The organism is Tateyamaria sp., assembly GCF_039940735.1.
In the GTDB taxonomy this organism is placed as follows: domain Bacteria; phylum Pseudomonadota; class Alphaproteobacteria; order Rhodobacterales; family Rhodobacteraceae; genus Tateyamaria.
Genome location: NZ_JBDVGB010000065.1, coordinates 1 through 51,498 on the forward strand (window position 1 = coordinate 1; position 51,498 = coordinate 51,498).

Annotated in this window: 58 protein-coding genes and 1 pseudogene; 27 read left to right on the forward strand and 32 right to left on the reverse strand. The window is 57.4% G+C overall.

Features of this window, described 5'->3' with window-relative positions:
- Positions 1-1,042, reverse strand: a 1,042-nt coding sequence (locus tag ABJF76_RS14080) for a biopolymer transporter ExbB (protein WP_413822599.1), incomplete at its 3' end; no start/stop codon positions are given.
- 74 nt (positions 1,043-1,116) lie between these two features.
- Entirely contained in the window at positions 1,117-1,647 is a 531-nt protein-coding gene (locus tag ABJF76_RS14085) for a gamma-glutamylcyclotransferase (RefSeq protein ID WP_413821896.1), read from the reverse strand.
- A 64-nt stretch (positions 1,648-1,711) separates the two neighbouring features.
- On the opposite strand from ABJF76_RS14085, the gene ABJF76_RS14090 reads away from it, so the two are divergent.
- Positions 1,712-2,710 (forward strand): DUF2125 domain-containing protein, encoded by a 999-nt coding sequence (locus ABJF76_RS14090; RefSeq protein ID WP_413821895.1) that lies wholly within the window; start codon positions 1,712-1,714, stop codon positions 2,708-2,710.
- 53 nt (positions 2,711-2,763) lie between these two features.
- On the opposite strand, the gene ABJF76_RS14095 is transcribed toward ABJF76_RS14090, so the two are convergent.
- From ABJF76_RS14095 to ABJF76_RS14115, 5 genes are all read right to left on the reverse strand, one after another.
- Positions 2,764-3,504, reverse strand: coding sequence for an extensin family protein (locus ABJF76_RS14095; RefSeq protein ID WP_413821894.1), 741 nt, complete (start codon positions 3,502-3,504; stop codon positions 2,764-2,766).
- Positions 3,504-4,415, reverse strand: a complete 912-nt coding sequence (locus ABJF76_RS14100) for a prephenate/arogenate dehydrogenase family protein (RefSeq protein WP_413821893.1) — start codon at positions 4,413-4,415, stop codon at positions 3,504-3,506. Before ABJF76_RS14100 ends, ABJF76_RS14095 begins: the two co-directional genes overlap by 1 nt.
- Positions 4,412-5,500: a histidinol-phosphate transaminase gene (gene hisC, locus ABJF76_RS14105; protein WP_413821892.1), complete on the reverse strand. Its 1,089-nt coding sequence runs from the start codon at positions 5,498-5,500 to the stop codon at positions 4,412-4,414. Before hisC ends, ABJF76_RS14100 begins: the two co-directional genes overlap by 4 nt.
- Positions 5,501-5,730: 230 nt before the next feature.
- The gene (gene rpsD, locus ABJF76_RS14110; RefSeq protein WP_413821891.1) at positions 5,731-6,351 is read right to left on the reverse strand and encodes a 30S ribosomal protein S4; all 621 of its coding nucleotides are present in this window, start codon (positions 6,349-6,351) and stop codon (positions 5,731-5,733) included.
- Between the two features lie 247 nt (positions 6,352-6,598).
- Positions 6,599-7,177, reverse strand: a complete 579-nt coding sequence (locus tag ABJF76_RS14115; RefSeq protein WP_413821890.1) for a DNA-3-methyladenine glycosylase I — start codon at positions 7,175-7,177, stop codon at positions 6,599-6,601.
- 116 nt (positions 7,178-7,293) lie between these two features.
- Between ABJF76_RS14115 and ABJF76_RS14120 the strand changes: the two genes are divergently transcribed.
- The 5 genes from ABJF76_RS14120 to ABJF76_RS14140 all read left to right on the forward strand — a co-directional run bounded on the left by ABJF76_RS14120 (position 7,294) and on the right by ABJF76_RS14140 (position 12,461).
- Positions 7,294-8,142, forward strand: a complete 849-nt coding sequence (locus ABJF76_RS14120) for an EAL domain-containing protein (RefSeq protein ID WP_413821889.1) — start codon at positions 7,294-7,296, stop codon at positions 8,140-8,142.
- Between the two features lie 143 nt (positions 8,143-8,285).
- Positions 8,286-9,461, forward strand: coding sequence for an acetyl-CoA C-acetyltransferase (locus ABJF76_RS14125; RefSeq protein ID WP_413821888.1), 1,176 nt, complete (start codon positions 8,286-8,288; stop codon positions 9,459-9,461).
- A gap of 126 nt (positions 9,462-9,587) precedes the next feature.
- Positions 9,588-10,310, forward strand: a complete 723-nt coding sequence (gene phbB / locus ABJF76_RS14130) for an acetoacetyl-CoA reductase (protein ID WP_413821887.1) — start codon at positions 9,588-9,590, stop codon at positions 10,308-10,310.
- 340 nt (positions 10,311-10,650) lie between these two features.
- The gene (locus ABJF76_RS14135) at positions 10,651-11,598 is read left to right on the forward strand and encodes a transcriptional regulator GcvA (RefSeq protein ID WP_413821886.1); all 948 of its coding nucleotides are present in this window, start codon (positions 10,651-10,653) and stop codon (positions 11,596-11,598) included.
- Positions 11,595-12,461 carry a DMT family transporter gene (locus ABJF76_RS14140; RefSeq protein ID WP_413821885.1) on the forward strand — a complete coding sequence of 289 codons (867 nt, stop codon included), beginning with the start codon at positions 11,595-11,597 and terminating at the stop codon, positions 12,459-12,461. Before ABJF76_RS14135 ends, ABJF76_RS14140 begins: the two co-directional genes overlap by 4 nt.
- On the opposite strand, the gene ABJF76_RS14145 is transcribed toward ABJF76_RS14140, so the two are convergent.
- From ABJF76_RS14145 to ABJF76_RS14155, 3 genes are all read right to left on the reverse strand, one after another.
- Positions 12,458-12,622 carry a YdcH family protein gene (locus ABJF76_RS14145; RefSeq protein ID WP_413821884.1) on the reverse strand — a complete coding sequence of 55 codons (165 nt, stop codon included), beginning with the start codon at positions 12,620-12,622 and terminating at the stop codon, positions 12,458-12,460. The two genes, ABJF76_RS14140 and ABJF76_RS14145, sit on opposite strands and share 4 nt — an antisense overlap.
- Positions 12,623-12,733: 111 nt before the next feature.
- Positions 12,734-13,477, reverse strand: coding sequence for a tRNA1(Val) (adenine(37)-N6)-methyltransferase (locus tag ABJF76_RS14150; RefSeq protein ID WP_413821883.1), 744 nt, complete (start codon positions 13,475-13,477; stop codon positions 12,734-12,736).
- Positions 13,455-13,670 carry a DUF2007 domain-containing protein gene (locus ABJF76_RS14155; RefSeq protein ID WP_413821882.1) on the reverse strand — a complete coding sequence of 72 codons (216 nt, stop codon included), beginning with the start codon at positions 13,668-13,670 and terminating at the stop codon, positions 13,455-13,457. The genes ABJF76_RS14150 and ABJF76_RS14155 overlap by 23 nt, the downstream gene beginning before the upstream one ends.
- Before the next feature lie 55 nt (positions 13,671-13,725).
- Here ABJF76_RS14155 and ABJF76_RS14160 point away from each other — a divergent pair, with 55 nt between their 5' ends.
- A complete protein-coding gene (locus tag ABJF76_RS14160) occupies positions 13,726-14,724 on the forward strand; it encodes a polyprenyl synthetase family protein (RefSeq protein WP_413821881.1) in 999 nt (332 codons plus the stop codon).
- Here the strand turns inward: ABJF76_RS14160 and ABJF76_RS14165 are convergent.
- From ABJF76_RS14165 to ABJF76_RS14175, 3 genes are all read right to left on the reverse strand, one after another.
- Positions 14,700-15,617, reverse strand: a complete 918-nt coding sequence (locus ABJF76_RS14165) for a 4-(cytidine 5'-diphospho)-2-C-methyl-D-erythritol kinase (RefSeq protein ID WP_413821880.1) — start codon at positions 15,615-15,617, stop codon at positions 14,700-14,702. The two genes, ABJF76_RS14160 and ABJF76_RS14165, sit on opposite strands and share 25 nt — an antisense overlap.
- Complete coding sequence (locus ABJF76_RS14170; RefSeq protein WP_413821954.1) at positions 15,604-17,274, reverse strand: tetratricopeptide repeat protein; 1,671 nt, start codon at positions 17,272-17,274, stop codon at positions 15,604-15,606. The genes ABJF76_RS14165 and ABJF76_RS14170 overlap by 14 nt, the downstream gene beginning before the upstream one ends.
- A gap of 226 nt (positions 17,275-17,500) precedes the next feature.
- Complete coding sequence (locus ABJF76_RS14175) at positions 17,501-19,150, reverse strand: electron transfer flavoprotein-ubiquinone oxidoreductase (protein ID WP_413821879.1); 1,650 nt, start codon at positions 19,148-19,150, stop codon at positions 17,501-17,503.
- Positions 19,151-19,346: 196 nt separating this feature from the next.
- On the opposite strand from ABJF76_RS14175, the gene ABJF76_RS14180 reads away from it, so the two are divergent.
- Positions 19,347-19,655: an EthD family reductase gene (locus ABJF76_RS14180; protein WP_348409064.1), complete on the forward strand. Its 309-nt coding sequence runs from the start codon at positions 19,347-19,349 to the stop codon at positions 19,653-19,655.
- 34 nt (positions 19,656-19,689) lie between these two features.
- Here ABJF76_RS14180 and soxR read toward each other — a convergent pair whose 3' ends face one another.
- Entirely contained in the window at positions 19,690-20,151 is a 462-nt protein-coding gene (gene soxR, locus ABJF76_RS14185) for a redox-sensitive transcriptional activator SoxR (RefSeq protein WP_348409065.1), read from the reverse strand.
- Between the two features lie 77 nt (positions 20,152-20,228).
- Between soxR and ABJF76_RS14190 the strand changes: the two genes are divergently transcribed.
- The 3 genes from ABJF76_RS14190 (at position 20,229) to ABJF76_RS14200 (ending at position 22,256) form a co-directional block, all read left to right on the forward strand.
- Positions 20,229-20,612, forward strand: coding sequence for a VOC family protein (locus tag ABJF76_RS14190; RefSeq protein WP_348409092.1), 384 nt, complete (start codon positions 20,229-20,231; stop codon positions 20,610-20,612).
- A 149-nt stretch (positions 20,613-20,761) separates the two neighbouring features.
- Entirely contained in the window at positions 20,762-21,232 is a 471-nt protein-coding gene (gene greA / locus ABJF76_RS14195; protein WP_348409093.1) for a transcription elongation factor GreA, read from the forward strand.
- A gap of 4 nt (positions 21,233-21,236) precedes the next feature.
- The gene (locus tag ABJF76_RS14200) at positions 21,237-22,256 is read left to right on the forward strand and encodes a hypothetical protein (protein WP_348409066.1); all 1,020 of its coding nucleotides are present in this window, start codon (positions 21,237-21,239) and stop codon (positions 22,254-22,256) included.
- Positions 22,257-22,338: 82 nt separating this feature from the next.
- Here ABJF76_RS14200 and glp read toward each other — a convergent pair whose 3' ends face one another.
- The 4 genes from glp to ABJF76_RS14220 form a co-directional block, all read right to left on the reverse strand.
- Positions 22,339-24,441 carry a gephyrin-like molybdotransferase Glp gene (gene glp, locus ABJF76_RS14205; protein WP_348409067.1) on the reverse strand — a complete coding sequence of 701 codons (2,103 nt, stop codon included), beginning with the start codon at positions 24,439-24,441 and terminating at the stop codon, positions 22,339-22,341.
- The gene (gene mobB / locus ABJF76_RS14210; RefSeq protein WP_348409068.1) at positions 24,438-24,929 is read right to left on the reverse strand and encodes a molybdopterin-guanine dinucleotide biosynthesis protein B; all 492 of its coding nucleotides are present in this window, start codon (positions 24,927-24,929) and stop codon (positions 24,438-24,440) included. The genes glp and mobB overlap by 4 nt, the downstream gene beginning before the upstream one ends.
- Positions 24,926-25,528 (reverse strand): molybdenum cofactor guanylyltransferase MobA, encoded by a 603-nt coding sequence (gene mobA / locus ABJF76_RS14215; RefSeq protein ID WP_348409069.1) that lies wholly within the window; start codon positions 25,526-25,528, stop codon positions 24,926-24,928. The genes mobB and mobA overlap by 4 nt, the downstream gene beginning before the upstream one ends.
- Before the next feature lie 85 nt (positions 25,529-25,613).
- Positions 25,614-26,504 carry a formate dehydrogenase accessory sulfurtransferase FdhD gene (locus ABJF76_RS14220; RefSeq protein WP_348409070.1) on the reverse strand — a complete coding sequence of 297 codons (891 nt, stop codon included), beginning with the start codon at positions 26,502-26,504 and terminating at the stop codon, positions 25,614-25,616.
- A 49-nt stretch (positions 26,505-26,553) separates the two neighbouring features.
- On the opposite strand from ABJF76_RS14220, the gene ABJF76_RS14225 reads away from it, so the two are divergent.
- Together ABJF76_RS14225 and ABJF76_RS14230 are read left to right on the forward strand one after the other, a co-directional pair.
- A complete protein-coding gene (locus tag ABJF76_RS14225; protein WP_348409071.1) occupies positions 26,554-27,288 on the forward strand; it encodes an AzlC family ABC transporter permease in 735 nt (244 codons plus the stop codon).
- A complete protein-coding gene (locus tag ABJF76_RS14230) occupies positions 27,285-27,608 on the forward strand; it encodes an AzlD domain-containing protein (RefSeq protein WP_348409072.1) in 324 nt (107 codons plus the stop codon). Before ABJF76_RS14225 ends, ABJF76_RS14230 begins: the two co-directional genes overlap by 4 nt.
- Before the next feature lie 62 nt (positions 27,609-27,670).
- On the opposite strand, the gene ABJF76_RS14235 is transcribed toward ABJF76_RS14230, so the two are convergent.
- The 5 genes from ABJF76_RS14235 to ABJF76_RS14255 all read right to left on the reverse strand — a co-directional run bounded on the left by ABJF76_RS14235 (position 27,671) and on the right by ABJF76_RS14255 (position 31,748).
- On the reverse strand, positions 27,671-28,276 hold the full coding sequence (locus ABJF76_RS14235; protein ID WP_348409073.1) for a hypothetical protein: 606 nt from the start codon (positions 28,274-28,276) through the stop codon (positions 27,671-27,673).
- Positions 28,277-28,301: 25 nt separating this feature from the next.
- Complete coding sequence (locus ABJF76_RS14240) at positions 28,302-28,436, reverse strand: aa3-type cytochrome c oxidase subunit IV (RefSeq protein WP_348409074.1); 135 nt, start codon at positions 28,434-28,436, stop codon at positions 28,302-28,304.
- Between the two features lie 90 nt (positions 28,437-28,526).
- Positions 28,527-28,985 carry a DUF6173 family protein gene (locus tag ABJF76_RS14245; protein ID WP_348409075.1) on the reverse strand — a complete coding sequence of 153 codons (459 nt, stop codon included), beginning with the start codon at positions 28,983-28,985 and terminating at the stop codon, positions 28,527-28,529.
- Between the two features lie 3 nt (positions 28,986-28,988).
- A complete protein-coding gene (locus ABJF76_RS14250; RefSeq protein ID WP_348409076.1) occupies positions 28,989-30,035 on the reverse strand; it encodes an MBL fold metallo-hydrolase in 1,047 nt (348 codons plus the stop codon).
- 3 nt (positions 30,036-30,038) lie between these two features.
- Entirely contained in the window at positions 30,039-31,748 is a 1,710-nt protein-coding gene (locus ABJF76_RS14255) for an acyl-CoA dehydrogenase (protein WP_348409077.1), read from the reverse strand.
- A gap of 138 nt (positions 31,749-31,886) precedes the next feature.
- Here ABJF76_RS14255 and ABJF76_RS14260 point away from each other — a divergent pair, with 138 nt between their 5' ends.
- The gene (locus ABJF76_RS14260) at positions 31,887-32,819 is read left to right on the forward strand and encodes an L-threonylcarbamoyladenylate synthase (RefSeq protein WP_348409078.1); all 933 of its coding nucleotides are present in this window, start codon (positions 31,887-31,889) and stop codon (positions 32,817-32,819) included.
- Here the strand turns inward: ABJF76_RS14260 and ABJF76_RS14265 are convergent.
- Positions 32,816-33,370: a YqgE/AlgH family protein gene (locus tag ABJF76_RS14265; protein ID WP_348409094.1), complete on the reverse strand. Its 555-nt coding sequence runs from the start codon at positions 33,368-33,370 to the stop codon at positions 32,816-32,818. The genes ABJF76_RS14260 and ABJF76_RS14265 overlap by 4 nt on opposite strands.
- Positions 33,371-33,602: 232 nt before the next feature.
- Here ABJF76_RS14265 and ABJF76_RS14270 point away from each other — a divergent pair, with 232 nt between their 5' ends.
- A complete protein-coding gene (locus ABJF76_RS14270) occupies positions 33,603-34,424 on the forward strand; it encodes a protein-disulfide reductase DsbD domain-containing protein (protein WP_413821878.1) in 822 nt (273 codons plus the stop codon).
- 21 nt (positions 34,425-34,445) lie between these two features.
- Here ABJF76_RS14270 and ABJF76_RS14275 read toward each other — a convergent pair whose 3' ends face one another.
- From ABJF76_RS14275 to ABJF76_RS14295, 5 genes are all read right to left on the reverse strand, one after another.
- Positions 34,446-38,057 carry an efflux RND transporter permease subunit gene (locus tag ABJF76_RS14275; protein WP_348409080.1) on the reverse strand — a complete coding sequence of 1,204 codons (3,612 nt, stop codon included), beginning with the start codon at positions 38,055-38,057 and terminating at the stop codon, positions 34,446-34,448.
- Between the two features lie 3 nt (positions 38,058-38,060).
- Positions 38,061-39,521 carry an efflux RND transporter periplasmic adaptor subunit gene (locus ABJF76_RS14280; RefSeq protein ID WP_348409081.1) on the reverse strand — a complete coding sequence of 487 codons (1,461 nt, stop codon included), beginning with the start codon at positions 39,519-39,521 and terminating at the stop codon, positions 38,061-38,063.
- Positions 39,522-39,614: 93 nt separating this feature from the next.
- Complete coding sequence (gene moaB / locus ABJF76_RS14285) at positions 39,615-40,157, reverse strand: molybdenum cofactor biosynthesis protein B (protein WP_348409082.1); 543 nt, start codon at positions 40,155-40,157, stop codon at positions 39,615-39,617.
- Positions 40,154-40,765: a LysE family translocator gene (locus ABJF76_RS14290; protein WP_348409083.1), complete on the reverse strand. Its 612-nt coding sequence runs from the start codon at positions 40,763-40,765 to the stop codon at positions 40,154-40,156. Before ABJF76_RS14290 ends, moaB begins: the two co-directional genes overlap by 4 nt.
- On the reverse strand, positions 40,758-41,522 hold the full coding sequence (locus tag ABJF76_RS14295) for a uracil-DNA glycosylase (protein ID WP_348409084.1): 765 nt from the start codon (positions 41,520-41,522) through the stop codon (positions 40,758-40,760). The genes ABJF76_RS14290 and ABJF76_RS14295 overlap by 8 nt, the downstream gene beginning before the upstream one ends.
- A 130-nt stretch (positions 41,523-41,652) precedes the next feature.
- Between ABJF76_RS14295 and ABJF76_RS14300 the strand changes: the two genes are divergently transcribed.
- The 12 genes from ABJF76_RS14300 to ABJF76_RS14355 all read left to right on the forward strand — a co-directional run bounded on the left by ABJF76_RS14300 (position 41,653) and on the right by ABJF76_RS14355 (position 49,153).
- A complete protein-coding gene (locus ABJF76_RS14300) occupies positions 41,653-42,597 on the forward strand; it encodes an aspartate carbamoyltransferase catalytic subunit (RefSeq protein WP_348409085.1) in 945 nt (314 codons plus the stop codon).
- A complete protein-coding gene (locus ABJF76_RS14305) occupies positions 42,594-43,073 on the forward strand; it encodes a hypothetical protein (protein WP_348409086.1) in 480 nt (159 codons plus the stop codon). Before ABJF76_RS14300 ends, ABJF76_RS14305 begins: the two co-directional genes overlap by 4 nt.
- Positions 43,070-43,612 (forward strand): hypothetical protein, encoded by a 543-nt coding sequence (locus tag ABJF76_RS14310; RefSeq protein WP_413821877.1) that lies wholly within the window; start codon positions 43,070-43,072, stop codon positions 43,610-43,612. Before ABJF76_RS14305 ends, ABJF76_RS14310 begins: the two co-directional genes overlap by 4 nt.
- On the forward strand, positions 43,609-44,127 hold the full coding sequence (locus ABJF76_RS14315) for a hypothetical protein (RefSeq protein ID WP_413821876.1): 519 nt from the start codon (positions 43,609-43,611) through the stop codon (positions 44,125-44,127). The genes ABJF76_RS14310 and ABJF76_RS14315 overlap by 4 nt, the downstream gene beginning before the upstream one ends.
- Positions 44,124-45,407: a dihydroorotase gene (gene pyrC, locus ABJF76_RS14320; protein WP_413821875.1), complete on the forward strand. Its 1,284-nt coding sequence runs from the start codon at positions 44,124-44,126 to the stop codon at positions 45,405-45,407. The genes ABJF76_RS14315 and pyrC overlap by 4 nt, the downstream gene beginning before the upstream one ends.
- A 16-nt stretch (positions 45,408-45,423) precedes the next feature.
- Complete coding sequence (plsY, locus tag ABJF76_RS14325; protein ID WP_413821874.1) at positions 45,424-46,029, forward strand: glycerol-3-phosphate 1-O-acyltransferase PlsY; 606 nt, start codon at positions 45,424-45,426, stop codon at positions 46,027-46,029.
- A 5-nt stretch (positions 46,030-46,034) separates the two neighbouring features.
- A complete protein-coding gene (locus tag ABJF76_RS14330; protein WP_413821873.1) occupies positions 46,035-46,292 on the forward strand; it encodes a hypothetical protein in 258 nt (85 codons plus the stop codon).
- Positions 46,293-46,328: 36 nt separating this feature from the next.
- The gene (locus ABJF76_RS14335) at positions 46,329-46,952 is read left to right on the forward strand and encodes a LysE family translocator (protein WP_413821872.1); all 624 of its coding nucleotides are present in this window, start codon (positions 46,329-46,331) and stop codon (positions 46,950-46,952) included.
- 74 nt (positions 46,953-47,026) lie between these two features.
- Positions 47,027-47,563, forward strand: coding sequence for a GbsR/MarR family transcriptional regulator (locus tag ABJF76_RS14340; protein WP_413821871.1), 537 nt, complete (start codon positions 47,027-47,029; stop codon positions 47,561-47,563).
- A 30-nt stretch (positions 47,564-47,593) separates the two neighbouring features.
- Positions 47,594-48,091, forward strand: coding sequence for a hypothetical protein (locus ABJF76_RS14345; protein WP_413821870.1), 498 nt, complete (start codon positions 47,594-47,596; stop codon positions 48,089-48,091).
- Positions 48,085-48,444 carry a hypothetical protein gene (locus ABJF76_RS14350; RefSeq protein ID WP_413821869.1) on the forward strand — a complete coding sequence of 120 codons (360 nt, stop codon included), beginning with the start codon at positions 48,085-48,087 and terminating at the stop codon, positions 48,442-48,444. Before ABJF76_RS14345 ends, ABJF76_RS14350 begins: the two co-directional genes overlap by 7 nt.
- A 127-nt stretch (positions 48,445-48,571) precedes the next feature.
- On the forward strand, positions 48,572-49,153 hold the full coding sequence (locus tag ABJF76_RS14355) for a DUF805 domain-containing protein (RefSeq protein ID WP_413821868.1): 582 nt from the start codon (positions 48,572-48,574) through the stop codon (positions 49,151-49,153).
- A 115-nt stretch (positions 49,154-49,268) separates the two neighbouring features.
- Here the strand turns inward: ABJF76_RS14355 and ABJF76_RS14360 are convergent, their stop codons facing one another.
- The 3 genes and pseudogenes from ABJF76_RS14360 to ABJF76_RS14370 form a co-directional block, all read right to left on the reverse strand.
- On the reverse strand, positions 49,269-50,639 hold the full coding sequence (locus tag ABJF76_RS14360; RefSeq protein WP_413821867.1) for a glutamate--cysteine ligase: 1,371 nt from the start codon (positions 50,637-50,639) through the stop codon (positions 49,269-49,271).
- Positions 50,640-50,764: 125 nt separating this feature from the next.
- Entirely contained in the window at positions 50,765-51,301 is a 537-nt protein-coding gene (locus ABJF76_RS14365) for a hypothetical protein (protein WP_413821866.1), read from the reverse strand.
- Positions 51,302-51,315: 14 nt separating this feature from the next.
- Positions 51,316-51,498: pseudogene (locus ABJF76_RS14370) on the reverse strand (N-acetyltransferase); the annotation flags it as partial.

Sequence of the window (51,498 nt, forward strand, 5' to 3'; positions counted from 1 at the left end):
CTTCGATCACGGCGATCAAACGATCCTGCGCTTCGGCACTGCGATGCTGCCCTTCGACCATAGAACGCACCCCGTCAGCCAATTGACTTTGCCCATCGGCAAGCCGACCTAACGCTGCGGTGCTGCCGCTTTGGTCCGTCGACTGTGCTGACATCCTGTCAATTGCATCTGCCAGCCGTCCCAGTTTGTCATCCACTATCGCCCGGCTTTGATCGGACTGTGCGAACACGGCTTGCAGGTTTTCCAACTGCTCTGCCAGATGATCGATAACGCCAGCGATAGCGTTGGAATCGCCGCCGCTTTCGTTCTCGGAGGCAAAGCTGACGCGGGTGATCGAGCTGAGCCATTCCTCGAGCTCGCGGTAAAAACGGTTCTGCCCGTGGCCGGCAAACAGCTCAAGCAGGCCAACAATCAACGACCCTGCAAGCCCCAGCAGCGACGAGGCAAAAGCGACGCCCATCCCGCCAAGCTGATCTTCTAGCCCGCTCATAAGGCGCGCGAACACTTCGAAACCCGCTTCTCCGTCTTGCGGCGCAAGACTGCGGATGGTGTCAACAAGTGCTGGGACAGTTGTCGCCAATCCGTAAAACGTGCCCAAAAGGCCCAGAAATATCAGTAGGTTGACGATATAGCGTGTGATTTCCCGCATCTCGTCGATGCGTGTCGCCACAGAATCAAGGATCGAACGGGTCGAGGTTGCATTCAATTGCATGCGCGACCCGCGCGAGCGCAACAAAGACGCCAGTGACGCCAGCAGTTGCGGTGCCCGTTCGTTTTCTTTTGGACCGTCTCCGGCGAAGCCTTCGATCCAGCGCACCGATTGGATCAGCTGATAGACCATGTAAAAACATGAAATCACGCCGACCAGAAACACAAAGACGATAAAGCCGTTCAGATAGGGATTCGCCTCGAACACAGGCAGTACGCGCGGCAATGCCAACACGATCCCAAAGCCGGACAGGCCAAGGACGATCAACATCAACGCGATTTGCCGCACAGGCTGTGAAAAGTGCGGATGTGCCTCGGGTGTGGTCTGTGCCATGGGCTGGCCTTTGACCCCTATTTTGCTCTGCTCTTTGGGTAATCTATCGGGTTTTGCGCCAAAGCGCCAAGGATTTATGCCAAAATCGCTGCAACGCGGCGTGACAGCCAATCAAGGTCCGGATCTGCCACCCCCAACTTTTTCAAATGTTGGGCCGTATTGTACAAATATTCACTGTTTGGGCCCCGTCCACCGACGGCATGCGCGATGATGTGCGCCTGTTCTTCCAACGGCAATCCGCCACAATATTGCACGTGATCTGCATCGATCACATAGGTGACGGCCTGCACAGTTTGCCCACCTTCAAGCGTGATCTCCAGCATGCGTTCCACATAGGCCGAAGAGATCAATTCGCGATCGCGCAGGTACGCCAACGTTTCAGCTTCGGTTCCTGTTGCTGCGCGCATGGCAACGCCATTGCATGTAGCCCCCGCAGTTTCATCCAACGCAAGCACCAACCCGGGGTCGGCTTCTGTGCCGCGGTGATGGATCGAACGCATGCAAAAAGACCGCGCATAATCCGCAAGGGTTGCAGGGATTTCTTGGGCTACCTCGAAACCGGGGTTCCAAAGCAAGCTGCCATATCCAAATACCCATAGGGTCATTTTGCTGGTCCTTTGTGTCTTGCGTGGGATAGACCCGATTTCGGGTCAAAGCGAAAGGGCTGACATGCGCAAAATGGTTTGGATCGTCATCTTGGCGGCTTTGGCGTGGTCGGGCTGGTGGTTTGTTGCATCAACGTCTTTGCGCAGCGGGATCAACGTTTGGTTCGACGCGCGCAAGGCCGAAGGGTGGCAGGCCGAACTTGGAGAGGTTGTCGGCGGCGGCTTTCCCCTGACTTTACAGGCTGGCCTGCGTGATATTGCACTGGCGGATCCGGATGCGGGGGTAGCGGTTCAAACGTCGCGCCTTGATATCTCAGCCCCGGCGTGGTGGCCCGGTGATGTCACCGTTGCATTGGATGACGCCCCGATCCAGCTGGCCTCGCCATTGGGGCGTTCGACGTTGGTGATGCAGGACGGCGTTTTGGCCTTGAATTTACATCCTGGCACCGCGTTGGAGTTAGAAACCCTTGGCTGGACATCAGGCCCTTGGCAGGTCGAAGACGCCGCGGGTCCACAAGTGCAAGCCGATAGCTTGACCCTCACCATGGTCCAATCGGCGGGCCCACAATATGACTTCACCGCACAGGCCCATCAGTTCGCACCGGGCGACGCCATCCGCGCACTTTTACGGCTGCCAGACAGTTTCCCGCGCGCTTTCGACAGTTTGACGTTGCAAGCTGCCGTCATCTTTGACACCCCGTGGGATCGCCGTGCGCTGGACACCGCGCGCCCACAACCGCGTCGTATCGATCTGCACTTAGCCGAAGCGCGTTGGGGCGATTTACGACTGAATTTCGCCGCCGCACTCGACATTGATGGCGCGGGCACGCCAACGGGCGTTGTGTCGCTTCAGGCAGAAAACTGGCGCACCATGTTGGATTTGGCTGAGGCCAGTGGCGTATTGCCGAACGCCTTAAGGGGACAGGCGGAAGGTATCTTGCAACTGCTTGCCAACGCCTCAGGCAACCCGGCCCACCTTGATGTTGAGCTTACTTTGCGTGACGGCAACGTTTATTTTGCGTTCTTCCCCATTGGCCCTGCGCCAAAGCTGGTTTTACGCTAAAGCGACCAACGCTTGTGCTATGGGGTTCCAACCAACGGCTAATGCACCGACAGTTAACGGCAAAATGCCCCGCCGCGATGGCGTGCCGTGTCAAAGTGGAAGTGGTCTTGATGAAACCGGTCTGAATTCGGCCCCAAGACAGTACCAAAGGTGCCACATGCATCTTTGTGCATACGCTGAAGCGCGCGACCACTGGCTCTCCAATCCTTGAGCACCGTCAAGGTTGACCCATCGCGCAGCGTAAAGCCCGAAATGTCGATCGCCTTGCCTCGCCCGTGTTCTGAAATGCGCGCGCCGGGTTGGTTGTTGCGCGTCCGGCACGCATAGTGCGCCGCAACCCGGTAGCTGGCCAAACCGCCACCCACATTACTTAGGTTCTTTTTCGCGCTCTTTACCGTCCACGATTTTAGCGCCTTGGCCGCAGAACAATCCAGCGTCGCAGGCTGGCTGAGCGACACACCGGCTACCGATTTGACCCGTACGGCCTCTGCGATTCCGCACCCGTTGATACGGCCCGGCACAAAGCCGACGACATCGCCTTGAATGTCAGGATCGCCGCACAACTGCCCTTTGCGCCGCTCAGCCCGACGCGCCAAGGCTTGATTGGCAATAGAACGTGGGCGCAACGCGGGGCGCAGCGATACGGCACCCGGCGTAAACGCGATTGTCTCAATTGACGCTTGCGCCGGCACTGCTGTCACCGATGCGCCTGCGCGCGCCACGGGCCGTTTCGATCCCTCAGGCGCTGCCACAGCTGCGCTGGCCACAAACAGCAACATCATTCCAAGTCGCATTATCTTTTCGCCCCCCGACCAAAATCTGGTGCATCAGTATCCTGCCCGGCCTCAATGATACCACGGCGAATGGCCCGTGTGCGGGTGAAATAATCGTGAAGATGATCGCCGTCGCCCTGACGAATGGCGCGTTGCAGGGCAAAAAGCTCTTCGGTGAAGCGGCCCAAAATTTCTAACGTGGCCTCTTTGTTGTTCAGGAACACGTCGCGCCACATGGTCGGATCACTCGCGGCAATACGGGTAAAATCGCGAAAGCCGGCCGCTGAATACTGGATCACTTCGCTGTCCGTCACGCGGCGCAGATCATCGGCTACACCGACCATCGTATAGGCAATCAAGTGCGGCGCATGGCTGGTCACAGCCAGTACCAAATCATGGTGATCCGGTTCCATTTCCTCGACCTTGGCGCCCATCCCTTCCCACAAGTGACGCAGGCGCATGACGGCATCGGGATCAGCCCCGTCATCGGGGACCAACAGGCACCAGCGGTTGTCGAACAGCTCGGCAAAGCCACTTTCGGGGCCGGAATGTTCGGTGCCCGCCAAAGGGTGGCCCGGTACAAAATGCACGCCTTGGGGCAGATGTGGCCCCACTGCGTCAATAACTGCGCGTTTGACCGAACCCACATCGCTGACTGTTGCGCCCGCTGCTAGATGCGGCGCCATTTCGGCAGCGACATCGCCCATCACGCCCACGGGCACGCAAAGCACCACCAGATCCGCGCCTTTTACCGCGTCGGCGATACTGTCGCACACGCGATCGCACAGACCGATCCGGCGGGCGGTATCGCGGGTCGCTTCCGAGCGTGCATAACCCGTCACTTCACCCGCTAAATTGCCCCGCTTGATCGCCCAGAACATGGACGAGGCGATCAGCCCTAAGCCAATCAAGGCCACGCGTTTATAGGTCATGGCGTTGCCCCTTCGCGCCATCGGGTCAGCGCCGCAATGACGCGCCCGGTTTGCTCTGCATTGCCCACAGTGATGCGCAATCCGGTTGGAAAGCCATAGCCCCCAACGCGGCGGATCAGGATGCCGTCTGCATTCAATGCCGCCTCTGCTGCATCTGCTTCGGCCTCATTTTGCGCGCGGGCCAGCACAAAGTTGGCGTGGCTGTCATCGCACGCCAATCCCAACTGGCGCAGCGCACCCGTCAGGCGTGCGCGTTGTTCCATATTCAGCGCAGCACAATCCTTAACCCAATCCGTATCGCGCACCGCCGCTTCGGCGGCGGCCAATTGCACCACAGACAGGTTAAAAGGCTGGCGAATGCGCGTCATAATGTCGATCAACGCGGGCGCGCCATATCCCCAGCCAACGCGCAGCCCACCAAGCCCATAGATCTTGGAAAACGTCCGCGTAACCAACACATTGGGCCGCGAGCGCGCCAATGAAATTCCGCCGTCATAGTCAGTGGCAAATTCGACATAGGCCCCATCGATCACAAGGATCACATAATCGGGTAATGCATCGGCGAGCCGATCCAATTCACCATTTGCCAACATCGTTCCCGTTGGGTTGGCCGGATTGGCTAAGAATACGATGCGGGTGCGTTCGGTGACCGCCGCCAGAATCGCATCAACGTCCACGACGCGCTCATTCTCGGGCACGCACACCGGCGTCGCACCAGCCATGTTGGCCAAAATCGGGTACATGGAAAACCCATGCTCGGTATAGATGATTTCATCCCCCGGCCCGCTAAAAGCTTGCGACACAAATTGCAACACTTCGTCCGACCCGACACCGCAAATTAAGCGCTCAGGGTCGAGCCCCCAGACCTCGCCAATGGCGGCACGCAGCGGCGCGTGATCTGTGGATGGATACAGATGCATCCCCTGCGCAGCCTGCACCAGTGCGGCACCTGCGGCAGGTGGCGCGCCAAGCGGGTTTTCGTTTGAACTGAGCTTTAGCACATCAGTGACGCCCGCCAGTTGCGAGCGGCCACCCTGATACAAAGCAATGTCCATGATGCCGGGTTGAGCGGTAATACGGGTCATGCGCAGCCTTTCATTCAAGGCTGTGTTTTAGGGGGCTGCACGTTCAGTGGCTAGGGGCAAATGCACAGCACGTTTTGGTGGTACGGGATGGGTGGTACCTTGGCACGGACAGGCCGGGTAAACACCTGAAACGTACTGCCCGATTGTAGTGCTTAAAACAAAAAGGGCGCGCAATGACTGCGCGCCCCAAAATTTCCAAACAAATGCGCCCATTTTTGGGCACGTTCGCTTTAGTTTTTGGCGTAGAATTCGACGACGAGGTTTGGCTCCATCACCACCGGATAAGGCACATCGCCCAAGGTCGGGGTGCGCACAAATGTCGCTGCCAGTTTGGAATGATCAACGTCCATGTAGTCAGGCACGTCACGCTCGGGCAGCTGAGTGGCCTCCAGAACGGCGGCCATCTGCTTGGAACGATCACGCACTTCGATCACGTCGCCTTCTTTGACGCGATAGGATGGGATGTTGACCTTTTTGCCGTTCACACGGACGTGGCCGTGGTTCACGAACTGGCGCGCAGCGAACACAGTCGGCACGAACTTGGCGCGGTACACAACAGCGTCCAAACGACGCTCCAGCAAACCAATCAAGTTTTCACCGGTGTCGCCTTTGACACGCTCAGCTTCGGCATAAATGCGGCGGAATTGCTTTTCTGTCAGGTCGCCGTAGTAACCTTTCAGCTTCTGCTTGGCGCGCAGCTGGATACCGAAATCCGACAACTTGCCCTTGCGGCGCTGACCGTGCTGGCCGGGGCCATATTCACGACGGTTGACCGGGGACTTGGCGCGGCCCCAGATGTTTTCGCCCATGCGGCGGTCAAGTTTGTATTTGGCAGCGGTGCGTTTTGTCACGGCTGTTCTCCTTCATCAAATTATTCATCATCATGGCCCAAAAACCGACATCCGCTTTTTAGGATGATGATCGTGCGAAGGGCGTTGTCCTCTGACCGGATTTTGCCGGACCGACAGGAAACCCCTTACGGGGTCCACCAACACCAATGAGTGCGCGCATATACGCGCGCCGAGGTCAGAGTCAACGCTTCGGACAGTTCTTTTCCTTGATGCGGTCCCGCGAAACCATGAAATGAAAACGTGGGCGTTATTTTGGTCGTGCCAACGCGGCGCATTCATCACGGCGATGGCAGGTGATGATGTGATCGTTGACCAACCCTGTTGCCTCCAGAAACGCATAAACAATCGTTGGCCCGCAAAATTTGAAACCGCGCGCCTTCAAGTCCTTCGATATTTGCGTCGAAAGCGGTGTCATCGGCGGCACATCAGCTTGTGTGGCCCAATGATTCTGTAGTGGAACACCGTCGAAATAATTCCATAAGAACGTGTCGAACCCTTCGCGAGAGTTAACTTCTTGAAAGGCGCGCGCGTTGGAAATGGCTGCTTCGATTTTGCCGCGATGGCGGATGATGCCTGCGTCCCCCAATAGGCGCTGCACATCCGATTCCCCCCACTCTGCAATGATGTCAGGGTCAAAACTCGCAAAGGCTGTGCGAAAATTGTCGCGTTTTTTCAATATGGTGATCCAGCTTAGGCCTGCCTGAAACCCATCAAGGATCAACTTTTCCCACAACGTGCGGGCGTCATATTCAGGAACGCCCCACTCTGTGTCGTGATAGTCTATGTAGATCTGTTCAGACCCGGCCCAGCCGCACCAACCGTCCATAATTCACCTCTATTTGGTTAATCGATCCAATTAGAACAAAATGCTAACATTAACACAGTTTTTACGCGTAAGCCGCCAAAGTGACCACACAGAATCTTCTAACGAGCGGGACATCCATGGCCAACTTTCGCCCCATCGAAATGCCAACCGGCGAAGACAGCCCGTTGAGCGCAGCAGTGATGAACCGTGACCGAAACACTTTATCTATGGTGGCCGAAGCGGTGAAGCACAATCAAACTCTGTTAGCCTATCAACCCGTGATGATCGCACAACAAGGCAACCGTGTCGGTTTTTACGAGGCGTTGATTCGGGTCATGGACGATACCGGGCGCATCATCCCGGCCAAGGATTTCATGCCAGTCGTCGAACGCGCTGAACTGGGGCGGGAAATCGATGTGGTTGCTCTGAACATGGGTCTGCGCACATTGCACCAAAATCCATCTGTTCGCTTGTCTATTAACATGTCCGCTCGCTCCATCGGGTACCAAAACTGGATGCAAACCCTTAATCGCTGGCTGCGTAAAGACAGCTCCGTCGGAGAACGGCTAATCCTCGAAATCACCGAAAGTTCGGCGATGGATCAACCTGAATTGGTGGTCGATTTCATGGATCGGCTCAGCTCAAGGGGCATTTGTTTTGCCCTAGACGATTTCGGAGCGGGTTATACCGCGTTGCGATACCTCAAGGATTTTTTCTTCGACGTTCTTAAGATCGACATGCAATTTTGCAATGGCATTGCAGACGACCGCGACATGCAAATTTTGACGAAGGCGATGATCGATATTGGTCGCCATTTCGACATGCTTGTTGTCGCCGAAGGTGTTGAGCGGGCCCAAGACGTTGAAGTCTTACAACAGATGGGAGCGGATTGTTTGCAGGGCTATTATTTTTGCGCACCTGAGATCCGGCCTGATTGGCTGTTCAATCCGCGCGGTCGTGGTAAAAAAACCGGCATGCACGCTTAAACGCTCAGTTCCTTGTTTGCGAGCAACGCGCGAATCCGATAACGCAGGTGCGATGCAGGACTGTCCGAGGTCTGCACAACCTGCCATTTTTGGGATGCTGCTCGGACTGTCCTCAAGGTAACTTAAACTGAGGATTTGACCACATGACCAATATCGTCATCGCTTCTGCTGCCCGTACTGCCGTCGGCAGTTTTGGCGGCTCCTTCGCGAACACGCCTGCCCACGACCTTGGCGCTACGATGCTTGAAGCCGTCGTTGAACGTGCGGGTATCGACAAATCCGAAGTGTCAGAAACAATTCTGGGACAAGTTTTGACTGCGGCCCAAGGGCAAAACCCTGCCCGCCAGGCGCATATCAATGCGGGTTTACCGCAAGCTTCCGCCGCTTGGTCAATCAACCAAGTCTGTGGATCGGGCCTGCGTGCTGTTGCTCTTGCGGCACAGCATATCCAACTTGGGGATGCCGATATCGTCGCAGCCGGCGGCCAAGAAAACATGACCCTCAGCCCCCACGCGGCACATCTGCGCGCCGGGCATAAAATGGGTGACCTGAAATACATCGACACAATGATTCGCGACGGGTTGTGGGACGCGTTCAACGGCTATCACATGGGGCAAACAGCAGAAAATGTTGCCGACCAGTGGCAAATCACTCGCGACATGCAGGATGAATTCGCCGTGGCTTCGCAAAACAAAGCCGAAGCCGCGCAAAAAGCTGGCAAATTCGCGGATGAAATCGCGGCCTTCACCGTGAAGACACGCAAGGGCGACATTGTTGTGGATAGCGACGAATACATCCGCCATGGCGCCAACATCGACGCGATGGCAAAGATGCGCCCGGCCTTTACCAAAGACGGGTCAGTGACCGCCGCCAACGCGTCTGGCCTGAATGACGGTGCTGCCGGCGCCCTTATGATGACAGCCGAAAACGCGGAAAAGCGCGGAATCACGCCGCTGGCCCGCATCGCTAGCTACGCGACCGTTGGTCTGGACCCGTCCATCATGGGCGTCGGCCCGATCTATGCCAGCCGCAAAGCGCTGGAAAAAGCGGGCTGGAAGCCAGAGGATCTAGATCTGGTCGAAGCCAACGAAGCGTTCGCCGCTCAGGCCTGTGCAGTTAACAAGGACATGGGCTGGGATCCTTCGGTCGTGAACGTCAACGGCGGCGCGATCGCGATCGGCCACCCTATTGGTGCGTCCGGTGCACGCATCCTGAACACGTTGCTGTTCGAAATGCAGCGTCGGGATGCTAAAAAAGGCCTAGCCACGCTATGCATCGGTGGCGGCATGGGCGTCGCAATGTGTCTCGCGCGCGATTGATTGCACGACACGGGTGGGCACCTAGCCCACCCGACCCCTAATCACCCGCGAAACACGGCGTAATAATCTTGCGCTATACGTGCCGCTTGTGAAACAAAGAAAATAGACAATATTGAGGAGAACCCCATGTCCCGTGTCGCCCTAGTCACCGGAGGCAGCCGAGGAATCGGCGCCGCCATTTCAACCGCACTCAAGGATGCAGGTTACGCTGTTGCGGCCACTTACGCCGGTAATGACGAAGCCGCTGCCAAATTTACGGACGAAACTGGCATCAAAACCTACAAATGGAACGTCGCTGACTATGACGAATCCGCCGCCGGGATCGCCCAAGTCGAATCTGACCTTGGTCCCATCGATGTCGTCGTTGCCAATGCCGGCATTACCCGCGACGCACCTTTCCACAAAATGACGCCCGAACAGTGGCATCAAGTGGTCGACACCAACCTCACCGGTGTGTTCAACACAGTTCACCCCGTTTGGCCGGGCATGCGCGAACGCAAATTTGGCCGCGTTATCGTGATCTCGTCGATCAACGGCCAAAAAGGCCAATTCGCGCAAGTGAACTATGCCGCGACCAAGGCGGGCGATCTAGGCATCGTCAAATCTTTGGCGCAAGAAGGCGCTCGGGCTGGCATCACCGCGAATGCAATTTGCCCCGGCTACATCGGCACAGACATGGTTATGGCAGTGCCTGAAAAAGTACGTGACAGCATTATCGCACAAATCCCGGCAGGCCGTTTGGGTGAACCCGAAGAAATCGCGCGCTGCGTTGTCTTCCTCGCCTCCGAGGACTCTGGATTTATCAATGGTTCGACAATTTCCGCCAACGGCGCGCAATTCTTTGTCTAGCTGCCTGCGCGGTGCACAGTGTTGCACCGCGATTTCCACATAAATAAGGGCCGTTGCATAGTCTGCACCGGCCCTTCCTTTATCCCGTAAGATGGCGCGCCCATCAGCGGGAAATCTTGCCTCCAAAAAGCCAATGCCACGCTTGCGCCAACGCCGCGCCGCGGGTTTCATGTGCTTGTTGAAGTCCTTTACGGATGGCAGGGTGTGCAGATGTCTCAAACATGACCGGTTCCTTTTACTTGTTTAAATTATGCGATGCCTTGACCTAAATATGCCGATTGCGTGCCCTTGCGACAAACGAGTCTTTCCCTAGCTTCAATTAAGTTATACTTATCTGAACATGCCTGATCGCCTTCCACCTCTTACGGCCTTACGTGCCTTTGATGCCGCCGCGCGCCATATGTCCTTTGCCAAAGCCGCAGACGAGTTAAATGTAACGCCCGCCGCCCTGAGCTTTCAGATCAAATCTCTTGAAGAGCACCTTGGCACACCTGTCTTTCGCCGTCTTAACCGTGCGGTGGAATTGACAGAGGCAGGTAAAACATTAGCCCCGGGAGTCGCGGACGGATTTCAAACTTTGGCGGCGGCATGGCGGTCAACGCAAAGAACAACAGATAATCAAACGCTTAACATCACAGCGGGCCCCGCTTTTACCGCCAAGTGGCTTGCGCCTCGGCTGTATGAATTCGCACAGGCCCACCCGGAAATAGAGTTGCGGTTTTCTGCATCGCTTAAGATTATGGATTTTGCGCGCGACGCAATCGACGTTGCAATTCGCTTTGGCAATGGCCCGGACACCGGGCTTTATTCGCTACCTTTGGCCGAAGAATGGATATGCCCCGTCATGACGCCTGCCTTGGCTGAACGCTTTCCGACGCCACAAAGCCTTGTTCATGCGCCATTGATCATCGATGAAAGTATCAATTTTCTAGACGTGACCGCAAATTGGGAAACCTGGTTTCGTGCCATGGGAATCGATTACACCTCGACCCACGGCCCGCGCTTTAGCCAAGCAGATCACGCCATCGATGCCGCCTTGTCCGGCATGGGCGTTGCACTGGGGCGGCGCGCACTTGTGGTCAAGGATCTAGACGACGGACGCCTTGTTGCCCCGTTTCCCACTGCACTCGACACGGGCGCGCATTTTCGGTTCCTATGCTCAGAGGGTGCTGAAACCCGTCCCCAAATTGCGGCCTTCCGCGACTGGATCGTGGCCGAAGTCGCCAAGACAAGCCATATCACCAAGGCAATGACCCGATTACCCTCAACCGAGTACCAGCGCACATGACAAAATCCACAGCAACCTTGGTAGGCTTTTTCGCCGTGCTATTATGGGGCGTTTTAGCCCTGCTAACAGTCGGCGCCGCCCCAACGCCGCCGCTTCTACTCAATTCGATCTGCTTTGCCATTGGCGGCGTTCTGGGTTTGGCTTGGACAGCGATGTCGGGCAACTTAGGGCAATTAAAAACAGTGCCGGCACATGTCTATGTCTTAGGAACGCTTGGGTTATTTGGCTATCACGCGCTGTATTTTTCCGCACTGCGCCTTGCCCCGGCAGAACAGGCCAGTTTAATCGCCTATCTGTGGCCTCTTTTGATCGTGGTATTGTCGGGCCTTTTACCCGGGGAACGTTTGCGCGCAGGGCACGTCCTTGGCGCGGTGGTGGGCTTTGGAGGTGCTGCACTGATCGTCACAGGAGGCGCAACTGGGTTTCAAAGCGAAAATATCACTGGTTACATTCTCGCACTTGCGTGCGCGTTAACGTGGTCTAGCTATTCCGTCATGTCACGCGCATTTGGAACCATTCCGACAGCGTCTGTCGCAGTGTTTTGTTTGGCTAGTGCTGCACTGTCCTTGCCGCTGCATTTAACTTTGGAAACGACGGTTTGGCCGCAGGGCGCAACCGGGTGGAGCAGCGCAATATTACTGGGGCTTGGGCCAGTCGGCCTTGCCTTTTATCTGTGGGATATTGGCGTGAAACGCGGCAATATTCAGATGCTTGGCACCGCATCTTATGCCGCACCTTTGGTGTCCACCTTCGTGTTGATCTTGGCTGGCGTCGCAACGCCCAGTTGGTCACTGGCCTTCGCTGCATTGTTGATCACCGGCGGGGCTGTGTTGGCCGCGCGCGCCAGCCTAAAAGAGGCTTAGCCCGACAATCGGGTGATTTCTTCTTTCAGTTTTAACTTCTGTTTCTTCAGGGCGGCGACTTCGGTCGTGTCCGCACCAGGGGCCCGCTGGGCCGTATCAACCTGATCGCTCAGGGTCCGGTGCTTCCTTTTCAACTCTTCGAGATGGGCATGAATGCTCATGTAGTCCTCCTTGCTGATAAAGTGCAGGTTCAGACAATCACAGGTTTCGCCCCATGTCACGCCGCACCCGCATCATATAGTCATGTGAACACGCAAATGTTTAACCAAAGCTTAAAGTGTGAGCGCAGCCCCATGGCGCAAAACCGCCCTAATTTCAGCACGATAGCTATCTGCGTCGCACAAATGCTGTGCACCTTCGTGTAAAATAATTGGCGGATGCAGGCGGAAATCAGCGCGCCCATCTTTGCGCGCCCGAAAAATTACCAATTCGGCCAGTTTGCCGACACGCGGACAAATCGGCCAAATCTCTGGGCTGCCCAACCGCCCATGGGCCGCCGCCAGCAAATCTGGCACCCGCTCGGCGCGGTGAATCATGTGCAGGTGTCCTTTGTGGCGCAACCGGCGGGCCCCGACATCAACCCATGCCGCCAACGGTGTGGCCTGCCCGCGCGCCGCCTCGCGCCCGGCATCGCTTGCTTGACGCCCAGCTGCGCGATCAAAAAACGGAGGGTTGGCCAAAACATGATCAAAACTACGGTCTCGAACCTCTTCGGGCAGATTGCAAAAGTCGGTTTCGAACACCTGCAATCCATTGCGCCGGGCCAATGCGACATAGCTGGCCTGCTGTTCAACCCCGGTCAGGTCCAACCCCGGCACACGCGCGCCAAGGCATAACGCCGCAGCCCCAACGCCGCACCCGAGATCCAGAACCGTTTCACCCGCGCGTGCAGGCACAGACGCGGCCAGCAAAACGGGGTCAACACCCGCCCGATAGCCCAAGCGGGGCTGCCACAGGTGCAGCTTTCCGCCCAGAAACGCGTCATGCGTTAGGTCATTGTCCGAGATCGATGTCATTGTCTTTCATCGTGCGCAAAGCGTCGTCATAGTCGACCTCGCGCACCATCAAACGGCGTGGAAAAATACCAATACCACCTTCGAGGACGCTCATGTTTACGTCCATCTGAAAGCAGTCTATATCCTCGCCCTCAAGAAGGGCCGAGGCAAAGGCGATGATCGTCGGGTCAGTGCTGCGCAAAAGTTCCTTCATATCATGGATGTAGAAGCATCCCGCGCTAAATGTCGAGGGGCAATGGGGCAGCTTTATGAACGTATCTGACATCGCCAAACCGCACGACCGTCTGGCCGCTTGGCTGGCCCAAGACATGGGCGCGGTAAATGACCTGATTCAAGAGCGTATGGCATCCCGCCACGCGCCTCGAATCCCCGAGGTCACGCGCCATTTGGTCGATGCTGGCGGCAAGCGTTTACGCCCTATGCTGACGTTGGCCGCGGCACATTTGTGTGGCTACAAGGGCCCCTATCACATCCATTTGGCCGCCACGGTCGAATTCATTCACACCGCCACTTTGCTGCACGACGACGTGGTTGACGAAAGCGCCCAACGGCGCGGACGGCCCACTGCGAACTTGCTATGGGACAACAAATCTTCTGTTTTGGTTGGCGATTATCTGTTTTCGCGCAGCTTTCAGTTGATGACCGAAACCGGGTCCATCGACGTGCTACGCATTCTATCGGATGCCTCTGCCACCATCGCCGAAGGCGAAGTGCTGCAAATGACTGCTGCACAAGATTTGGCGACGGATGAAAGCGTTTACTTGCAAGTGGTTCGCGGCAAAACGGCGGCGCTGTTTTCGGCTGCAACCGAAGTCGGTGGCGTGATTGCCGGTGCCGACGATACCGTCGTGAAGGCATTGTATGACTATGGCGACGCGCTTGGCATTGCCTTTCAAATTGTAGACGACTTGTTGGATTATCAGGGTCAATCCGCAGCTACAGGCAAAAACGTGGGCGACGATTTCCGCGAACGGAAATTGACACTTCCCGTTATCAAAGCCGTAGCCAAAGCCGACGCTGAGGAACGTGCATTTTGGTCGCGGACCATCGAAAAGGGTCACCAAGAAGACGGCGATCTGGAACACGCCTTAGACCTGCTGCATCGCCATGAGACACTGGAGGCGACCAAGATCGATGCCGTCGCATGGGCCGAGAAGGCCAAGCAGGCAATGGCCCGTATGCCCGCACACGACTTGCGCGACATGCTCATCGATTTGGCGGATTACGTGGTCGAACGGATCAACTGAGGCACAGCCCGACGCCCGCCATTCAAACGGCCTGACTGCACCCACCAATCGGGGTACGCGGCGCGAATTGCATCGGCGGCGGCCTCGGCTTTGTGAACCCTATCAAACAGACCAAAACATGTAGCACCTGATCCTGACATGCGCGCCAAACGGCACGTCCCTGATTGTTCTAACGCGCCAAGTACCATGGCAATTGTGGGACAGTCTTGTACCGCTGCATCTTGTAGATCATTGCGTTGCGCGCCAAGCCAATCAAGTACGGCATCCCGGTCTTCAAAACTGTCAGGCCACGGGTCCAGCCCCGGATTATCCTTGGTTGCCAACTTCTTGAACACTGCGGGGGTAGAAACTTGAACACGCGGGTTCACCAGCACAATCGGATAAGGGTAAAAATCAGGGATCGGTTCTATCTGTTCTCCGATACCGCGCACGCGGGCGGGATCAGAAAGCACACACATCGGCACATCTGCCCCGATCTCTAGCATCGCGTGCGCATCGTCGGGCGTTGGGTCGCGGGGTGTGTTGCGCCCTTCGACTGCGGCGCGTAGCAAAAGTAAGCCGCGATACGTTGCCGCCGCATCTGCGGACCCGCCACCGATTCCCGATGCCATGGGCAAGTGTTTTTCCAACTGCATCGAAAGCGCGGTATCTGGCTGCCAAAACTTCATGGCCGCATGCCACATGATGTTGTGATCGCTTTCCAATTCCGGAACGGCTTCGGGGCCGGTCACTTCGAACGACTTGGGCAACCATTCAGAATGCAGCGTAATGCGGTCGCCAATGTCAGCAAAGCCCACCAACGTATCAAGCAGATGATACCCATCCGCCCTTTGTCCTGTGACATGCAAGGCAAGGTTGATCTTCGCCGGGGCGAAAACCTCAACCTTTGTCATTCACGACTTTCAATGGCGCGGCACCTTCATCCTCAAGCACTTGGTCCAAGCCAACTTCGAGCTTGCGGCGCATGCGGTCGGGATCAGCTTCGCCATCCGTGTCCTCGGGGTCGACAAAGCTAAGGGCACGCATCCATTGGAACTGCGCTTCGCGGGTGCGACCCACAGACCAATACACATCACCCAAGTGGTCGTTTACGACCGGGTCAATCGGCATCAATTCAACCGCTTTTTCCATGTGCTTCACCGCCTCTTCGTAGCGGCCAAGGCGATAAAGCACCCACCCAAGACTATCGACAATAAACCCACTGTCGGGGCTGGCAGCGACGGCCTGTTCGATCATCTCAAGTGCTTCGTCCAGTTTGATCTGCTTTTCGACCAGCGAATAGCCAAGATAGTTCAAAACCTGCGGCTGACCGGGATTCAATTCCAATGCGCGGCGAAAATCAGATTCGGCGCGCGGCCATTCGTCTAGCCGTTCCAGCGAAATGGCGCGGGCATAGTGTAAGAACCAAGCCCCCGACACCCCTTCGGGGGTCAAGTCCAACGCGCGATCATAGGCCGCAACAGCTGGTTCAAACTGATCCTGCTGACGCAGCACATCGCCCAGCGTAGAATGCACGATCGACAGGTCGCCAAAGCGTTTGGCCAGTTGTTCCAACACCTCAATCGCGGCATCCGGGTCACCGGATTTGCGCAAAACACCAACCCGGCCCAATTCAGCCGCGTGAAACGCTGAATCGTCAGCTGGGACTTCTTTGTAGACCGCATTGGCAAGATCGTATTGGTCCAATTCGTCCAAAAGGTCAGCGACAAGCAACAACGCATCGATGTGATCACGACGCAAATGACGCGCAACACGGGCGTAGATCAGCGTAAATTCCGGACCCGCGTCCTGACGCAACGCCCCCGCAACAGAATAGAACACTTCGGCCGCGCCATCGCGGGCGGTTTTGATGTGCGTAAAGGACAGCGTATCGCCTGCTTCAAGGGCAGACAGCATGCCACTTAGCTCAGGATCACTCGACCCGCCAAACGCAGCTTCAAGCGAGGCAATCGCGTCTTCGTTTCGATCAAGCTGCGACAGAATTTCGGCGCGCGCCATGGCGCCACGACGGGTCTGTTGCAGCGGGCCTGCTTCTTCCACAAACAAGTCCTCGGCAGCGGCGAAATCACCCAAGAGACCCAGCGCCATCGCCTTGTGATACATCGCAAAACCGCGCAAACCGCGTTCTTCGCCGACCTTGTCAAATGCAGCAAGCCCGTCATCGGCGCGGTCATCACCGATCATCGCCCAAGCGCCCAAAAGCCCATCAACAAGCGGACCGACGCCCAATGTTTCGACGTTGCGTTCCAGATATTCGCCATAGGCTTCGTTGGCCAACAGGTCCGCGATCACCGTCATATGTGCTGATTGTGACCGCACATCCTGATCTTCAAGCAACCTCGCGACCGGCAGGGCGCGATCCACATTGCCCATGCCCAATTGCGTCGCAATGACGTCTTCCATCAAGCTAAGGTTCGACGGATCCCGCGCAAGTGCCGCAGTATAATACCGCGCCGACGCTTCAAAATCGTTATGGACCGCGGCCTGTCGCCCGGCCAAATAAGATCCTGAAAGCGTGTCAGCGCCCCCCACAAAAGGAATGAGGGCCATCACAGAGGCCAAAGCGGTACGACAAAGAAGGGAACGGATCACGTGCAAGAACTGCCTTTTCAGAGGAGTGTTAAGTCGTAGGCTAGCACGTCTGGCATCAGGTGCAACGCAACCTCTCGAAATGGTTAGAATCCCACTCATTTTTCACCACTGCGGTGCAGGCACGAAAAAGCCGGGCACAGGATGGCCCGGCTTGTTCTATAGGTTTCAAATGCGCGCTGCGTGATCACATGTTGGGATAATTCGGCCCGTCCCCACCCTGCGGCGTGGTCCATGTGATGTTCTGCGCGGGGTCTTTGATATCGCAAGTTTTGCAATGCACGCAGTTTTGGAAGTTGATGACAAAGCGGGTATCCTTGCCCTCTTCTTCAACAAATTCATAGACGCCCGCCGGGCAATACCGCGCCGAAGGGCCTGCATATTTGGCCAAATTCACGCCAACAGGCACGCTTTCATCTGCAAGACGTAAGTGCGCGGGTTGGCTTTCTTCGTGGTTGGTAAAGCTGAATGCGACGTTGGTCAGGCGGTCAAACGACAGTTTGCCATCGGGTTTGGGATAATCGATGGGGCTGTGATCCGACGCTGCTTCGGTCGCATCAGCATCGTTTTTGCCGTGGCCCAAAGTGCCCAGCAGCGAAAAGCCCAAGGTGTTGGACCACATGTCAAACCCACCAACAACAAGCGATGCGACCAGGCCGTATTTGCTCCACAACGGCTTGACGTTGCGCACTTTTTTCAAGTCGGTGCCAATGGCGCCATCACGCACTTCGCTTTCATAAGCGGTCAACTCGTCCGCGCTGCGGCCCGCTTTGATCGCGTCAAACGCGGCTTCGGCAGCGGCTTTGCCCGACAACATCGCGTTGTGGTTGCCCTTGATGCGCGGCACGTTCACCATGCCCACCGAACACCCCAGCAGGGCCACACCGGGTGCAACCATCTTAGGCATCGATTGATAGCCGCCTTCGGAAATCGCGCGCGCACCGTAGGCCACGCGTTTACCGCCCTCAAGCAACTCAGCCACCATCGGATGATGCTTAAAGCGCTGGAATTCCATGTAGGGGAACAAGTGCGGGTTTTTGTAGTTCAAGTGGACAACAAAACCGACGTAAACCTGATTGTTCTCAAGGTGATAGATGAACGAACCACCGCCCGCGTTGCCACCCAAAGGCCAACCCATCGTGTGCGTGATCGACCCTTCTTTGTGTTTTGCCGGGTCGATTTCCCAAATTTCTTTCATGCCTAGGCCGTATTTCTGCGGCTCTTTGCCATCGCTTAGGTCAAACTTGTCGATCACCTCTTTGGACAGCGACCCGCGCACGCCTTCGGATAGGAACACGTACTTGCCGTGCAGCTCCATGCCGGGTTCGGTGCCTTCGCCAATCGACCCATCTGCCTCAAGACCAAAGACGCCTGCGACAACACCTTTGATTTCACCGTTGTCGCCGTAAACCAATTCTGAACACGCCATACCGGGGAAGATTTCGACGCCAAGCCCTTCGGCCTGTTCTGCCATCCAACGGCAGACGTTGCCCATCGACACGATATAGTTGCCATGGTTGTTCATCAACGGCGGCATGGGGAAGTTCGGGATACGGACCTGACCCGCCTCACCCAACATATAAAAGTTGTCGTCCTTGACCGGCACAGTCAACGGCGCGCCTTTGTCTTTCCAATCCGGGATCAACGCGTCCAAACCGGAGGGGTCCAAAACCGCACCCGATAAGATGTGCGCGCCCACTTCGGATCCTTTTTCCAATACGACCACATTCAGGTCAGCGTCCAATTGTTTCAAACGGATCGCCGCCGAAAGACCCGCCGGGCCCGCACCGACGATGACAACGTCATATTCCATGGTTTCGCGTTCAATGTCGGCCATATAGGTCCACTCCCTTTGTCGCGATGGCTGTGGAAAGCCGACGCAAAATACCTGTTAAGAAATGGCTAGCCCAGCCCAGACAGCAATGCAATCGCGACACCGCGTAAAATCGCCCGAGGCCATCAAGACCAACGTAGCCCTAGGCATGCAAAAGCAAACGAGGCAAGCTAACCCTTCACGGACACAGGAGGACTACATGGCTATCACATTACAAGTGCTTTACCCGATCGTTGGCGACACACATTTCGACGACGCCTACTATGCATCCAAACATCTGGATTTGGTTACAGAACATATGGGCTCCTACATTCAGGATACCGTGGTGACCAAAGGGCTCGCTGGCGGGCCGGATACACCGCCTGCCTTTCACGCCACGGCGACAATGGTTTTTGCGGATCAAGCAGCGCTAGATGGGGCATTGGCAGCAGCTGCACCCGTGTTGGCGGACATTCCTAACTTCACCAACACGGCCCCACAAATGCTGATTGGTCAGACTTATTCTTAATACACGCTCCTAGAAGACGCTTTTAACGCGGCATTTACGTGGTGTTAAAAGGCCGATCGCCCATAAGATAGCGCGGCCCCGGGCCGCGCGTGCCCGCCCGATCAGCGGGATTATAAAGTGCGCAAGCCTCAAGGCTCAGACACCCGCAGCCAATGCAGCCATCCAATGTGTCGCGCAGCTTCTCCATCTGCGCGATGCGCGCATCAAGGGCGACGCGAAATGTCTGTGCTATGCGCGTCCAATCGGCACGAGATGGCGCGCGATGCCGCGGCAATCGATCCAACTCCACCTTTATCTGCGGCAACGTGAACCCAAACTGCTGCGCGGCCATCACAAAGCTAAGGCGTCGAATATCGCTGCGCAGAAATCGGCGCTGCCCGCCTGAATTGCGCCACGGCGCAATCAAACCCTCGGCTTCGTAGTGACGAATGGCAGACACCGCCAAACCAGTCCGCGCCGCAACTTCGCCAATGTTCAAACCTTCGGATGCTTTCATGTGAAAAAACCTCTTGACCTAAAGTTAACTTGAGGTCCGACACTCGTCGTATCAACAACAAAAGGAAAGTCAAAATGATCACAGCACAGCTTGAACATGCCAATGTCACCGTCTCAGATCCCGATGCGACTGCCAAATGGATGTGTGACCTGTTTGGATGGCACGTCCGTTGGACAGGTGGCTCGCGCGAAGTCGGGTATTCTGTTCATGTTGGCACAGACAGCCGTTATCTCGCGCTTTATGTCCCAAAGGACGGGGGGCTGAAGGCACGCCAAGACAATTACACCACACCAGGCGGCCTCAATCACATCGCGGTTGTGGTGGATGATATCCAAACAATGCGCACCCGCGTCAACGAAACCGGATTCACCGCCGGAGAACACTATGACTACGAACCGGGCCAACGGTTTTACTTCCATGACCACGACGCGATCGAATACGAAGTGGTCCAATACGACTAAACCCGCTTCATTGTTCTAAAAATATGCAAGCCCATGCCGACCAAGGTCAAATCCGCTTGCATTCCCCCACCCCATTGGGTCAGGTATCTTCCATTATATGTATCGGCGGCGCTGCTAAGGCGCCGCTGCACCTTATCTGGACAAGTGCCATGGAAAAGATCCCGATGACCCGCGCAGGGGCGCAAGCTTTGGAAACAGAGCTAAAGCACCTCAAAACCACCGAACGTCCCGCCATTATCAAGGCGATCGCAGAGGCGCGCGAACATGGCGACCTAAGCGAGAACGCGGAATACCACTCTGCCAAGGAAAAGCAGTCATTCATCGAAGGACGGGTCAAAGAACTCGAAGGTGTGATTTCGCTGGCCGAAGTCATTGATCCGGCCAAACTGTCCGGCGCCATTAAATTCGGTGCACGGGTCACATTGGTGGACGAAGACACTGACGAGGAAAAGACCTATCAAATCGTGGGCGAGTACGAAGCGAACATCGAAAAAGGTATGTTGAACATCAAATCGCCCATCGCACGAGCGCTGATCGGCAAAGAAGAGGGCGATAGCGTCGAAGTACGCACACCGGGCGGTGAAAAGTCCTATGAAGTCCTCAAAATCAGCTATAGCTGAGGCCATGGCCGAAAAACCCACCCCACAGTCACGCCCGACACCTCTCGGGATTTATGACAAACCCCGCCACGGCGGCGTAACGGTCATCGAAGTGGTCGCACTGATCCTGTCTGCTATTTGGCTTTTGGGGGCAGCGGCGTTCTTTTTGCTGTCCGACACAGGGTCCAACACAACGGGCGCTGAAGGTCTGCGCTTTTTGATCACCATGCTGTCGGTGTTCATGCCGATCGCCATGATTTGGGTTGCGGCAACGGCCGCACGGTCCAGCCGCGTGATGCGCGAAGAAAGCCAACGCTTGCAGGCGGCCATCGACGCCATTCGCCAAGCCTATATTGCGCAGCAACAGGGCCGGGACATCTCAAAAGAACCATCAGTGGCGCGCAAACTCGATGAAATCGCTGCCGCAACACGCAACACCGAAACCGCACTAGCAACATTCCAAACCCGCCGCGACGGCGAACCGACGGCGCGGACCGCCGCAACTACTGCACATGAGGACTTGGGCGACCAACCCACGCTCGCTCTTGGGACCAGTTCCGAAGACATGGCCCTGCCCTTGGCAATCGAAGATTTCATCCGCGCACTCAACTTCCCCGAAACAGCCGAGGACGAAGAAGGCTTTGCAGCCCTGCGCAAAGCCATGCGCGACCGCAATACGGCGCAGTTGGTGCAAGCAGCCCAAGACATCCTGACACTGCTCAGCCAAGACGGCATCTATATGGACGACCTACGCCCTGACATGGCACGCCCAGAAATCTGGCGGCAATTCGCAAATGGCGCGCGCGGGAGGTCTGTTGCGGCCCTTGGCGGCGTGCGCGATCGCTCTTCACTGGCATTGACCGCAGGCCGGATGAAACAAGACCCGATCTTTCGTGACACTGCACACCATTTCCTGCGCCGCTTTGACAAAGCAATATCGGCCTTTGCCGAAAACGCATCCGATGCAGAATTATCCGCTCTCAGCGATACCCGCACGGCCCGCGCGTTTATGCTGCTTGGACGCGTCGCCGGAACCTTCGATTAAAACGCGCGCCAGCCAGACTTTCACAGAAAGTCTGCACACAAATCCTCCCTGAGGATTTGGCCGCGCGCGACATCTTTTCGTATCAAACCCCAAAACCGCTCCATGGGATAAAGCGCACTGGATCACCCGGTTTCACATGCAGCGCCCCATCGGGCAGTTCAACCAACCCTTCGGCCCACGACAGTCCACTAATCCGTCCAGAACCTTCTGAGGCAAATACCTCAACCCGCCCGTCCCGTATGCGCGCCCGTAAATACTCGCGCCGCCCCGGTTTTTTGCGCTTTTCAAAAGCCGCAGGCACATCAAACCCCATCGGCGTGCGCCACGTGCCCCCTGCCATCTGAACAAAGGCGGGTGCCGCAAAAACAAGCGTACAGACCATCGCCGCCACCGGATTGCCGGGCAAGCCAAACACTGGCTTCCCCCGCCACATCCCTAACGCCAATGGGCGTCCCGGTTTTATCGCAATCCGCCACAGGGCCATTGATCCTGCCTCGTTTAACAAGGCCGACACGTGATCTTCGTCTCCCGCGGATGCCCCTCCGCTGGTCAGGATCACGTCGACATCCGCAGCCGCATCGTCTAGCCGCGCCGACAACGCGGCTCGATCGTCGCGGACCTGCCCCAGATCAACCGCCACATGGCCCATACGTGCGATCAGGCCCAACAACATCGGTCTGTTTGCATCATAAATCTGACCGGGGCCCGCCGAAGCGCCTGCCCCAACCAGTTCATCCCCCGTTGACAGAACCCCAACGCGCAAACTCGCACGAACCTTGACCTTGCTCACGCCAACCGCGCTCAGAAGTGCCAGATCAGCAGGCGTCAAACGCCGCCCCTCTTGCGCGACGACATCGCCGACTTTTACATCTTCGCCTGCTTTGCGCGTGTTCGCACCATCTTTAAGGGGGCCATAGAACGCGATGCCGTCGCCATTCCGTGTCACATCTTCCTGCAATACAACTGTGTTGACGCCATCAGGCAGGGCCGCACCCGTCAAAATACGGATCGCTTGCCCGGCGGGCACCTGCACATCCGGGCGCGTGCCCGCTGTCATTTGTTCAGGCACCAGCGCCAAACGATGTAATCCATCGCCGCGCCCCCCCGCGAAACCATAGCCGTCCACCGCAGTATTCGGCAACGGCGGGTGCGCGCGCACAGCAGCAATATCTTGCGCCACAATGCGGTCCAATGCATCCGCCACTGCGATGTTTTGCGTCCCGACCACAGGGCCAAGGCGCGTCTTTAGATCTCGGAGTGCGGCATCAACCGGCGTCCATTCAATCCCCGACGGCAAAGCAAAGCAGTCGTTCTTTAAGGGAGGTGGTTGATTGTTCAATCCCGCACGCAGGGCAGCTTCGTGGCCCACACCCAAAATCCAACCCTCTTGCGTATCACCCTCACACAACAATGTATCGAGTAAGTCGCTCGGCAAACCCGCAAGAGCATCGGCCAACACACGGACCTGCGCACGGTCTTTGATCTCGTCCGCCCCCTGCAAGGCCGCGACGTCGTCAGCCAACAGCGAGGGATAAACCTCTGCCAACACAATCGGTGTGTCCGGTGCTTGAAATGGGCTGACGGACAGTGCCGCGCCATAGCGTTCTCGAAGGGTTTGCAAACGCGCGATACCCAGAAGGGCCTGCGAGCCAACTGAACCAGTCGTGTAAAGCTTCCAACACGGTTGGGCAGACGGGATCATTGCCTCGATCTTGCGCCGTTCAGGCATGCCGTGGCCATGGCGCACGCTGCCTTTGGCCGGCAAAGCTGCATCTGCCAACGCAGCCGGGCACCCCCAAAACGGGCCAACACCGGGAAACATCCCGTTTAGATCACGTGCCACATCAAAGCGGTTGTTCGCGTTATCCGCGCCATCCTGAATACGCGCAGCCAGATCCGCCCACAACGCCAACGGATCATCCGACCCATTTACCGCACGCGCGAACCCCGAAGGATAACCAAAAGGAAAATCGAACCCGGCCAAGACCCGTTCGTCTTTGGACAACGCATCGTCAATATGCGCGCACAGTTCTATGATCAGGTCATGCCGTGTGCGGTGGTATGTGCACACCGTTGTGCCCGCGTAATGCACGGCCATCCAGATCGCATCCGGCGACGGCTTCTTGGGCGAAGGCACTTTGGAAGCGGACCAATCGACTACGATAATACGGTCAAAGCCGCTCACAACCCAACCTCAGCTAGGATAAAGTTCGCGATGGCGCGCGTGTCATCAAGATCAAAGACCAGACGATCTACGCTTAGGCTAACATCGCTGGCGATCGCGCGAATGGTCGGGTCGTCGGGTGCGATCAAAGGGTTGCCTGTCTCCGCGCGGTGGGCTTCGATCTTTGGATGGGCATCGCGTTTGTAGCCCTCAACCAAGACCAAATCGACGGGGGCGAGTTTGCTCAGCAACGCTTCTAATGCTGGTTCCTCATCGCCCCGCATCTCATGCATCAATGCAAATCGGTTGCGCGATGCCAACAACACCTCGCGGGCACCAGCGGCCCGATGACGAAAGCTGTCTTTGCCCGGGTGGTCTACGTCAAAGCTGTGATGCGCATGTTTCACGGTTGAAACGGACAGCCCGCGGCCGGTGATCTCGGTGACGAGGCGTTCCATCAACCCTGTCTTGCCCGCGTTTTTCCAGCCGACGACACCGTAAACCCTCATAACATTGCCTCAGCCCGTGCCAGATCATCCGGCGTGTTGACGTTAAAAAAAGCCGCCTCGTCCGGGAAGGTAGCAAGGCGCCCATCGTGGCGGTCGCTCCATTGTACCACCTTGCGCACGCCGTCTTTTAGGGCCGTGCGCAGATCGTCGCGCAAGGCCACAGGCCACAAGCCAAAGGTCGGATGCCGGGCCTGCCCACGCTTTGGATCAGGTGTTGCAGCCAGAACAAGCGGATGGACCATGCCTTCGGATGCGAGTTGCAGCATTGGGACAAGGTCACACGGAAAGAAAGGCGTGTCCGCAGCCGCCGTCACGATGGTTTCCGCACCATGGGTCGCGGCCCAATCAAGACCGGCCAACACACCCGCAAGCGGGCCCAAAAAACCGTCAATGCTGTCGGACAAAACCGGCAAACCAAGATGGGAAAACCGCGCGGGGTCGCCGTTGGCATTGATGGCGAGTTCCTGCACCTGTGGATCAAGCCGGGAAATCACGTGACCAAGCAGCGTATCACCGCCGACGTTCAGCAGGCCTTTGTCGCCACCGCCCATCCGCGTGGCTTGTCCGCCAGCAAGAATAACGCCTAACGGAGGTCTCATGCGGATGCCCTCGCCGCACAGGCAGGAAAATTCAAATTTTCCTGGGCGTTTTCTTGTTTCAAGAAAACGGACCCGCGTGGAACGGTCATGTTTTGGCCCCTTTACGTGCGGATTTGCGTGGTTCATCCCGAACACTATCCGGATCGGCATCGCGCACCAAACGATCCTCGCCGCTGAGGCAAACAAAGCGCTGCCCTCGCATCCGCCCAATTAACGTCAGCCCCACCTGCTGCGCGATTTCAACGCCCCAAGCCGTAAAACCTGACCGCGAGGCCAACGCCGGTATCCCCATCATCGCAGTCTTTATCACCATTTCGGACGTCAATCGGCCGGTGGTGTACAAGATTTTATCTTCCGCCTCTGTGCCGGTCGCCATCATCCAGCCTGCGATCTTGTCCACTGCGTTGTGGCGCCCCACATCTTCCATATAAACGAGGGGGCGATCTTGATGGCACAGCACCGTGCCGTGGATCGCGCCGGCCTCAAGATACAACGATGGCGTCGTGTTTATCTTGGCCGCCAACGCATAAAGCCACGACGTGCGCAGCGGTGTGGCGGGCAATTGCACGCCCTCTAGCCCTTCCATCATGTCGCCGAAAACAGTCCCAACAGCGCATCCACTTGTGCGGGTCTTTTTACGAAGCTTTTCTTCGTGATTGGTCACCGTTTCGGTGCGCACAACGACGGCTTCAAGGTCTTCGTCATAATCGACGCCTGTGACCACATCTTCTTTGCTGAGCATCCCCTGATTGCGCAGAAATCCAAGGGCCAGATAATCGGGGTAATCACCGATGGTCATGGCAGTCACGATTTCCTGCCCATTCAAAAAGATCGTCAAAGGGCGTTCTTCGATCACCGATATGTCGGTCGCCGCACCCGTTTGGTCAAAGCCCGTCACACGGCGCGTCAACCGCACGGCATCAGGGTCCGGTGCGATCAGATAACCGTTCGCGTTATCACGTTCTTCCAATTGCATCCCCCTGTTCGGACGGCTAGCGTTATCAAAATTAGTCTAAGGCTCCCTCATGCCCTTCACCACCACCAAATCCGCCTTTTGGGCGGGCGTGCGCGACGGTGCGCCTTTTATTGCTGTGGCCGGGCCGTTTGCATTGCTGTTTGGTGTGCTGGCGCATGATGCTGGGCTCAGCGTATTCGAAGTCATGAGTTTTTCAATCGTCGTGATCGCAGGCGCTGCACAATTCACTGCACTGCAATTGATGCAGGACGAGGCCCCGACCCTAATCGTGATCCTGTCAGCCCTCGCCGTCAACCTGCGAGTGGCTATGTATTCTGCCGCACTCACCCCATACTTGGGCCGCGCCCCCCTTTGGCAACGCATCTTTGCGGCCTATCTGTTGGTTGATCAAAGCTATGCCCTCAGCCACGCTAAATTCGAAGCTGAGCCACAGATGTGCTTACCACAAAGAATGGCCTACTATTTCGGCACATGCCTGTTGGTGTTGATCATGTGGTTCGCGTGCAGCTATGTGGGTGCGGCAATCGGCACGACATTGCCCAAAAACCTACCCCTAGATTTTGCGCTACCCATCGCATTCCTTTCCATGGTGGCCCCGATGATGCGCACATTGCCCCATCTGATCGCAGCGGCTGTGGCCATTGTGGTCAGCTTACTGGCCGTTTCGATCCCCTATTCGCTAGGGCTGATCGTGGCAGGGGCGGCCGGGATGATGGCAGGGGCACAGGCCGAGGTTTGGTTAAAAACCCAGCCCTTAGCCGCACCACAGGACCCAAAAGCATGATCGACAAAACCATTCTCTGGGTTGTGATCTTTGCACTTGGGATTGGCAGTTTTCTGCTGCGCTTTGCTTTTCTCGGATTTGTCGGAGACCGCCCACTGCCTGCATGGCTTGTCCGGCACCTACGCTATACGGCGGTGGCCATCTTACCCGCGCTCGTCGCACCTTTGGTGGTGTATTCCGGTGAAAACGGCAGCATAGACTCCGCCCGCGTCGCAGCGGCTGTGGTCACTTTGGGCGTTGGGATTTGGACGCGCAATGTGTTTGCGGCCATCGCAGCCGGCGCGTTTACTTTGTTGGGTTTGGTGTACGGTCTGGGTTAGCGCGACCCAAAAGGGACGGTGGGCGGGGCGTCTTTGCGCACGCAAAGAGCGTCCGCACAGTGTCAATCCGGCAGCACAATTCCTTCCACGCCATCAACAATTGTCCCCTCGTCGTCCTCAAAATACTTTTCCTCAATCACGCCGGGACGGGCGGCAAGCTGCTCCATCAGGCGGGTCGGGAAAAGGGTCGAGGACACATCCTGAAAACCGGGCACTTGCGACAGCAGCCCTGTCGTAGCACTGGTACAGAACGCACGCGGCACGGCCCCGTTTGTTGTGGCAAGACGCAATGCCACCGCTGCCTGTTCAGGCGTTACTTCGAACGTTTGGCTGACCACGTGAAAGGTGCTGCGCGCGTGCGCGCTGCGATACCCGGCAAGCACGGCAGGCGTTACGCCATAAAGCACGTCTTCTTGTTCGGGTACGCGTTCGTTCACAAAAGACCCCGCAGGGTCAAAAATGACACGCTGAGATCCATTGATCATCAACGCTGTATGCGCGCCCTTGCCGTTGCGGTTGCTGACCATGGTCATTACCGTCAACGTGTTCGGCCCCGGCGCGCGGAAAGCCACGGCTTGGACCCGTTCATCGCTGGCATAGGGGATTGCAGGGGGTTCAGCGCAGGCCCCAAGGCCCGCAATCAGTGCAAATGCAGCAAAGATACGCATACAAGAAACTCCCTGCTTCAGATCATCAAGTGATAAAAATGGCCATGCCGACGATGATCACAAGGATCACAACCGCAGACCAGGTCATGTAGCTCATGAACCCGTCAAACGTCTTTTGATTCTCGGTGGCGTCCATTTCGCCGTGCTTGTGCTCTGACATCTTAGGTCCTTTTCATAGTGGTTTGATTGCGCTTTAGCGCATCCTGTTCAGGCTGTCACTGCGTCTTTGGCGCACGCCACCCACCTTGGTTCAATCGTTTTCAAGATCCTGCGCAAGACGAAACCCAATCCGGTTCGGTTCGGCTTGCTCGACCGCTTTGGGCAAAGCGCGCAACATCACGTTCATCTGTGTCACGTGTTGGATCAACTGTGTCTTGGCGCCGGTTGGATCACTGCCATAAAACGTCACGATATCTGGGTCAAAATATCCCATACCCTCAATGCGCAACACACCTGCGTCACCACCGGTAAAGCCCATTGCGACCTCATGTTCGTTATCAAGGTTTTCCTCAAAGTTCTTGAGGTAAATCGCGATCCGTTCATAGGCCCACTGCGCGGGGCTTTTGCTTTCAACCGGCTTGTCGGACACCTTTTTGGGCACAGATTTTCCCGACATATTGGGCGTTTTAGGATCGTTGTGCACCTCGTGACAGCGTGGCAACGCGTCGGCTTCGCTCGCTTCGGCGGCAGTTTGAATGTCTTTGTTCATGTCTTACCCTTTGCGCTGATACACCCACGCCCCATCGTCGCGCCGGTGCCGGGTTGCTGCCCCGTCTTGGTAAAGGTGCGATAAATGCGCGACGGCTTCAACCAGTGCCAGACCATATTCCCCCGCCCCGATCTTGCGTTTGAACAACGGCGCAAAACATTCGGCCGCGGATTTTGGCGTGTCAAGGTAGGCACTTAGGCGTGCCAAAGCCCCGTGATGGTTGTCAATCAACTGCCGCATTCGCGTCGGAAGGCCCGTAAATGGCAGTTTGTGACCGCCCAAAACAAGCTGATCGTCGCGCGCCAACAGCTTCAGCCGCTCACAGGCTTCCAGCCATTCCCCAATCGGGTCAGCCATCGGTTCGGTTGCGTAAACGCCGATATTCGGGCTGATCGAGGACAGGATCTGATCGCCCGAAATCACCAGATTGTCATCACGGCTCCAGAACGTGGCGTGTTCGGGCGCGTGGCCATTGCCCATGTGAATGTCCCATGTGCGCCCGCCCATCTTGATACTTTGTCCCTGCTGAATACGAGTAAACCCAAGCGGCATCGGGGCGACAACATCGCCAAAATTAAACGGGCGTTCAGCGGCGCGTTGTTCAAACACCTCGGCGTCCATGCCGGCACTGCGCCAGAATTCCAGCGTTTCGGTTACAGGGGTGTTTTGCACATCCAAAGTCAGCATGCGCGCAAACAGCCACGCCGTGCGGGTTGTGATCAACTCGGCCCCGAATTCCGTTTGGAACCAACCGGCAAGGCCCACGTGATCAGGGTGGTGGTGCGTCACAACCACCCGCGTCACAGGTTTGCCCGCCAATGGGCCACCCATCAATTCGCGCCAAATCCCGCGCGTCTTGTTAGAGGCAAAGCCGGTGTCGATCACCGTCCAACCATCGCCATCATCCAAAGCATAGATGTTGACGTGATCCAGCTTCATCGGAAGCGGCAAACGCATCCAAAGCACGCCTGGTGCGACCTCAATCGCGCGTCCTTGCTCGGGCGGTGTTTCCCATGGATACCTTAGGCCAACCGGGGCCCCGTCCGCCACGAATCAAGCCGCCAATTCATCAACACTAAGCGCATAAAGATCATCCGCCCCAACCTGCGCCTGTTTCAACAGGCCCACATGTTCCGGCAGCAATCGTTGAATGTAAAACCGTGCCAGTTTTTCGCGCGCGCCGCCCACATCGGCCATCGCTGCCCGCAGGTGTACATAACCGCCCAGAACCCGGGCAAAGGCACGCAAGTAAGGCACCGCACCCGCAAAACGCTGTTGCAAATCGTCCTGTTCCACCAGCCAATCCGTCGCTTCGCGCAGACTTTCCGAAGCCTGCCATACCGCTTCGGCCATCTTGGGATGGCTTGCGCGCGCGGTTTCAGTTGTGCTTTGGATTTCATCCAGCAAGCGGTTGGCGGCCTCGCCCCCATCCATCATCTTGCGTGCCACAAGATCCATCGCTTGAATGCCGTTGGTGCCTTCATAGATCGCTGTGACGCGCACATCGCGGCTGAATTGCGCAGCGCCCGTTTCTTCGACAAAGCCCATGCCGCCGTGCACTTGCACGCCCTGATTGGCGACATCAATGCCGACATCTGTACCAAAGGCCTTGGCAATCGGGGTCAGCAATGCCGCACGTGATGTCCACTCGGCGTCACCTGTGGCAGTGGTCATATCAATCGCAACCGCACAGCTTAGACCGATGGCACGGGCTGCAAAGATGTCGGCCTTCATGGCCATCAACATGCGGCGCACATCGGCATGGTCGACGATGGTGCCTGATGGCCCCGCCGTCTTGCCTTGTTTACGTTCAAGCGCATAACCAAGCGCGTGTTGATAGGCCCCTTCGGCCGCGCCTACACCCTGACCGCCAACGCCCAAACGTGCGTTGTTCATCATGGTAAACATGGCAGCCATGCCGCCACCTTCGGCGCCGACCATCCAGCCCTTGGCGCTGTCATATTGCATCACGCAGGTGGGCGAACCGTGCAGGCCCATCTTGTGCTCAAGACTGACCACTTTCAATGTGTTGGCGACACCTGCATTGCCGTTCTCGTCCGGGATATTGCGCGGCACAAGAAACAGGCTGATACCTTTGGTGCCCGCAGGTGCACCGGGCAAACGCGCAAGCACCAGATGGCACACGTTGTCGGTGAAATCATTATCGCCCCACGAAATATAGATCTTTTGGCCCGAGATATTGTACGTCCCGTCGCCATTGTCTTCGGCTTTGGAGGTCAGCGCGCCCACATCCGAACCCGCTTGCGGTTCAGTCAGGTTCATAGTGCCCGTCCATTCGCCCGAAATCAGTTTGGGTAGGTACAATTCCTTGATGGCATCGCTGGCGTGGTGCTCAAGCGCTTCGATCTGACCTTGCGACATCAACGGAGCAAGTTGCAGCGACAGGCAGGCGGCACTCATCATTTCGTTCACGGCACTTGTGACAGTTACCGGCAAGCCCATGCCGCCATATTCGGGATCGGCTGCCATGCCGACCCAACCACCTTCGGAAATCGCTTTGTAGCCTTCGGCGTAACCCGGCGACGTGCGCACGACACCGTTTTCCAAATGCGCCGGGTGCAAATCACCGGGGCGTTGCAGGGGGGCCATGATATCTTCGCACAACTTACCGGCTTCGGTCAGAATGGCCGACGTCATGTCGGGCGTTGCTTCCTCGAACCGGTCCGTCGCGGTGACCTGCGCAAGGTCAACCACGTGGTCGAACAGAAAGGTATAGTCGTCAACAGGCGCGCGATATGGCATGACAGGAGGCTCCTTTGCATCAATAACTTGGCAAGCGCAAAACCTGCGCGTAAATGGGCGTCTTTGAAATGAAGATGGGGCCACGCGCGTCCAATCGCAACTCGAACGCGGCGTCACAACCTTCCGCACCGGAACGATATGAGAAAAACCACGGCAAAGCACCTGACAAACGACAATGAAGGCATCGCTGCGGCCGTTCGGTTTTTGAACGATCGGCGGCTTGTCGCATTTGCCACCGAGACCGTTTACGGGCTGGGGGCCGATGCGCGCGACGGGCAAGCGGTGGCGCGGATTTATGACGCCAAAGGGCGACCGCAATTCAACCCTTTAATCGTGCATGTGCAGGACTTTGACACCGCGCAACGTTACGGTGTGTTTGACGCACAGGCCGCACAGCTTGCTGCCGCCTTCTGGCCCGGCCCGCTGACATTGGTGGTGCCTTTGGCGACGGGCCACGGGCTTTCACCCCTTGTCACCGCTGGTTTGGACACTGTTGGGATTCGGGTTCCGGCACACCCGCTTGCGCGCCAGCTTTTGGCGGCGTTCAATGGGCCCATCGCGGCCCCATCCGCCAACCCGTCAGGACGGATTAGCCCAACCACAGCCGACCATGTTCTGGCTGGATTATCTGATCGCATCGACGCCGTTCTTGACGGTGGCCCCTGCCCGGTTGGACTGGAATCCACCATCGTTGGCGGCGCGCCCTTGGCCTTGCTGCGCCACGGCGGCCTCGCGCAAAGCGATATCGAGGCGCTTAGCGGGCCGCTCGCCGCCGCAGGCCCGGACATTCGCGCACCCGGTCAACTGGCCTCGCATTACGCGCCGCGTGCACGCATCCGCCTGAACGCCATGCATGCCAGTGCGGATGAAGTTTTGCTTGGTTTTGGGGCCATGCCTTGTGATTTGAACCTGTCCGCGCGTGGCGATTTGATTGAAGCCGCCGCGAACTTGTTTGGTCATCTGCACAATCTTGATGCACGCGACATGCCCATTGCTGTCGCCCCCATTCCCAACACTGGATTAGGACGCGCCATCAACGACAGGCTGAACCGCGCGGCCGCACCACGCTAGGCGCGGCCTGCCGTGCCCGACAGGCCCAAAGGGTCAATCCCAAGCGATCCAACCGCCGCCGCCCATTTGCCGTCATTGTCACTGGCAAAGACCAGATCGGGCGAAGCGGCAACCGTCAGCCAACCGTTCTGAGCAATCTCAGATTCGAGCTGACCTGCACCCCAACCCGCATACCCAAGCATAATCAACGGATTGCGCGGCCCTTCGCCGATAGCGATGTCCTCTAGCACATCCAATGTCGCCGTCATGCCAAAGTCACCACCCACCTGCAATGTTTTCAATTTCGAAGTATAATCAGGACCGTGCAGCACAAAACCGCGCGATGATTCGACCGGACCACCGATATGGACTTGCATGTGACGGGTGCCTTCGCCTGCTTTGATGTCAAGCTGCTCCATCAACGCACCAAGCGTCACATCCGTTGCCGGTTTGTTAACAATCAGCCCCATCGCGCCGTCGCCAGAATGCGCGCAGATATAGATGACGGAGCGTTCAAATCGCATGTCCATCATGCCGGGCATCGCCACCAAAAGCGCGCCAGTTAAGTCCATCGCAGTTGGCTCGGGCATGTATGCCTCCTTGCGGCGCAAAAGTATTTGTCTTGTGTCAGCATGCCCGCGCAAAGCAACAGGAACAAGGCCGGGCAGTGTCGCAAGCAATCTGGCGCGCAGGTTGTGTTCAAAATGGGGGCAATTTGCAACTTTGGCCCATAATCTATTTAGTTTAAGCAATCTGACTGGAACGTGACTTGGAATCTTACACAGGCATTGGCATCTAAAAGACATGACATATTTTTATCGCTCTCTCGCCGCCGCGACCGCTGCTCTTTTAACCTCAACGGCACTGCCTGCCATCGCGCAGGACCATTTCGACGATCCAGTCGAATTCGAAGTGCTACAAGGGTGGGAATTGCCGGATGGCAGCCGGGCTGCGGCCTTACGCCTGACGTTGGAACCCGGGTGGAAAACATATTGGCGTGCGCCGGGCGATGCGGGCATTCCACCCCATTTCGATTGGAGCCTTGCGCGCAATCTGGGCGACGTCGACATCACATGGCCCACACCTTCGATCTATGTGGACAACGGTCTGCGGTCGATTGGCTATTCTGGTCAGGTCGTGATCCCCATGCGCGTCACGCCAGCCCAATCCGGCAAAGACGTGCGCCTGCGTGCGACCATGTCGTTGGGTATTTGTTCCGACATCTGCGTGCCTTACCAGATCGAGCTGGACACAGTGCTGGATGCGCCCGATACCAGCCCAACACCCGCCATTGTTGCCGCCATGGCTGACGTGCCTTTTAGCGCGCGCGAAGCGGACGTGCGCGCCGCCACCTGCACCCTGCGCCCCACCGACCAAGGCATGCAAATTGAGGCGCGCGTAACCTTGCCCCATACCGGCGGCACCGAAGTTGCGGTGATCGAAACCGGCACGCAAGGTCTGTGGATCAGCGAAGCACGCACCTCGCGCCAAGGGGACACACTGACCGCGACAAGCGACATGGTCCACTTCAGCGGCGAGGCATTCGCGATCAACCGTTCAGACGTACGGATCACCATATTGGGTGGCGATTATGCCGTTGACGTTCAAGGCTGCACTGCGGGTTAAACCCGGTGCTATGTTGCGCGCCTAGACGAAGCGGCGCGCAATTTGGAACGTTAGAACGCTTAACACATAGGCCGCCGCCCCGAACGCCAGCACTCCGGCGCTGAACAAGCCAAGTGCTGCAGGCATTGCCGCCATTTCAGATACCTGTGGTACGACTGCAATCAGTTCCTGTGGCAGGTTTCCAAACCACATCGTGTGGCCAAGCGTCGCGGAAAACCAGCCCAATACCAACACCCACATCACCATAAAACCCCAGCGCACAGATGCAGCAGGCGACGCCAGCCCGCGCCGCATCGCTTTGATTTGACGTGCGAAATCATGTTGCACTGCTACCAGCGCAGGCACCACCAACAACACCAGCAGCATCCCAAACCCAAGGCCGTAAACCAGCGTGATGATCGTTGGCTTCAAGAACTGCGCCTGCTGAGATGTTTCATACAGCAGCGGCGCCATGCCCAACACAGTGGTGAGCGTGGTCAACATCACCGGGCGCAAGCGGTCTGCTGCGCCAGCGATGATGGATGGCACCAGCCCGCGTTCGCGCGCATATTCATCAATGGTGGTCACCAAAACAATGGAATCATTGATGATAATCCCTGTCATGCCCAACAGTCCAACCACCGTAAACATGCTGAGCGGAACGCCCCATAGGTGGTGCCCATAGATCGTGCCAACAAGTCCAAACGGGATAATCGCCATCACAACCATGGGCCGCGTCCAACTGGAAAACACCCAAGCCAGCACGAGATAAATGCCCGTGAGCACAAGGATCAAACCCGTCAACGCATCACTTAGGAAATCGTTTTCCTGCTCGCTTAGTCCTGATTGCAGAAAATCCACCTGCCGTTCGGCAGCGATGGTTGGCAGGATGTCGTCGGCCAAGGCTTGGTTGATCTCGGCCGCGCGGGCCGGGTCGTCTTCGGAAATGTCACCAGTGACGGAAATCAGCCTAATCCCGTTTTCACGCCGAACTGTCGAAAATCCAGTGCGACGATCCACGCTGACAATATCCGCCAAGGGCACGTACAAGCCATCCGGCGTCCGCATTTGTGTGCGATCCAGAAAATCAGCCGTCAATTCGCCGCTTGGCAGTTCCACCCGGATTTCCGCACTGCGCGGCCCGTCCGGATAGGTCGCAGCCTCGATCCCATTAAGCCGGTCGCGCAGGCCCCGCCCCAACGTGTCGATGGTAAAGCCCAAAGCTTGGCCCTGCGGCGTTAGATCAAGGATCAACTCTTCTTTGTCAAAGGCAAGATTGTCCTCGACTGCGCTAACCTCTGGGTATTGCAAAAGCGCGCGTTTCAGGTCTTCGGATGCGGCTTTAAGCGTGTCGGTGTCTGCGCCAAAAAATTCGACATCCAGCGCGTCACCGCCGGGGCCGGACCGCCCGCCACGAAAGCTAACAGTTTCGGCCAAGGGGTGATGTACCACCGCGTCTTGCAGCTGCGCAACAAAGGCAAACGACGAATACGGGCGCAGGTCGGCATCGATCAATTCGATGGAAATGCCGCCCAACAAATCGGAATCTTTCGAATCCGTCCCAGCAAGCCCCCGGCCCGCATTGCCGCCAATTTCGGCGATGACATAATCGATCGGGTTGCGCCCGTGCTGAGCCTCAAGCTCTGCGCCCAACGCCTCGGTGGCGCGTTGCATTTCGCGCATCATCGCCAACGTGTCTTCGCGCGTGGCGCCTTCGATCATGGCGAAGTTGCCGGTGACAGACCCACGTTCAGGCGCGTTAAAGAACCGCCATTGCACGTCACCTTGGATGAACAAAACCATCTGGCTTGCCAAAACCGCGCAAACGCCCGCCAACACCACATAACGGCACAAGATAATGCCCGCCATGAAGGGGCGGAACAACTGTTCGCGCATCCACTCAAAGCCGCCATTCACAATCGACGATGGCGTATCAAGGCCGCGTAACCCCATGATGGCCACCCATTCGGCCTTGCGCGCGCGCGGCGACAAAAGGAACAGAACCGCCGTGATCCCAGGCCCCACAACCAGATAGGGCAAAGCTGCACGCCAATCGGTCAGCGTATCGGGCCACGCGAGGTAACTCAGCCCACCTGACACAACTGCGCCCAGCGCCAGCACACTTGCCACAGCCACAGCAAGCCGCGCACGGCTGAATTTTGTATGATCCGAGGCCGCCAACGCATGGGCCATGTGATGCGGCAAGATCAGGAAACATTCGATCAACGACGCGATCAGCACCACAATGACCGTGAAAGGGATGTCGATAATCAGATCACCAAAACGCCCGCCAATCGCCACAAGTCCAAAGAACGCAATCACAGTCGTCAACGTCGCGGCGAACACCGGCATCGCCATGCGGCGCGCGGCGTTGGCGGCAGCGGTTTTGGGGTCTTCGCCATAGGCGCGAAAGCGGTGATCGGCGTGTTCGCCCACAACAATCGCATCGTCCACCACAATGCCCAAGGTGATGATCAACCCAAACAAGGACACCATATTGATGGTCAGCCCACCCACGTACATAAACGCAATCGCAGCCATTAAGGCCACGGGGATACCCGCCGCGACCCAGAGCGCCGTGCGTGCATTCAAGAATAAAAACAACAGCGCCACAACCAGCCCAAGACCCACCAACGCATTGTCCAAAAGGATGTTCAGGCGGGCGGAAATCGCCTCGGCCCGCGTGCGGATCAATTCGACCGTGACGGCGGGTGGCAACGTGGCCTTTAAAGCGTCCGAGACCTCTTGCACTTGGCCCTGCATTTCAATCGCATCGCCCCGGTTGGACCGATCGACCCGGACAGAGACCGCCGGATAATCACCAACAAAATAGCTGCGTTCGCGACTGGCCCCAAGTTGTTCAATCCGCGCCACATCACGAATGCGCAGCTTGGATCCATCATCATTAGAGCGCAGCACAATGCCGCCAATTTCTTCGGGAGAGCGTTTTTGCGTACCTGTACGCACACGCGCATTGGCGCCGGTCACGTCGCCTGCCGGATCGGTGTCGACCTCGGCTGCGATGGCCGCCGCGATTTGCGCCATGGTCACGTCATTGGCGATCAATTGCAGCGACGGCACTTCGATCAACGTCTGCGGGGCCGCAATGCCGCGAATGGTGGTGCGTGTGACACCGACAGCAAACAGGCGGGTGACCAATTCATCAGCGAACAGCCCCAATTGTTGCGTATCAACAGGGCCCGCAATGACAACATCCGTCACGCGATCGCGCCACGCGCCGCGCCTTACGTTGGGATCGTCGGCGTCTTCGGGCAAGGTGGTGACCGCATCGACTGCCGTCTGCACATCATCCGCTGCACGGCCCATGTCCCAACCCGGTTCAAAATCCAGCGTGACGGTTCCAGACCCTTCGCGCGATGTAGCAAAAGAGGATTCGACCCCCTCGACCGCCAGTAAACCCGGTTCCAGCAATTGGATGATGCCTGCATCGACATCTTCGGCCCCTGCTCCGTCCCAACGGACGGACACCGTGACATTGTCCACAATCACATCCGGAAAAAACTGCGCCCGCATATTGGGAATTGCGGCGATGCCTGCGACGACCATCAACAACAACAGCAGGTTTGCGATCGTGCGGTGCCGCACAAAATAATTGAGCAACCCGCCCGCGGCTTTTGGGATTTCGCGCACCATGGCCTAGCCCCCCATCCGACTTTCGATGCGTTCGACCATTTGGGCGGGCACCGTCGGTTCACCAAGCTGAGACAGCACACGGGCTTTGGCCTCAGCGGGCATACGTTTATTGCCCTCAACAAAGGCGATCAGACGCGCGCGACGTTCTGTTGTCAGTTCAACCATTTCTGGCGCTGGTGGCGCGGCGCCCGGTTCAACCGGACGCAAGGCGCGCACAGAAATACCGGGCCCAAGCAAAGGCGAACGCGCCTCAACCACATCGCGCCCGGCGATGTCGGGGCTGCGCACCAACACATCGTCGCCTTCGCGGTGCAACACACGCACATCTAGCGCCTCAAGCCGGTCGTCCGCACCCAGCACCAGCACCGTGTTGTTGCCATCAACAGCCGAAGCCGGAAGGCGCACAACATTGTCCAAAGGCGGTTCTTGCACCGTAACAGTGACAAAATCGCCCGGTTTGAATCCGCGCGCAGTATCCAACCGGGCAAAAATCAAACGCCCGGTCTGCGCCTCGCCCGATCCGGCGCTGGTGCGGCTGATGACCCCGGTTGCTTGTAAGTCTACGCCCGATACATCCAAAATCGCCGTCACAGAGGCAGGCATCACACGGCCATTTTCATCCAAAAGCCGCGCAAATTGCGCGGTTGAGACGCGAAATGCGACCTCTAGCGCCTCAGCATCGATCAGCACAGCCAGCTTTTCATTGGCCGATGCCAACCGTCCGGCCACGACATCTGTTTCGCCCAATGTCCCGTCAAAGGGTGCCACCAGCGTTGTGTCATCCAACACCCGCTGCGCTTCGGCTAAGGCAATATTGGCACGCGCCAACCGGGTTTGCGCCTGATCAATACGCGCTTCGGCAACCGTGACAGATTGACGACGAGCAAGCACCGACTGGCGGGCAGAGGCCGCGGCCAATTCGGCCACTTCGACCGCCGCGGCCGTACCAACGCCGCGATCTGCCAAACCAACTTGGCGTTCGTAAGCGCGTTGTTGCAAATCAGATTGATCTTGGCTGGCAATTTCTTCGTCTTGCGATAGGGCAAGGCCGCGTTTTGCATCACGCACTTCGGCTTCGGCATCCAACAAGTCCGTACCCGCCCGATCCAACGCCGATTTGGCGTCCGCAGTGTCCATACGGATCAAAACCTGCCCCGCTTTGACCACGCCGCCGTCTTCAAAACCTTCTGCCAGCTCAACAATTCGCCCCGACGCGGCTGATCGCAATTCAAGACGGCGACGGCTTTCGATCTCGCCAAAACTTTCAAGCATCGGAGTTTCGCTGCCCGGTTCGGCGCGGATCACACTGACGGCAAAAACGCGCTCGCGCGCAGGCCGCGCCTTGGTTTCTTGGGCAAGCCGTTCCTGCACGGCCCCACCCACAAGCTGCCCTGCATAGGCCAACAACCCAAGGCTAAGAGCCGCGAGAACCAAACCAATTATGCTTTGCCTAATGAATCGCATATTTCACGCTTTTGACCGATCTGCGTTGCTGTCCATTTTAAATAGGACGTCCTGCGCCGTTACCAAGGCACAAAGCTGTTACGTAGCCGCGCCCTATTTCCGTCGCTGATGTTCATCTAAACGCGGTAATATTTCCACAAAGTTGCACGGACGGTGACGAAAATCGAGCTGACGGCCCAAAATTTCATCCCAAGCGTCCTTGCATGCCCCCGGACTGCCCGGCAGTGCAAACAGATAGGTGCCATTGCGCACCCCCCCCGTTGCACGGCTTTGCACGGCACTTGTGCCAATCTTTTGCATCGACACGATTGTGAACACGGTGCCAAAGGCGTCGATCTCTTTTTCATAGACATCCCGGTGCGCCTCGACCGTGACATCACGCCCCGTCAGGCCTGTGCCGCCGGTGGAAATCACAACATCGATGCCCGGATCACCGCACCATCTTCGCAACTGTTCGGCGATCTCGGCCCGCTCGTCGCGCAGGATTTTGCGGTCGGCCAGCACATGGCCTGCCTTTTCAATGCGGTCCACCAACACATCGCCCGATCGGTCTTGATCCGATGAACGCGTGTCACTGACCGTCAAAACTGCAATGCGAACAGCAATAAAATCTAGAGTTTCGTCGATACGGCTCATGTGCGCTCCAATATAGCAAGGCGAATGGCAAGGGCGGCAAAAACGCTGGCTGTGATCCAATCAAGCGCCCGGCTGCCTTGCGCCAACCGTCGCCCAGCGCCGCTGGCAAAGACACCGACCGCCCCGTTGATGATAAAACCCCCGACGCTTAGCACTGCGCCAAAGATCAGAAACTGCCCCAGCACCGGCCCCGCCTCAGGCACGACAAATTGCGGCACAAAGGCCAACACAAACAGGATCACCTTGGGATTGGTCAGGTTTACAAACAGCCCGGCGCGAAAGGCACGGCGCGGGCTTTTGGCAGGTACATCACCCGCTGATCCGCTGTGCCGCACCGTTTGCACTGCAAGCCACAGCAAATACGCCACGCCGATCCAACGGATCATCTCAAACGCGACTGGCACCGTAGCCACCAATGCTCCAAGGCCCAATCCTGCAAGTGCCGCATGAATAAACGCGCCCAGCGCGACACCGCCGCTGGCCGCAACGGACGCGCGCGGCCCCGAACGCAAGCCCTGCCCAAGGCAAAACATCATATCTGCCCCCGGCGTCAGGTTCAGCGCCAAACCGGCAGGCACAAACGCCAAAAGCATCACCGGATCAACCATTGCCCAGTCTCGCCTTTATCGACAATAAATCCGCCCATGCATCACGCTTGGCAACAGGGGTGCGCATCAACTGTTCAGGATGGAACATCGGCAAGGCGGGCTTGCCCAGCACCTCGACCCATTCGCCACGCAACCGGGTGATGCCGCGCTTGCCCAGCAATGCCTGACAGGTTTGATTGCCCATCAACACCAGCACATCAGGCTGCGCCAACGCGATGTGACGCTGCAAAAACGGCAACAGCATCGCGATTTCTTCCGGCTTGGGATCGCGATCCTGCGGTGTACGCCAAGGTAGAACACTGGCGATATAAACAGACGACTCGCGGCTGAGATCAATCGCGCCAAGCATCTTGTCCAACAACTGCGCCGCACGGCCAACAAAAGGACGCCCCTCGCGGTCTTCATCCCGCGTCGGCGTTTCTGTGATGATCATGACGCGCGCACCGGGCGCACCATCCGAAAACACCAGGTTGCGAGCGCCCAACTTCAGATCACAATGATCAAAGCCCATCAAAGCAGCCCGTAACCCGTCAATATCCTGCGCCGTTTCCGCCGTTGCGCGCGCAACAGCAACCAAATCCACCTCTTGCACAGGTGCGGGCATCCCGGCGGACGCAGCAGGCGCTGCCGCAGGCTTAACAACCGCCGCAGGCACATCATAGCGATCGACAGGCGAATCCGAGACACTCTCGTCCGCACCCAGCTCGATCTGCCACGCCAATGCCGCCAGGGCACTATGATATTCAGCCGATTCCATACCCCGACTCTACGCCCCCAGACACAGAACCGAAATGCCTCTTCATTGTTCTTTAAAATACTCAAATGCCAGCGCTTGCCGCCCACGCACACCCAAGACTATAACGCACCAAGCAGCGACAGGGGCCATCATGACTTTCAGCCACCGCCACCTTCTGGGCATCGAACACCTCCGTCCCGAAGAAATCGTCACCCTTCTTGATTTGGCCGAAGACTACGTGACCCTGAACCGGGCCGCCAAAAAACACGGCGATGCGCTGACGGGCCTAACCCAAATCAACATGTTTTTTGAAAACTCGACCCGCACGCAGGCCAGTTTTGAACTGGCTGGTAAACGGCTGGGGGCAGATGTGATGAATATGGCGATGCAGGCGTCATCCATCACCAAGGGTGAGACGCTGATTGACACCGCCATGACCCTGAACGCTATGCATCCTGACCTTTTGGTGGTGCGTCACCCACATTCCGGCGCGGTAGATCTGTTGGCGCAAAAGGTAAACTGCGCCGTCCTAAATGCAGGTGACGGGCGTCACGAACACCCGACCCAAGCCCTGCTCGACGCACTTACCATCCGGCGCGCAAAAGGACGGCTGCATCGCCTGAATATCGCGATTTGCGGCGACATTGCACATTCCCGCGTGGCGCGCTCCAACATTATCCTTCTCGGTAAGATGGAAAACCGCATCCGCCTGATCGCCCCCCCTACGTTGATGCCCGCCGGCATTGCCGAATTTGGCTGCGAGATGTTCGACGACATGGAAGAAGGCCTCGCTGACGTGGACGTTGTGATGATGCTACGCTTGCAACGCGAACGCATGGATGGCGGCTTTATCCCATCCGAGCGCGAATACTACCATCGCTATGGCCTTGATGCCGACAAGCTGGCGCACGCCAAGCCCGACGCCATTGTCATGCATCCCGGCCCCATGAACCGCGGTGTCGAAATCGACGGCACTTTGGCCGATGACATCAACCGCAGTGTCATCCAAGACCAAGTCGAAATGGGCGTCGCAGTGCGTATGGCCGCTATGGACTTACTGGCACGCAATCTGCGCGATCATCGGGGCGCGGCATGACGGACGCCGATCTGACGACCGACCTGATGCCTGGCGAAACGCTGTTGCACAGTTGGACAATCTCGGGACGCTCGTTTTTTATTCGCATGGGCACGATTGTCGCCGTTTGGGTCGTCCTTGGTCAGATTGGCAGCTTGGGGCAAAGCCTGTCTGTTACGCTGCTTGCCCTGCCCGGCGCAGTGCTGTTCGGCCTATTCTATATGTGGGTGTTCGGAGAACTCGACATCTGGATGCACAACCGGAAAACCATATGGCACCTGACAAATCGGGCCATACATATCGTACCGGACGACGACCTGCCATCACGCATGCCATTAGCCGAAATCAAACGCATCAACCGCTTTCCGTTTTGGTCGTTGGTAATCCGCTTGAATTCCGGAACGGCAACAACCCTGCCCATACCACCCGCCCCCAAAACTTTGCGGGACCGCATCATGCAAGCGCGCGAAAATGCGCTACCACAGGGGGTGACATGAACGCTGATATCTCCGTCAAGGCCTCTGAAACTGGTGCGATCCGCGTCTTTGCGCTGTCTATGACAGATGCAGAAGCGGCGGAGTTCAAAGGCGACGCCGCATCCATCGCAACCGCGCTCGGCGTCGAAGTGGACGCGACCCATGTCGAGGTTTTCCCGGTTTCAGACCTCGAAGGCATTGGGCTCAGTGGCTACCTCACCGAAGGCAACGCAATCCCGCCCGAAGAACTCGCGTCGGACCGTCCCAAACTCGATCGCTTGGGTGGCTGGGTGATGATCGTCTTTTCTCGCGCCTTCCAAGGGCGCGCCGTCACCCTATCGCCCATTCCAACCCTCACTCTGATTGGCACATACGGCATGCCCGCTGTTGATTGGCGTGCGACCGAGGTCGTCTCCTCAGAGGCTGCCAAACCGTTCACCGCCCCACCTTCCACCGTCAAAAAACGGCCCTCGGACGCCGCCATGTCAGGCCGCATCGCGACCGTTGTGCTGATCCTATTGGGCCTGTTCACATGGGCCATAATCTGGATTGCAGGATGAACAGCCACGACGAATGGGAAGGATTGCTAGACCCGGACGAGCAGGTCATCTGGCAAGGAAAGCCTTCGTCCCGCGTGCAATTGGAATTTGAAAGCCCATTTGCCGTGCTGTTTATGATGGTCTGGGGCGGAATACCTCTTTTTATGGTGATATCCCAACCCTCAACCCTACTGCTTGGTGTGCCTACATTGTTTTTGGGAATCGCGCTGTACTTCTTTGTTGGCCAACACTTTTGGGCCGCATACCAACGCAGTCGCACGTTCTATAGCTTGTCAAACACTCGCGCGTTTATTGCCCGCGCCGGCCTAAGCGGGCGCAAGCTCGACAGCTATCCGATTACGGAAGACACCGTGTTACATCTTGATGAAGGGCGTAAAAAAGCCGTGTGGTTTGGCACGTCCTACGGAAAACAGATGTTCAGCAATAACACTGAACGACCGTTGGGGTTTGAACGATTGACCGCCCCGCGCGATGTGTACCAACTGCTTAGAAAAGTCCAAAGAGGCGACGCATGACCGACACGCTTTTCACCAACGCCAAGCTGATTGACCCTGAATCCGGCACCATCACAACCGGGGCCATAGGCGTCACAAATGGCCAAATTTCGGCTATTATCACGGATCAGACACCCCACCCACAGGCCGAGAAGACTGTGGATTGCAACGGCAAACACCTTGCACCCGGCATTGTCGATATCGGTGTAAAGGTGTGCGAACCCGGCGAGCGACACAAAGAAAGCTTTGGTTCCGCAGGCCTCGCCGCCGCCGCAGGTGGCGTCACGACCATGGTCACACGGCCCGATACCGACCCGGTCATCGACAACCCCGAAACCCTCGAATTTGTCATCCGCCGCGCCCGCGAAGCCGCCCCCGTCAACGTGCTGCCGATGGCCTCGCTCACCAAAGGGCGCAAAGGGCGCGAAATGACGGAAATCGGCTTTCTGCTTGATGCCGGCGCCGTCGCCTTTACCGATTGCGACCACGTCATCACTGACAGCAAAGTCCTATCTCGCGCGCTGGCCTATGCGCGCAGTCTGGGCGCTTTGGTCATCGCCCACCCCCAAGATCCAAGCCTGTCGGCAGGGGCCGCTGCCACGTCGGGTAAGTTCGCGTCCTTGCGTGGTCTGCCTGCAGTGTCCCCGATGGCCGAACGCATGGGTCTGGACCGCGACATCGCCATGGTCGAAATGACAGGCGCGCGCTATCACGCCGATCAGATTACCGCCGCGCGTGCCCTGCCCCCGCTGGAACGCGCCAAGGACAACGGATTTGACATTACTGCAGGCACCTCGATCCACCACCTGACGCTAAACGCGCTGGATGTCGCCGACTACCGAACCTTCTTTAAGATCAAACCACCTTTGCGCGACGAAGAAGACCGCCTTGCCATCGCCGAAGCCGTCCAATCCGGCCTGATTGACGTGATCAGTTCCATGCACACGCCCCAAGACGAAGAAAGCAAACGCTTGCCATTCGAAGCTGCGGCCTCGGGCGCGGTCGCCCTTGAAACGTTGCTGCCCGCCGCCATGCGTCTGTTTCATGCCGACCTTATCACCCTGCCGCAACTTTGGCGCGCCATGTCACTGAACCCGGCCAAGCGGCTAGGTTTGCCGTGCGGACGCATGGCTGTAGGCGCACCTGCGGACCTTGTTCTGTTTGACGCCCATGCGCCCTTTGTTATGGATCGTGCCACACTCCATTCCAAATCGCGCAACACCCCCTTTGACGGAGCCCGCATGCAAGGTAAGGTTTTGGCAACCTATGTGGCGGGTCGCTCCGTCTTTCAAAAACCTTAGACGTAAAAGGCGAACTATGCCGCTTATTGAGACTTCTGCATTTATTCTGCTGCTTTGGGCCTTGATCGGCTATGCCCTGGGGTCGATCCCATTTGGTATGGTGCTGGCGAAGGTCATGAACCTTGGGAACTTGCGCGACATTGGGTCGGGCAATATCGGCGCGACCAATGTGCTGCGCACCGGAAACAAGACAGCCGCTGCGCTGACCCTTTTGCTTGACGGCGCAAAGGGAGCAGTTGCCCTGCTGTTGGCGCGTGCCCTGACAGGGTCCGAAGATGCCGCGCAATTGGCCGGCTTGGCGGCAATGCTGGGCCATTGCTATCCGGTTTGGTTACATTTCAAGGGCGGCAAAGGCGTTGCAACCTTCCTTGGCCTGATGCTGGCGCTTCATTGGCCGGTCGGCATTGGTGCTTGCCTTGCATGGCTGTGCGGCGCGCTTCTTAGTCGTATTTCATCAATGGGAGCACTGTTGGCAGCTGCATCATCGACCTTTTTGATGCTGTCTCTGGGGGCGGAAGATGCGCTTGTATTTGGCATTTTACTGACGTTGTTGGTCTTTTGGCGCCACCGCGCCAACATTTCGCGCATACGCGCCGGGACCGAACCGCGGATCGGCCAATAGACCATATGGTCAGCTTTGGCGCAGCGCTGTCTGCGTTGCCGTTGGGTACGTTTACCGGAACTGCAAATGGGCGGCGCTATGTGGTCACAAAATCTGCATTCGCCTGTGAAAAATCCATTAAACTGGTCGCCGAGGAGCTGGGTGGCACAGATTATATCAGCCTCAATTGGTACAAACTTGCGTCCGGCACCCGGCTGAAACCTTGCGAAATGGCTGAAACCAAAGTGCGCGCTTTTGTGGACGCGCTTGTTCCGGACGCGTAAGCTGGAACCACCCGTTCCATACCCCAAAGGCACATCATGAGCGACATCAACCTGCCCTTGATCCTTCTGGCCGCCCTGCTTGCAAGTGCAAGCCCCGGCCCTGCGACGCTGACCATTGCGGGCACGTCTATGACCTCCGGACGGCGTGCGGGGCTGGCCGTAGCAACCGGGGTGACGACAGGGTCGCTCACTTGGTCCATTTCTGCCGCTTTCGGACTTGGGGCCATCATGTTGGCGAATGCGTGGCTGTTTGAGATCATACGCTATGCTGGGGCCGCCTATTTGGGTTGGCTCGCGATCAAATCCGCCCGCGCCGCTTGGCTGGGCGCGGCGCTTAAGGTGCCGCCAACCGCAACCCGCGATCTTAAAGGTCACTATGCCAAGGGCCTTGCCCTGCACCTGACCAACCCCAAAGCGATCCTGTTTTTTGGCGCTCTCTATTCTGTTGGAGTCCCCCCCGGTACGCCTGCGATCGGACTGCTCAGCGTCATTTTGGCGGTTGGCGCGCTAAGTTTCACAATCTTTCACGGCTATGCACTGATCTTTTCGTCGGCTCGGATGATGCGAACCTATGTGCGGGCAAAACGTGGGTTCGAGGCAGCCTTTGCGCTGTTCTTCGGCGCCGCAGCACTTCGTATCCTGACGGCCAAACTGACTTAACGCCCAAATCTTCTTGACGTACCAGTCTTGTCTGTTATTTCTGAATTTACAGAAATAACAGACTGAGTCGAAAAATGCACCTGACCCAATCTATGCAAGACTTCATCCTTCACTGGGGGGATATGGGCCAAAAGTGGGGCACCAATCGGTCGGTGGCACAGATCCACGCGTTGCTGCACATCTCGCCCGAGCCATTGACGGCGGATGAAATCTGCGACCTGCTGAACCTCGCGCGCTCCAACGTGTCGACTGGGATCAAAGAATTGCAAAGCCTTGGCCTTGTGCAATCCACCCGCAAATTGGGCGATCGGCGCGACCACTTCCATTCGATCCGCGATATGTTTGACCTTGTTCAAACCGTGATCGAAAGTCGGCGCGCCCGCGAATACGCGCCCACCCTCAAGGCGTTGCAGCAAGTGCAACAAGAGGCCGAAGGCGATGCCACCCCACCCGCGATCAAAAAGCGGATCGCGGAAACGCTAGAAACGATGCAGATGTTTGACGACTGGTACACCGACATCAACCGCATGCCGCGGTCCGTCCAGATGGGCCTAATCAAGATGGGTGCCCGTATCGCGCGTTTCCTGCCCAAATCGAAACAAGACGACTGACGACTTTTTATTTGCCTCGGAGTTTCTCTCATGACAGAAAAAATGGAAAATAAAGAAATCCCGCAAAGCGTACCCGAGCCGCACATCCCCGGCGCGCGCTATGCGATTGACCCATTGGCCTTCTTCTTTGCGCTGGTCAGCGCACCGGTTGTGGTGGCGCTTTTGTTTTTCTGGATGCTTGCCATCCCAGTCTTTGCGGTTGCCGTTGGAGGTTTGCCTTATCTGATCGTTGGCACGCCTGTGCTGCTGATCTATCTGCACTATCGCAAAGGGTCACCTCAGGGTGCTGCGGGTTGCGCGGCAATTACCGTTATCGTCGGCTGTGTTCTGGCCCTAACGTCCGCTGTTATTCATGGCGATCTCCACGAAATGGACGGCATCCTGACCTTCGGCATAACCGCTGCGGTCCACGCCACCGCCTGGGGCTTTGCATTCGGCAAACTTTACAACCGCTGGCGCAGCGATGTGTCGCGTCGCCCGCTTCCTCCCTACCCGAACCAGCACTTGAAAGGACCAATCCCATGCTGATTATTGCAATCTTATACTTTATCCTTGGCCTTGGCGCGGTTGGCGCACTTAGCCTCATGATCATGCGCATCGGCGCACTGGCGGGCAACTGCCCGCACACCCGAGAACGCGCCTATGTGAACACCCTTAGCATCGCGACCGGTTTTGCCGCTATCGGTGCAGGCGGCGTTTTGATGATCGGTGCAATCTTGCCATTGATCGCGGGCGGCTTGTTCGCTGCATTGATGCTGCCCCTTGGGTTTGCGGCCCTTTGTCTTGGGTTGGGGTTCACCCACGCGATGGGGATGCTGCGCGCCGCCTTGATCGATCCAACCGCGCCGCAGCAAGGCCAACCAGCCCCCCAACCGGCTTGAAAAAACGGCGGGGCGATTCCTTTCGCCCCGCCCTTTCAAAATACCAATTGCGCCACAGTTGCGCCGGAATTTCCCCTCAAGATAGAACCTACAGGTCGTAATACGCGTCATAAAAAGGCTAAATTCAATGGGATTTCCAGAAGCAGTCGTTTCGGTTTTTGCAGGGACATTCAAATTCTCGGGCCGCGCACCGCGGTCGGAATACTGGTGGTTCTTCTTGTTTGAAGTGATTGCAATCACTGTGCTGGCCTTTGTCGACGCCGCAACGATTATGCAGTTTGCCGCCCAACCTCAAGGCAACGAAAACGCGGTTGAAATGTTCAACCCCTTCGCGCTGACGATGGTTTATTACCTGCTCCTGACGTTTTTCCCACGCATCACGGTGACGGTGCGCCGCCTGCATGATGTGGGGGCTTCGGGTTGGTTTTGTCTGCTTTATTTTGTGCCCTTGGTAGGTGGTTTGATCGTGTTCATCATGACACTGCTTCCATCCCAGTCCGTGGACAACAAATTCGGCCCGCCCCCCGGTGGCTTTGGCGGACCGCGCCGATCAAAATCGGGCGGGGGCAGCCATGATCCAATGCAAGGATACGCGTCACTTGATCGTGCCAACCAGAGCACGACCGCAGAAATGCAGGCCGCACGCAAAGCCGAAGTGCGCGCGCTTTATGAACAGCGTGTGTTGGGACGGGGTGCGCCAGCAAAATAAGTCCGCCCAAATAAGACGGCCTTGAGTGGCCGTGCAAATTGCGAGGGGTTAACGCGTTAGCGCCTCGCAGTTGAATGGCAGGATGTCGCCGGAACGCCACCCAAGACGGATCGTTTTAGTAGGAATAAGCCTCGAACACTCGCGTCACGTCGCCGTTCCAATCCCCGTGATAATGCTCGATCAGCTCATCCGCGGGGGTGTTTCCGGTGTCGATGCTTTCTTGCAAAGCGTTTAAGAAATGGGTTTCGTCCGGAACCAAACCACCCGCACCGGGACGCGCACGCGCGGAAAGACCCGCATGCGAAATTGCGACAGCTTCGCGTGCAAGATCGTGCATTTTGACCCCGTTCACCACTGCTTGCAGCCCATCGACGGAGGCCGCGATACGCAGCTGTTCGCGGGTTTCCGCATCAAATCCTTTGACCAAATCCCACGCGGCATCCAGCGCAGTTTGATCGTACATCAGCCCCACCCAGAACGCAGGCAGTGCGCACAGGCGACGCCACGGGCCACCATCGGCCCCGCGCATTTCGATGAATTTTTTCACCCGTGCTTCGGGAAAGGCCGTTGTCATGTGATCGGCCCAATCGCTCAGCGTCGGCGTTTCGCCCGGCAGTGCGGGCAACTTGCCTTCCATGAAATCACGGAACGACATGCCCAGCGCATCGATGTATTTGCCGTCGCGATAGACAAAGTACATCGGCACATCGAGTGCGTATTGCACCCAACGTTCAAAGCCAAAGCCGTCTTCGAATACGAACGGCACCATGCCTGTGCGCGTCGGATCCAGATCGCGCCAAATGCGGCTGCGCCATGATTTATGGCCATTCAACTTACCCTCAAAAAACGGCGAGTTGGCAAACAATGCCGCTGCAATCGGCTGCATCGCAATCGCGACACGCATCTTTTGCACCATGTCTGCCTCGGTCGAAAAGTCGAGGTTCACCTGCACTGTGCACGTGCGCCGCATCATCGCGCGCCCCATCGTGCCGACGCGGCCCATATAGGCGTCCATCAGTTTGTAACGGCCCTTGGGCATCAGCGGCATTTCGTCGTGCGTCCAGTGGGGTGCTGCGCCAAGACCGATAAATCCGGCACCAATGCCATCGCAAATGTCTTTGACTTCAGCGAGGTGTTGATTCACCTCGTCACAGGTTTCGTGAATGGTTTCCAGCGGTGCACCCGCCAATTCAAGCGCCCCACCCGGCTCGAGCGAAATGTTGCACAGCCCTTTTTCCAGACCGATCAGGTGCCCACCTTCGCGCAGTTCGTTCCAGCCATGACGGTCGCGTAGACCGCCCAAAATCGCTTCGATCGATCGCGCGCCTTCAAACGGCAGCGGTTTCAGCGTGTCGCGGCAATAGCCGAATTTCTCGTGCTCCGTGCCAATGCGCCACGCATCCTTGGGCTTGCAACCGTCGGCCATGTATTCGGCCAGCTGGCCGTGATGTTCGATAGGACCGCCGCCGGATTGAGGAATGGACATTTAGGGCTCCGAATTTGTGCCTGCATTTAGCGAATAGGGATGGGACGATTTGACTGGGGTGTCAATGTGTGGCTGGCGTGCGTAACATCACCGTCGATTGCGCATGGCCGCACTTGAAACTGCGCTTAGGCCCGCCCGCGCGGTTCCATCTGCAACAAGGTCGGTGCTTGGCGTTGCCAAATCACCACTGACGCATCAGGGGCTGCACGTAATTGTCCCAACATATGTTCGGTTTTCAACCCCGGCAGGCTGGCAAATGCGTCAAAAAGTGCATCCGCCCCGTCGGCATCCACCGGGATCATCACATCCGGCAATCCCGGCTGTTCAAGGCGCCAATGGGCCGGGCGTTGCGCGCCGTCCAATGTCAGGCGTGACATTTCACGCAAAGCGATCAAACCGCCAGACAGAGGCCCGAAGTAACTCACTTGCCCTTCGTCGACCTGCACAGTGCCAAGCCCACCGCCCGCGCCGCGAAAGCGCCCACGTTGTAGGCCGATCATGATCAACGCCCCTGCCCCAATCAACACAACCGGGGCCAAAAACCCAAGTAATCCGCGCGGCCCCGCCAGCCACCACAAAGCAAGCACCGCAAGCACAATTCCGATCAACACTTCGCGCCAACGCCACAGCTCGGCTTTTGCTTCTGGACGGAAAAACATCAAACATCTCCTCGTGTTCAGGACGTGAGCGGAATCGAAACATCGCCCTCAAACAGAGCAACACGATACGCGCCAATATGGCGAAAACCAATGGCCTCATAGGCCCGCGCCGCAGCCCTGTTCGCGGCAAACAAGATGGCACGGTTGATCCCACGGTCACGCGCTTGGGCCAAATGCGCGGCGATCACCTGCCCCCCATA

Excerpts from the sequence above, each read along its gene's own strand:
- ABJF76_RS14085 (WP_413821896.1), bottom strand. The coding sequence starts at position 1,647 with ATGACCCTATGGGTATTTGGATATGGCAGCTTGCTTTGGAACCCCGGT.
- ABJF76_RS14090 (WP_413821895.1), top strand. The coding sequence starts at position 1,712 with ATGCGCAAAATGGTTTGGATCGTCATCTTGGCGGCTTTGGCGTGGTCG.
- ABJF76_RS14095 (WP_413821894.1), bottom strand. The coding sequence starts at position 3,504 with ATGCGACTTGGAATGATGTTGCTGTTTGTGGCCAGCGCAGCTGTGGCA.
- ABJF76_RS14100 (WP_413821893.1), bottom strand. The coding sequence starts at position 4,415 with ATGACCTATAAACGCGTGGCCTTGATTGGCTTAGGGCTGATCGCCTCG.
- hisC (WP_413821892.1), bottom strand. The coding sequence starts at position 5,500 with ATGACCCGTATTACCGCTCAACCCGGCATCATGGACATTGCTTTGTAT.
- ABJF76_RS14115 (WP_413821890.1), bottom strand. The coding sequence starts at position 7,177 with ATGGACGGTTGGTGCGGCTGGGCCGGGTCTGAACAGATCTACATAGAC.
- ABJF76_RS14120 (WP_413821889.1), top strand. The coding sequence starts at position 7,294 with ATGGCCAACTTTCGCCCCATCGAAATGCCAACCGGCGAAGACAGCCCG.
- ABJF76_RS14125 (WP_413821888.1), top strand. The coding sequence starts at position 8,286 with ATGACCAATATCGTCATCGCTTCTGCTGCCCGTACTGCCGTCGGCAGT.
- phbB (WP_413821887.1), top strand. The coding sequence starts at position 9,588 with ATGTCCCGTGTCGCCCTAGTCACCGGAGGCAGCCGAGGAATCGGCGCC.
- ABJF76_RS14135 (WP_413821886.1), top strand. The coding sequence starts at position 10,651 with ATGCCTGATCGCCTTCCACCTCTTACGGCCTTACGTGCCTTTGATGCC.
- ABJF76_RS14140 (WP_413821885.1), top strand. The coding sequence starts at position 11,595 with ATGACAAAATCCACAGCAACCTTGGTAGGCTTTTTCGCCGTGCTATTA.
- ABJF76_RS14145 (WP_413821884.1), bottom strand. The coding sequence starts at position 12,622 with ATGAGCATTCATGCCCATCTCGAAGAGTTGAAAAGGAAGCACCGGACC.
- ABJF76_RS14150 (WP_413821883.1), bottom strand. The coding sequence starts at position 13,477 with ATGACATCGATCTCGGACAATGACCTAACGCATGACGCGTTTCTGGGC.
- ABJF76_RS14155 (WP_413821882.1), bottom strand. The coding sequence starts at position 13,670 with ATGAAGGAACTTTTGCGCAGCACTGACCCGACGATCATCGCCTTTGCC.
- ABJF76_RS14160 (WP_413821881.1), top strand. The coding sequence starts at position 13,726 with ATGAACGTATCTGACATCGCCAAACCGCACGACCGTCTGGCCGCTTGG.
- ABJF76_RS14165 (WP_413821880.1), bottom strand. The coding sequence starts at position 15,617 with ATGACAAAGGTTGAGGTTTTCGCCCCGGCGAAGATCAACCTTGCCTTG.
- ABJF76_RS14170 (WP_413821954.1), bottom strand. The coding sequence starts at position 17,274 with ATGGCCCTCATTCCTTTTGTGGGGGGCGCTGACACGCTTTCAGGATCT.
- ABJF76_RS14175 (WP_413821879.1), bottom strand. The coding sequence starts at position 19,150 with ATGGCCGACATTGAACGCGAAACCATGGAATATGACGTTGTCATCGTC.
- ABJF76_RS14180 (WP_348409064.1), top strand. The coding sequence starts at position 19,347 with ATGGCTATCACATTACAAGTGCTTTACCCGATCGTTGGCGACACACAT.
- soxR (WP_348409065.1), bottom strand. The coding sequence starts at position 20,151 with ATGAAAGCATCCGAAGGTTTGAACATTGGCGAAGTTGCGGCGCGGACT.
- greA (WP_348409093.1), top strand. The coding sequence starts at position 20,762 with ATGGAAAAGATCCCGATGACCCGCGCAGGGGCGCAAGCTTTGGAAACA.
- ABJF76_RS14200 (WP_348409066.1), top strand. The coding sequence starts at position 21,237 with ATGGCCGAAAAACCCACCCCACAGTCACGCCCGACACCTCTCGGGATT.
- mobB (WP_348409068.1), bottom strand. The coding sequence starts at position 24,929 with ATGAGGGTTTACGGTGTCGTCGGCTGGAAAAACGCGGGCAAGACAGGG.
- mobA (WP_348409069.1), bottom strand. The coding sequence starts at position 25,528 with ATGAGACCTCCGTTAGGCGTTATTCTTGCTGGCGGACAAGCCACGCGG.
- ABJF76_RS14220 (WP_348409070.1), bottom strand. The coding sequence starts at position 26,504 with ATGCAATTGGAAGAACGTGATAACGCGAACGGTTATCTGATCGCACCG.
- ABJF76_RS14225 (WP_348409071.1), top strand. The coding sequence starts at position 26,554 with ATGCCCTTCACCACCACCAAATCCGCCTTTTGGGCGGGCGTGCGCGAC.
- ABJF76_RS14230 (WP_348409072.1), top strand. The coding sequence starts at position 27,285 with ATGATCGACAAAACCATTCTCTGGGTTGTGATCTTTGCACTTGGGATT.
- ABJF76_RS14235 (WP_348409073.1), bottom strand. The coding sequence starts at position 28,276 with ATGCGTATCTTTGCTGCATTTGCACTGATTGCGGGCCTTGGGGCCTGC.
- ABJF76_RS14240 (WP_348409074.1), bottom strand. The coding sequence starts at position 28,436 with ATGTCAGAGCACAAGCACGGCGAAATGGACGCCACCGAGAATCAAAAG.
- ABJF76_RS14245 (WP_348409075.1), bottom strand. The coding sequence starts at position 28,985 with ATGAACAAAGACATTCAAACTGCCGCCGAAGCGAGCGAAGCCGACGCG.
- ABJF76_RS14255 (WP_348409077.1), bottom strand. The coding sequence starts at position 31,748 with ATGCCATATCGCGCGCCTGTTGACGACTATACCTTTCTGTTCGACCAC.
- ABJF76_RS14260 (WP_348409078.1), top strand. The coding sequence starts at position 31,887 with ATGAGAAAAACCACGGCAAAGCACCTGACAAACGACAATGAAGGCATC.
- ABJF76_RS14265 (WP_348409094.1), bottom strand. The coding sequence starts at position 33,370 with ATGGACTTAACTGGCGCGCTTTTGGTGGCGATGCCCGGCATGATGGAC.
- ABJF76_RS14270 (WP_413821878.1), top strand. The coding sequence starts at position 33,603 with ATGACATATTTTTATCGCTCTCTCGCCGCCGCGACCGCTGCTCTTTTA.
- ABJF76_RS14275 (WP_348409080.1), bottom strand. The coding sequence starts at position 38,057 with ATGGTGCGCGAAATCCCAAAAGCCGCGGGCGGGTTGCTCAATTATTTT.
- ABJF76_RS14280 (WP_348409081.1), bottom strand. The coding sequence starts at position 39,521 with ATGCGATTCATTAGGCAAAGCATAATTGGTTTGGTTCTCGCGGCTCTT.
- moaB (WP_348409082.1), bottom strand. The coding sequence starts at position 40,157 with ATGAGCCGTATCGACGAAACTCTAGATTTTATTGCTGTTCGCATTGCA.
- ABJF76_RS14290 (WP_348409083.1), bottom strand. The coding sequence starts at position 40,765 with ATGGTTGATCCGGTGATGCTTTTGGCGTTTGTGCCTGCCGGTTTGGCG.
- ABJF76_RS14295 (WP_348409084.1), bottom strand. The coding sequence starts at position 41,522 with ATGGAATCGGCTGAATATCATAGTGCCCTGGCGGCATTGGCGTGGCAG.
- ABJF76_RS14300 (WP_348409085.1), top strand. The coding sequence starts at position 41,653 with ATGACTTTCAGCCACCGCCACCTTCTGGGCATCGAACACCTCCGTCCC.
- ABJF76_RS14305 (WP_348409086.1), top strand. The coding sequence starts at position 42,594 with ATGACGGACGCCGATCTGACGACCGACCTGATGCCTGGCGAAACGCTG.
- ABJF76_RS14310 (WP_413821877.1), top strand. The coding sequence starts at position 43,070 with ATGAACGCTGATATCTCCGTCAAGGCCTCTGAAACTGGTGCGATCCGC.
- ABJF76_RS14315 (WP_413821876.1), top strand. The coding sequence starts at position 43,609 with ATGAACAGCCACGACGAATGGGAAGGATTGCTAGACCCGGACGAGCAG.
- pyrC (WP_413821875.1), top strand. The coding sequence starts at position 44,124 with ATGACCGACACGCTTTTCACCAACGCCAAGCTGATTGACCCTGAATCC.
- plsY (WP_413821874.1), top strand. The coding sequence starts at position 45,424 with ATGCCGCTTATTGAGACTTCTGCATTTATTCTGCTGCTTTGGGCCTTG.
- ABJF76_RS14330 (WP_413821873.1), top strand. The coding sequence starts at position 46,035 with ATGGTCAGCTTTGGCGCAGCGCTGTCTGCGTTGCCGTTGGGTACGTTT.
- ABJF76_RS14335 (WP_413821872.1), top strand. The coding sequence starts at position 46,329 with ATGAGCGACATCAACCTGCCCTTGATCCTTCTGGCCGCCCTGCTTGCA.
- ABJF76_RS14340 (WP_413821871.1), top strand. The coding sequence starts at position 47,027 with ATGCACCTGACCCAATCTATGCAAGACTTCATCCTTCACTGGGGGGAT.
- ABJF76_RS14345 (WP_413821870.1), top strand. The coding sequence starts at position 47,594 with ATGACAGAAAAAATGGAAAATAAAGAAATCCCGCAAAGCGTACCCGAG.
- ABJF76_RS14350 (WP_413821869.1), top strand. The coding sequence starts at position 48,085 with ATGCTGATTATTGCAATCTTATACTTTATCCTTGGCCTTGGCGCGGTT.
- ABJF76_RS14355 (WP_413821868.1), top strand. The coding sequence starts at position 48,572 with ATGGGATTTCCAGAAGCAGTCGTTTCGGTTTTTGCAGGGACATTCAAA.
- ABJF76_RS14360 (WP_413821867.1), bottom strand. The coding sequence starts at position 50,639 with ATGTCCATTCCTCAATCCGGCGGCGGTCCTATCGAACATCACGGCCAG.